General features: G+C 65.4%; 49 protein-coding genes. 21 read left to right on the plus strand and 28 right to left on the minus strand.

All coding sequences use genetic code 11. The features are described 5' to 3' along the window. The 5 genes from LDO54_RS24260 to LDO54_RS24280 form a co-directional block, all read right to left on the minus strand. A partial coding sequence (locus tag LDO54_RS24260) for a hydroxysqualene dehydroxylase (RefSeq protein ID WP_436975668.1) occupies positions 1 to 1,002 on the minus strand: 1,002 nt, incomplete at its 3' end. Then, entirely contained in the window at positions 1,002 to 1,853 is an 852-nt protein-coding gene (hpnD, locus tag LDO54_RS24265; protein WP_224013214.1) for a presqualene diphosphate synthase HpnD, read from the minus strand. The genes LDO54_RS24260 and hpnD, both read right to left, overlap by 1 nt. 400 nt (positions 1,854 to 2,253) lie before the next feature. Then, positions 2,254 to 3,219, minus strand: coding sequence for a sensor domain-containing diguanylate cyclase (locus LDO54_RS24270; RefSeq protein ID WP_405045081.1), 966 nt, complete (start codon positions 3,217 to 3,219; stop codon positions 2,254 to 2,256). After that, complete coding sequence (locus tag LDO54_RS24275; RefSeq protein ID WP_065061651.1) at positions 3,216 to 3,839, minus strand: chemotaxis protein CheC; 624 nt, start codon at positions 3,837 to 3,839, stop codon at positions 3,216 to 3,218. The genes LDO54_RS24270 and LDO54_RS24275 overlap by 4 nt, the downstream gene beginning before the upstream one ends. Then, positions 3,832 to 4,200 carry a response regulator gene (locus LDO54_RS24280; protein ID WP_065061652.1) on the minus strand — a complete coding sequence of 123 codons (369 nt, stop codon included), beginning with the start codon at positions 4,198 to 4,200 and terminating at the stop codon, positions 3,832 to 3,834. The genes LDO54_RS24275 and LDO54_RS24280 overlap by 8 nt, the downstream gene beginning before the upstream one ends. Before the next feature lie 835 nt (positions 4,201 to 5,035). On the opposite strand from LDO54_RS24280, the gene LDO54_RS24285 reads away from it, so the two are divergent. Both LDO54_RS24285 and LDO54_RS24290 read left to right on the plus strand, forming a co-directional pair. After that, on the plus strand, positions 5,036 to 7,396 hold the full coding sequence (locus LDO54_RS24285; RefSeq protein ID WP_224013215.1) for a hybrid sensor histidine kinase/response regulator: 2,361 nt from the start codon (positions 5,036 to 5,038) through the stop codon (positions 7,394 to 7,396). Between the two features lie 235 nt (positions 7,397 to 7,631). Beyond that, positions 7,632 to 8,417 carry a hypothetical protein gene (locus LDO54_RS24290; RefSeq protein ID WP_224013216.1) on the plus strand — a complete coding sequence of 262 codons (786 nt, stop codon included), beginning with the start codon at positions 7,632 to 7,634 and terminating at the stop codon, positions 8,415 to 8,417. Between the two features lie 86 nt (positions 8,418 to 8,503). Here the strand turns inward: LDO54_RS24290 and LDO54_RS24295 are convergent, their stop codons facing one another. The 3 genes from LDO54_RS24295 to arsC all read right to left on the minus strand — a co-directional run bounded on the left by LDO54_RS24295 (position 8,504) and on the right by arsC (position 11,263). Continuing rightward, on the minus strand, positions 8,504 to 9,058 hold the full coding sequence (locus LDO54_RS24295) for an NADPH-dependent FMN reductase (RefSeq protein ID WP_224013217.1): 555 nt from the start codon (positions 9,056 to 9,058) through the stop codon (positions 8,504 to 8,506). Positions 9,059 to 9,304: 246 nt separating this feature from the next. Continuing rightward, entirely contained in the window at positions 9,305 to 10,681 is a 1,377-nt protein-coding gene (locus tag LDO54_RS24300) for a GntT/GntP/DsdX family permease (protein WP_224013218.1), read from the minus strand. Between the two features lie 222 nt (positions 10,682 to 10,903). Continuing rightward, positions 10,904 to 11,263 carry an arsenate reductase (glutaredoxin) gene (gene arsC / locus LDO54_RS24305; protein ID WP_224013219.1) on the minus strand — a complete coding sequence of 120 codons (360 nt, stop codon included), beginning with the start codon at positions 11,261 to 11,263 and terminating at the stop codon, positions 10,904 to 10,906. A 747-nt stretch (positions 11,264 to 12,010) separates the two neighbouring features. Here arsC and parA point away from each other — a divergent pair. Both parA and LDO54_RS24315 read left to right on the plus strand, forming a co-directional pair. Further along, complete coding sequence (gene parA / locus LDO54_RS24310; RefSeq protein WP_224013220.1) at positions 12,011 to 12,673, plus strand: ParA family partition ATPase; 663 nt, start codon at positions 12,011 to 12,013, stop codon at positions 12,671 to 12,673. A 24-nt stretch (positions 12,674 to 12,697) separates the two neighbouring features. Then, on the plus strand, positions 12,698 to 13,756 hold the full coding sequence (locus tag LDO54_RS24315; protein ID WP_224013221.1) for a ParB/RepB/Spo0J family partition protein: 1,059 nt from the start codon (positions 12,698 to 12,700) through the stop codon (positions 13,754 to 13,756). 117 nt (positions 13,757 to 13,873) lie between these two features. Here the strand turns inward: LDO54_RS24315 and LDO54_RS24320 are convergent, their stop codons facing one another. Beyond that, the gene (locus LDO54_RS24320; RefSeq protein WP_224013222.1) at positions 13,874 to 15,232 is read right to left on the minus strand and encodes a replication initiation protein; all 1,359 of its coding nucleotides are present in this window, start codon (positions 15,230 to 15,232) and stop codon (positions 13,874 to 13,876) included. Positions 15,233 to 17,134: 1,902 nt separating this feature from the next. Here LDO54_RS24320 and LDO54_RS24325 point away from each other — a divergent pair. Then, entirely contained in the window at positions 17,135 to 18,346 is a 1,212-nt protein-coding gene (locus LDO54_RS24325; RefSeq protein WP_224013223.1) for a DNA-binding protein, read from the plus strand. An 83-nt stretch (positions 18,347 to 18,429) separates the two neighbouring features. Here the strand turns inward: LDO54_RS24325 and LDO54_RS24330 are convergent, their stop codons facing one another. The 3 genes from LDO54_RS24330 to LDO54_RS24340 all read right to left on the minus strand — a co-directional run bounded on the left by LDO54_RS24330 (position 18,430) and on the right by LDO54_RS24340 (position 20,835). Then, complete coding sequence (locus tag LDO54_RS24330) at positions 18,430 to 19,455, minus strand: tyrosine-type recombinase/integrase (RefSeq protein WP_436975671.1); 1,026 nt, start codon at positions 19,453 to 19,455, stop codon at positions 18,430 to 18,432. Positions 19,456 to 19,575: 120 nt separating this feature from the next. Next, entirely contained in the window at positions 19,576 to 19,980 is a 405-nt protein-coding gene (locus LDO54_RS24335; RefSeq protein ID WP_224013225.1) for a DUF2471 family protein, read from the minus strand. 165 nt (positions 19,981 to 20,145) lie between these two features. Beyond that, positions 20,146 to 20,835 (minus strand): helix-turn-helix domain-containing protein, encoded by a 690-nt coding sequence (locus tag LDO54_RS24340; protein ID WP_436975669.1) that lies wholly within the window; start codon positions 20,833 to 20,835, stop codon positions 20,146 to 20,148. 111 nt (positions 20,836 to 20,946) lie between these two features. On the opposite strand from LDO54_RS24340, the gene LDO54_RS24345 reads away from it, so the two are divergent. Continuing rightward, complete coding sequence (locus tag LDO54_RS24345) at positions 20,947 to 22,149, plus strand: glycine C-acetyltransferase (RefSeq protein ID WP_224013227.1); 1,203 nt, start codon at positions 20,947 to 20,949, stop codon at positions 22,147 to 22,149. A gap of 15 nt (positions 22,150 to 22,164) precedes the next feature. Then, positions 22,165 to 23,199, plus strand: a complete 1,035-nt coding sequence (tdh, locus tag LDO54_RS24350) for an L-threonine 3-dehydrogenase (protein WP_224013228.1) — start codon at positions 22,165 to 22,167, stop codon at positions 23,197 to 23,199. A 9-nt stretch (positions 23,200 to 23,208) separates the two neighbouring features. On the opposite strand, the gene LDO54_RS24355 is transcribed toward tdh, so the two are convergent. After that, a complete protein-coding gene (locus LDO54_RS24355) occupies positions 23,209 to 23,874 on the minus strand; it encodes a YceI family protein (protein WP_224013229.1) in 666 nt (221 codons plus the stop codon). A gap of 275 nt (positions 23,875 to 24,149) precedes the next feature. Here LDO54_RS24355 and LDO54_RS24360 point away from each other — a divergent pair, with 275 nt between their 5' ends. From LDO54_RS24360 to dsbG, 4 genes are all read left to right on the plus strand, one after another. Continuing rightward, the gene (locus LDO54_RS24360) at positions 24,150 to 24,755 is read left to right on the plus strand and encodes a TetR/AcrR family transcriptional regulator (RefSeq protein WP_224013230.1); all 606 of its coding nucleotides are present in this window, start codon (positions 24,150 to 24,152) and stop codon (positions 24,753 to 24,755) included. 100 nt (positions 24,756 to 24,855) lie between these two features. Continuing rightward, entirely contained in the window at positions 24,856 to 25,347 is a 492-nt protein-coding gene (locus tag LDO54_RS24365) for a DUF1348 family protein (RefSeq protein WP_224013231.1), read from the plus strand. A gap of 479 nt (positions 25,348 to 25,826) precedes the next feature. Continuing rightward, complete coding sequence (locus tag LDO54_RS24370) at positions 25,827 to 26,297, plus strand: hypothetical protein (protein WP_224013232.1); 471 nt, start codon at positions 25,827 to 25,829, stop codon at positions 26,295 to 26,297. Positions 26,298 to 26,538: 241 nt separating this feature from the next. Further along, positions 26,539 to 27,153, plus strand: a complete 615-nt coding sequence (gene dsbG, locus LDO54_RS24375) for a thiol:disulfide interchange protein DsbG (RefSeq protein ID WP_224013233.1) — start codon at positions 26,539 to 26,541, stop codon at positions 27,151 to 27,153. A gap of 288 nt (positions 27,154 to 27,441) precedes the next feature. Here the strand turns inward: dsbG and LDO54_RS24380 are convergent, their stop codons facing one another. The 11 genes from LDO54_RS24380 to LDO54_RS24430 form a co-directional block, all read right to left on the minus strand. Next, positions 27,442 to 28,386, minus strand: coding sequence for a DUF1571 domain-containing protein (locus LDO54_RS24380; RefSeq protein WP_224013234.1), 945 nt, complete (start codon positions 28,384 to 28,386; stop codon positions 27,442 to 27,444). A gap of 58 nt (positions 28,387 to 28,444) precedes the next feature. Beyond that, a complete protein-coding gene (locus LDO54_RS24385) occupies positions 28,445 to 30,205 on the minus strand; it encodes an AMP-binding protein (RefSeq protein ID WP_224013235.1) in 1,761 nt (586 codons plus the stop codon). A 141-nt stretch (positions 30,206 to 30,346) separates the two neighbouring features. Then, on the minus strand, positions 30,347 to 31,402 hold the full coding sequence (locus LDO54_RS24390; protein WP_224013236.1) for an alpha/beta fold hydrolase: 1,056 nt from the start codon (positions 31,400 to 31,402) through the stop codon (positions 30,347 to 30,349). 84 nt (positions 31,403 to 31,486) lie between these two features. After that, a complete protein-coding gene (locus tag LDO54_RS24395; protein WP_224013237.1) occupies positions 31,487 to 32,407 on the minus strand; it encodes an alpha/beta fold hydrolase in 921 nt (306 codons plus the stop codon). 6 nt (positions 32,408 to 32,413) lie between these two features. Continuing rightward, a complete protein-coding gene (locus tag LDO54_RS24400; RefSeq protein ID WP_224013238.1) occupies positions 32,414 to 33,316 on the minus strand; it encodes a metal-dependent hydrolase in 903 nt (300 codons plus the stop codon). Continuing rightward, positions 33,313 to 34,251 (minus strand): SDR family NAD(P)-dependent oxidoreductase, encoded by a 939-nt coding sequence (locus LDO54_RS24405; RefSeq protein WP_224013239.1) that lies wholly within the window; start codon positions 34,249 to 34,251, stop codon positions 33,313 to 33,315. The genes LDO54_RS24400 and LDO54_RS24405 overlap by 4 nt, the downstream gene beginning before the upstream one ends. Before the next feature lie 31 nt (positions 34,252 to 34,282). Continuing rightward, complete coding sequence (locus LDO54_RS24410) at positions 34,283 to 35,830, minus strand: flavin-containing monooxygenase (protein WP_224013240.1); 1,548 nt, start codon at positions 35,828 to 35,830, stop codon at positions 34,283 to 34,285. Between the two features lie 351 nt (positions 35,831 to 36,181). Next, positions 36,182 to 37,099 carry a MerR family transcriptional regulator gene (locus LDO54_RS24415; protein WP_224013241.1) on the minus strand — a complete coding sequence of 306 codons (918 nt, stop codon included), beginning with the start codon at positions 37,097 to 37,099 and terminating at the stop codon, positions 36,182 to 36,184. Positions 37,100 to 37,218: 119 nt separating this feature from the next. After that, positions 37,219 to 38,043, minus strand: a complete 825-nt coding sequence (locus LDO54_RS24420) for an OmpW/AlkL family protein (protein WP_224013262.1) — start codon at positions 38,041 to 38,043, stop codon at positions 37,219 to 37,221. A gap of 200 nt (positions 38,044 to 38,243) precedes the next feature. After that, positions 38,244 to 39,458, minus strand: a complete 1,215-nt coding sequence (locus tag LDO54_RS24425; RefSeq protein WP_224013263.1) for a DUF2957 domain-containing protein — start codon at positions 39,456 to 39,458, stop codon at positions 38,244 to 38,246. A gap of 184 nt (positions 39,459 to 39,642) precedes the next feature. Next, positions 39,643 to 41,010, minus strand: a complete 1,368-nt coding sequence (locus LDO54_RS24430) for a DUF2957 domain-containing protein (RefSeq protein WP_224013242.1) — start codon at positions 41,008 to 41,010, stop codon at positions 39,643 to 39,645. Between the two features lie 767 nt (positions 41,011 to 41,777). Here LDO54_RS24430 and LDO54_RS24435 point away from each other — a divergent pair. Continuing rightward, the gene (locus LDO54_RS24435) at positions 41,778 to 42,812 is read left to right on the plus strand and encodes a hypothetical protein (RefSeq protein WP_224013243.1); all 1,035 of its coding nucleotides are present in this window, start codon (positions 41,778 to 41,780) and stop codon (positions 42,810 to 42,812) included. A gap of 657 nt (positions 42,813 to 43,469) precedes the next feature. On the opposite strand, the gene LDO54_RS24440 is transcribed toward LDO54_RS24435, so the two are convergent. Next, entirely contained in the window at positions 43,470 to 45,323 is a 1,854-nt protein-coding gene (locus LDO54_RS24440) for an ABC transporter ATP-binding protein/permease (protein ID WP_224013244.1), read from the minus strand. 10 nt (positions 45,324 to 45,333) lie between these two features. Beyond that, positions 45,334 to 46,218, minus strand: a complete 885-nt coding sequence (locus LDO54_RS24445) for an extracellular solute-binding protein (RefSeq protein WP_224013245.1) — start codon at positions 46,216 to 46,218, stop codon at positions 45,334 to 45,336. Positions 46,219 to 46,433: 215 nt separating this feature from the next. Here LDO54_RS24445 and LDO54_RS24450 point away from each other — a divergent pair, with 215 nt between their 5' ends. The 3 genes from LDO54_RS24450 (at position 46,434) to LDO54_RS24460 (ending at position 48,103) form a co-directional block, all read left to right on the plus strand. Further along, complete coding sequence (locus tag LDO54_RS24450) at positions 46,434 to 46,862, plus strand: TOBE domain-containing protein (RefSeq protein ID WP_224013246.1); 429 nt, start codon at positions 46,434 to 46,436, stop codon at positions 46,860 to 46,862. A gap of 21 nt (positions 46,863 to 46,883) precedes the next feature. After that, positions 46,884 to 47,549 carry a nitrogen fixation protein NifQ gene (locus LDO54_RS24455; protein WP_224013247.1) on the plus strand — a complete coding sequence of 222 codons (666 nt, stop codon included), beginning with the start codon at positions 46,884 to 46,886 and terminating at the stop codon, positions 47,547 to 47,549. Positions 47,550 to 47,716: 167 nt separating this feature from the next. Further along, entirely contained in the window at positions 47,717 to 48,103 is a 387-nt protein-coding gene (locus LDO54_RS24460; protein ID WP_224013264.1) for a winged helix-turn-helix domain-containing protein, read from the plus strand. Positions 48,104 to 48,125: 22 nt separating this feature from the next. On the opposite strand, the gene LDO54_RS24465 is transcribed toward LDO54_RS24460, so the two are convergent. Next, positions 48,126 to 49,478, minus strand: a complete 1,353-nt coding sequence (locus LDO54_RS24465; protein ID WP_224013248.1) for a DUF2325 domain-containing protein — start codon at positions 49,476 to 49,478, stop codon at positions 48,126 to 48,128. 147 nt (positions 49,479 to 49,625) lie between these two features. Next, positions 49,626 to 50,213 (minus strand): hypothetical protein, encoded by a 588-nt coding sequence (locus LDO54_RS24470; RefSeq protein ID WP_224013249.1) that lies wholly within the window; start codon positions 50,211 to 50,213, stop codon positions 49,626 to 49,628. A gap of 258 nt (positions 50,214 to 50,471) precedes the next feature. Between LDO54_RS24470 and LDO54_RS24475 the strand changes: the two genes are divergently transcribed. From LDO54_RS24475 to LDO54_RS24500, 6 genes are all read left to right on the plus strand, one after another. Further along, positions 50,472 to 51,740 carry an MFS transporter gene (locus LDO54_RS24475; protein ID WP_224013250.1) on the plus strand — a complete coding sequence of 423 codons (1,269 nt, stop codon included), beginning with the start codon at positions 50,472 to 50,474 and terminating at the stop codon, positions 51,738 to 51,740. 485 nt (positions 51,741 to 52,225) lie between these two features. Next, the gene (locus LDO54_RS24480) at positions 52,226 to 52,678 is read left to right on the plus strand and encodes a zinc-finger-containing protein (RefSeq protein ID WP_224013251.1); all 453 of its coding nucleotides are present in this window, start codon (positions 52,226 to 52,228) and stop codon (positions 52,676 to 52,678) included. A 152-nt stretch (positions 52,679 to 52,830) separates the two neighbouring features. After that, positions 52,831 to 53,295 carry a hypothetical protein gene (locus LDO54_RS24485; RefSeq protein ID WP_224013252.1) on the plus strand — a complete coding sequence of 155 codons (465 nt, stop codon included), beginning with the start codon at positions 52,831 to 52,833 and terminating at the stop codon, positions 53,293 to 53,295. Positions 53,296 to 54,136: 841 nt separating this feature from the next. Then, positions 54,137 to 54,310, plus strand: coding sequence for a hypothetical protein (locus tag LDO54_RS24490; protein WP_224013253.1), 174 nt, complete (start codon positions 54,137 to 54,139; stop codon positions 54,308 to 54,310). A gap of 208 nt (positions 54,311 to 54,518) precedes the next feature. Continuing rightward, positions 54,519 to 56,270, plus strand: a complete 1,752-nt coding sequence (locus LDO54_RS24495; RefSeq protein WP_224013254.1) for an ABC transporter permease — start codon at positions 54,519 to 54,521, stop codon at positions 56,268 to 56,270. 16 nt (positions 56,271 to 56,286) lie between these two features. Beyond that, positions 56,287 to 57,621 carry an ABC transporter ATP-binding protein gene (locus tag LDO54_RS24500; protein ID WP_224013255.1) on the plus strand — a complete coding sequence of 445 codons (1,335 nt, stop codon included), beginning with the start codon at positions 56,287 to 56,289 and terminating at the stop codon, positions 57,619 to 57,621. Positions 57,622 to 57,671 lie beyond the last annotated feature (50 nt).

Raw genomic sequence — 57,671 nt, forward strand, 5'->3', positions numbered from 1 at the left:
CGCGATCACGTCGGGCGCGAGCAGGGCCAGCGAGCCGGCGTCGTGGATCGTCGCCGAGAGGCGGCCCGCGCCGGCGAACAGCCAGTCGGCCGTGCCGTTGACGAGCGCCATCGGCGTGGCGAGGCCTGGCGGCGCTTCGGCGGCGAAATGCACGTCGATGATCGACGTGAACCGCTGCGGCGTCTGCAACGCGGGCACCAGCGCGGCGGCCGCGTCGGGCGGCACCGCCAGCACCACGGCTTCGTCCGTGCCCAGCAGCACGCGGCCGCTGTCGAAATCGAGCGCGACGGCGCGGCGCGCCGCGTCGTCGTAGGCAATTGCCTTCAGCGGCGATTCGAGCCGGATCGCCGCGCCGCCATGCTGGAGCATGCGCAGCGCCGGATCGACGAACGCGCTCGACAAGCCGTTGCGCGCCACCAGCGGTCGCAGCGTCTCGCCGCCCGCCGCCAGCGCCTCGCGCAGCATCGCCGCGGCGAGTTCCGCGCTCGCGTCGCGCGGCTCGACGTTGAGCCCCGCGAGCAGCAGCGGGCGCACCAGGCGCTCCCAGAGCAGGCCGTCGCTGCGCATGGTCTGCGCGACCGTGCGGCCCGGTTTGGCGAACAGCAGCGGCAGCAGCGCGAGATAGTCCGACACGCGGGTGCCTGGCACGCGCGCCTGGGCGTCGCCGATCCAGAACGGCACGCGCGAGCGCGAGAAACGCACGCTCCAGCGCGAGCGCGCCGCGAGGTCCATGAACGCGAAGCCCGGTTCGGCCGGTCCCGTCAGTTCGTCGGCGGCGCCGATCGCGCGCACGTAGTCGAGCGTGTGCGTGTGATTGGCCAGCACCAGATGGTTGCCGCTGTCGAGCGTGGCCGCCAGCGTGCGGTCATAGTACGAACGGCATCGTCCACCTGCCTGGGCGCCCGCTTCGTGCAGGGCGACCTGCACGCCCCGGCGCTGCAGCCGCACGGCCGTCGCGAGGCCCGCAAGCCCCGCGCCGATCACGTGGACGAGCCGAGGCATCAGAACAGCGCGTAGCGCGCCACGATCCACATGAGCCGCGCGCGCGGTTTGGCGACCTTGGTGCGCGGCAGGTCGAAGCCGCGCTCCACGGTGCGTTCGAGCAGTACGCGATAGACGCCCGACATGATGCGCGGCGCCTTGACCTGGACGCGCGGCGTGCGGTCCATGATCGCGTCGGCGGCGGCGAAATGGCCGAGCGCGCGTTCCACGAGCGTCGCGCACACGCGCGGCAGGCGGGGATCGGCGGCGATCGGGTGCGGAGCCGTGGCCGCGATGCCTTCGCGCGCGAGCAGTTCGCGCGGCAGATAGCAGCGGTTGATGCCCGCGTCCTCGTCGATGTCGCGCAGGATGTTGGTCAACTGCAGCGCGCGGCCGAGGTGATGCGAGAGCAGCCGGCCCGGCTCCTCTTCCATCCCGAAAATTCTCACCGACAGACGGCCCGCCGCACTCGCGACGCGGTCGCAATAGAGGTCGAGCGTGTCTTCGTCGGGGGCGCAGATGTCTTCGGCGGCGTCCATGGCCATGCCGTCGATCATCGCGTGGAAGTCCTCGCGCTGCAGCCCGAACGTGTGGATATGGCGCGTGAGCGCGGCCAGCGAGGCGCGCGGCGTGCCGGCGTAGCACGCGTCGATGTCGGCGCGCCATTGGTCGAGCCCCGCCGCACGCTCGGCGCGCGGCAGGTCGCTGTCCGCGATGTCGTCGACAGCGCGGCAAAAGGCGTAGACCTGATACATGGCGTCGCGCTGCGCGGCAGGCAGAATGCGCATCGCCAGATAAAACGAGCTGCCCGACGATGCGGCGGCGGCGTCGGTTTGATGTGTATCGTCCACGACGAGGTTGGAAACAGCCAAGACGATCTCCGCTGGGGTCGCCCTCGACGGGGCGTTTCAGATATTCGGGCCCGCATGGAGCGGGTCGCCCGCGCGCGCGGACACGCGCGAGGCACCGGCTCTCTCGAACGCCGTTCAGGGTCCGAGGCCGGAAACGGGCCAAAGTATATCAACCTTTGCGGGCAGCCGCAGTCGGGAACCGCGCCGCAATCAGGGACAAATGAAAACGCGCCGGCGCGCGGGGGCAAACGTTGGCGGCGGCGCCGGCTTTCCGCCGATCACTCGTTGATCAATCGGTGATCAATCGGCGAGCTACCGGCGCATCATCGTCAGGCTATAGCGGACAACGCTGCGTCAAATCATGCCATCGTCCGCCATATTCGACGAAATCGCCCCAGAAGGCGCGGTCCGCCGCGAGGAGCTAAGACAGCTCGTGCAGCAGCACCACCGAGCGGTTGCGGCCCTGGCGCTTGGCGCTGTAGAGCGCGGCGTCGGCCTCGTTGATCATGACTTCGTAGTCGATCGAGCCAGGCCGCGCCGCCGCGGCGCCGACGCTCGCCGTGACCGGCACGACCACGCCCTGCACGTCCACGGGCGTGTCGCCGATCGTGTGGCGGATCTTCTCGGCCACATGCAGCGCGTCGTCGAGCGGCGTGCACGGCAGCAGCAGCGCGAATTCCTCGCCGCCGAAACGGCCGAACACGTCCTGCTTGCGCACCACGTCGGCCACGCGCTGCGCCATCGAGCGCAGCACCGTGTCGCCGGCGACGTGGCCGAATTCGTCGTTGATCTTCTTGAAGTGGTCGAGATCGAACAGCAGCACCGACAGATCGCCGCCGTAACGCTGCCAGCGCGAGAATTCCTCGATCAGGCGCGACTCGAAGAAGCGCCGGTTCGCGATGCCCGTGAGGCCGTCGCGGTCGGCGTATTCGCGCAGCTTGGCCACGGCGTCCTCGCGCTCGCGCTGCATCACGCTCACGTGCGTGACATCGGACACCGTGACGCACACGGCGATCACCTCGCGCTCGCGCATCAGCGGCATGAAGGTGCAGTCCTGCTGCATGTAGTCCACGCCGCCCGTGATGGGCCGGTCGTGATCGAAGCGGAACAGATAGGGCCGCTGCTCCCACGAGCTGAACGCGAAGCTGCCGAGCTGGAACACGCTTTCGACCTTGCGCGCGAGCCACGCGCGCGGCAGGTCGGGGAAGCGCTCGAAAATCGGGCGGCCGATCACGTCCTCGGCGGACACGCCGCTGTGGTCCTGCATGAAGCGGTTCCACATCAGCACGTTCATGTCGCGGTCGAGCACGAACAGGCCGAAGCCCACGCGTTCGACCACGAGGTCGGACAGCGAGGGCGACGACAACGGCAATTCAGGGGTAGTCATAGGCTGTGCAACAGCGCGTCGATGGCCCGGCTCACGTGATGGATCGATTCTTCGGCCATCAGCATGACGAGATGCGCGCGAAAACGCTGGTCTTCCAGCGCGAAATTGACTTCGACGAGCAGCGCGAGATCCCAGGCGAGCAGGCCGGGCTGGAACACTTCGTCGAGCGTGACGGCGTCGCCGAGCAGGCCCGGCTGCGAAAACACCGGCAGGCGCCCGAGCTGGTCGAGCATCGACGAGACACACGCGCCGGTCAGCACGTTCGCCACGTCGAAGATCAGTTCCTGCTCGGTGAGCGCGTCCCAGGTCGATTCCGCGAACGGGCCGCCGATCAGCGCGCCGAGTTCCGCGATTTCGCCGCTGCGGCAAATCACCAGCGCCTCGCCCTTGATCTCCGAACGGAAACCCTGGCGCACGGCCGTCACCGGACCGTCGATGCCGGTCATCTCGCGCAGCGCGTCGGCCGCCTCGCTGACGGCGACCACGCGCACGCGCGGCACCGACAGCTCGATGAAGGCATTCAGGAGCCCCGACAAACGCGTGGCGGCCTGGCCCATTCCCAGATTGGCGATCTCCTGAAGCGCGTCGCGCTGCAGTTCCGTGAACACTCGATCAGGCATACAACCCGTACTCCTTCAGGATGGGTAGCAGCGCCTCCTGGGTGACCGGCTTCGGCACGAACGCCATGGCGCCCAAGGCGAGCGCGCGCTCCTGGGCGCGCGGCTGGACGTCGGCGGATACGACGATGACGAACGTGTTCAGGTCCTCGTGCTGCATGGCTTCGAGAACCTGAAAGCCCGTCATGCCGGGCATCGTCAGATCGAGAAACATGACCGGTGCACGCCCGGCGCGGTAAAGCGCCAGCGCTTCATGTCCGTTCGACGCGTACGAGATGTCGACGTCCCAGTCCTCGGGAAGCGCCTTCGTGAGCACCTTGCGGGCTAACAGCGAATCGTCGGCGATCACGATGGGCAAGGACATGGATATGCTGAGTGAATGTGCGTTGGACGGAATGCGTTAAGACGTATTAACGGCCGCGTGCGCACTTTCTTTAGGGCGGACGCGTATTTTAAGCGCGAGGCGTGAATTACCGCATATGACAAAGGGCGGCAAGCGCGGCGGGCGAGGCCGATCGGGTCAATCCGGCCAATCTGTCGGGTCCGGTGAGCGGCGCCCCGAAATCCGCCGCTGCTCCCGCCCCGCTGCCTGAGCGGACGGACCGACTTACAAAATGAATACGGCAAATGCGCGACAAATGCGCGACAAAAAAGGGCGCAGCTTGCACCGGCATTTTTCATACGTATTTATCGTGCCCCGAATTCTCGAAGCAAATGAAATGAAATGCAACTCGTCGATAATCATTAGGCGAACAAATTTGACTTTCTTTTCGGCCTTTTCGGAAAATAAATAATCAAACGAATGAATCCGCGCCGACAATTATCCTTTTGTGTACGTTTGCGCTACGCGGATTTTCGCGCAATCGCCTGTCTGTCCGAAAAATTCCTTCTTTTTTGCGACGTTTCGTCCTGGGGCGGGCGAATTTAACTTTTTCCGCCGCGGCGCGCCGCGCTAGCGGCTGCAAACGGCCGCAGCAGGCGGCGATCGGGAGGGCAAAAGGGAGCGCAAAAGGGCACGCAAAAGGGAGCGCAAGCAGGGGTAAATAGGGGCGCAATCAAGACAAGATCGATGCGCAAACGGGGCGCGATCAGACGCTCAATCGGCCCCGCAAACAGGCACGCCTGCGGCCCGGTTGGAACGCTACGGTCGTTTATGATGTCAGAAGGTCCGCCGCAGCTTTCCACCCCCTATTCGTACGATGATTCCCGACCGGCCCGCCGGGCCAGACGATCGCTCGCCCGCTCCGTCACGCACCGATGAAGCGCCGTTTCCGGCCGCGCCCAGCCACGACTTCACCGTCCGCCGCCGCACGCTGATCGCGTTGCTCGCGGCGGCGATCGTCCTGCCTTGCGTCTATGTCGCGACGATGGCGTGGAACGACCTGCGCACGCGCGAATCCGACGCCACCGACGTCACGCTGCGCACCGTGCGCGTGGCCGAGGAGCACGCGCTCAAGGTGTTCGACATGAACGACGCGCTCGACGCGCGCATCGTGGACGGCGTGCAGGAGCTCGACGACGACGGCATCCGCCAGAACGAAACGCAGATCCACGAAAAACTCGACGCGATCGGCGGCGGTTATCCGCAGGTGGCCGCCGTCTCCATCTTCGGCCGCGACGGCGATCTGCTCGCGAGCAGCCGCTACTCGCCGCCGCCGCCCGTCTCGATCCTCACGCGCGACGACTTCGTGGGCATCCGCGCGGGCCGCATGATCGATCACGTCTCGCGCGTGATGCAAGGCCAGGTGAGCGGCGAAACCGTGTTCAACACCGGCATCGCGCGCCACGACGCGCAAGGCCAGTTCGCCGGCCTCGTCTCGGTCGCGCTGCGGCCCGCCTACTTCGGCACCTTCTACCGCGAGCTGCTGGGCGCCGACTCGCCGATGGCGCTCGGCCTCGTGCGCAGCGACGGCGCGATCCTCGCGTTCGAGCCGCCGCCGCGCGGCGCCAGGAACGTCACGGGCGCATCAGGCGCATCAAGCGCGTCGGATACTTCGAGCGCGTCGGGCGCCTCGAATGCCGCCAGCCAGCCCGGCATCACGCCGGGCTCGCCGTTCGCCTCGGCGCTCGCGGGCGGCAAGGACGCGGGCGTCGTGCACATGCGCTCGCAACTGCTCGACGACAAGGTGATCCTCGCGTACCGCCGCGTCGGCGCGTATCCGGTTTATGTGACCTGCGCGTACCGCGCCTCGGCGATCTGGTCCGCGTGGTACCGGCACCTGAGCGTGCTGATCATCTCGATGTTCACGCCGTCGATCGCGCTCTGGTGCGTGATCTGGCTCTCGCTGCGCCGCCTCGCCGCCGAGGAGGAAGCGTGGGAGCGCTGGCAGGCCGAAGCGTCGATGCGACGCTCGATCGAATCGGCCTACCGCCAGTCGCGCAAGATGGAAGCGCTCGGCAATCTGGTCGGCAGCGTCGCGCACGACTTCAACAATCTGCTGATGATCGTCTCCGCCAACGTGCAGATCGCGCGGCGGCGCGGCGCGGCGGCGTTCGAGCGCGAACTCTCGGCGATCGAGCGCGCGCTCAAGAGCGGCCAGTCGCTCACGCGCCAGTTGCTCGGCGTGGCGCGCAAGCAGCCGCTGCGCAACGAGACGATTCACGCCGGACGCTGGCTGCCCGCGTGCCGCGAACTGCTGCGCGCGTCGCTGGGCGCGAAGGTCTCGCTCGTCGTCGAAGTCGATGAAAGCGTGTGGCCCGTGAACGTCGACGTCGCCGAATTCGAACTCGCGCTGATCAATCTCGCCGTGAACGCGCGCGACGCCATGCCCAACGGCGGCCGCTTCACGGTGCGCGCGCGCAATATCGCGTTCCGGCCCGGCGAAGGCTTTCCGCTCGACGGCGAGTTCGTGCACGTCTCGCTGGAGGATTCGGGCGTCGGCATGTCGCCCGACGTGCTCGCGCGCGCGTTCGAACCGCTCTACACGACCAAGCCGAAGGGCATGGGCACGGGGCTCGGGCTGCCGCAGGTGTTCGCGTTCTGCGAGCGCTCGGGCGGGCTCGCCGCGATCGACAGCGCGATCGGCGCGGGCACCTCGGTGCATCTGTATTTACCGCGCGCCGCGGCCGCGCCCGCCGTCGCGCACGAACCGGCGCCGCGCGAGGACAGCGTCGCGCCGCCCAACGGTCTGCGCGTGCTGCTGGTCGAGGACAACGACGAAGTCGCGGCGGGCACCGAAGCGCTGCTGCAGATGATGGGACACCACGTCACCTGCGCGAACGACGCGGCGAGCGCGCTCACGCTCGTCAAGGCCGGCCACCTCGACACGTCCAGCGGCGACGACGCGATGCCCTTCGCGCATTTCGATCTCGTGCTCTCGGACATCCACATGCCCGGCGAGATGAACGGCATCGATCTGGCCGAGGCGTTGCAGAACTGCGAGCCGGCGCTGCCCGTGATTCTCGTCACCGGTTACGCCGAGGAGCTGGATCGCGCGCGTCACGTGGACGTGCGCGTGCTGTCGAAACCGTTCGACATCGCCTTGCTGGAGAAACTACTCGAAGCGATCCAGCGCGACCTGCAGACGAACACGCGCCGGGAACGGGACGCAACGCTCTAGGTCGAAAATTCAGGCCGGAAATTCACACGCGCGGCACGCGGATTGCTGCATGCTGAACCGGGCGTCGGCGGGCGCGTTTGCGGGTTTCCGGCTGCGTTTTTTCGCTGCTTTCTCGCGAGTTTTATGAGCGCAGCGAACGCGCCTGCGTCGCGATTTCAGCCTTTGTCATACGCTTTCGCCACTGCTTTTTGCCACCCGCTTTTGCCACCATTGCCCGATGGGCGAGGAGTGAGCCATGAAACAGACCGTGACGGGTCTCTTCGAGACCTGGGATGCAGCGCGGCATGCGCAGGACGCGCTGTTGCAGCGCGGCTTTGCGCTGAACGACATCGAATTGCCGGTGCACGAAGCCGGCGTGCTGGCCGGCATCGAGCGGCTGGTGTCGAGTTTCTTTTCGACGACCGGCGACGTGCGCGCGAACGCGGGCGCGGTGCCCGAACCCGCGCCGCACGCGCCGGGTGCCGCTGACGCCGCAAGTGCGCCGGGCGGCAACGTGCTGATCGGCGTGCGCGTGAGCGACGAGGCGCGCGCCGATCTCGCCCGCGAGACGCTGCGCGATGAGCACGCGCTGGAAGTCGCGATTCGCGGCGGCACTTGGGCGTGGTCGGCGGCCGCCGACACCGATCCCGTCGCACGCGAGCATTCGGCGCTGGAGGAACTGGGCATCGCCAAGCTCGCCGAAGCGATGCGCCGCCGCGTCGCGCCGGAAGGCACGGCGGATCAAACTGCGTCCGCCGCGGCGCAGCCTGGCGTCGCCGATCCCGCGCGTCCCGCGAGCGAGGCCGAAGCCACCGTCCTCACGGCGGCGAGCGCGCCGGGCGCCGGGGCCGTGATGGGCACACAGGCGCCGTCACACGCCGCGCACGTGGACGTCCCGGCCGCGCCGCAAGCCACCCAGACGGCCAGCGGCGCGCAGCGCATCCCCGACGAATTCATCGAGTACGAGGAGGATTCGCACGATCACCGCGCCTCCGATGCGCCGGATCGCCCCGTGACCGGCTCGCGGCCCACGCTGCATTAAACGAAAAAAGCGCGGCCTGAGCCGCGCTTTTTTTATGCCATCACGTCGCACCATCCCATCGCACCGACGCTCGTCGGCAGCCCGCTTCAGCGGCCCACTTGACGCTTGACCCAATCGACGTAGCGATCGACGAAGGTTTGCAGGAATTTGCGCGTATCGTCGTTCACAATCTCGCCTTTCTCGTTGATCCTGCTGGCATCGTGTTTGATGAACATCTCGGGCTGACCGAGCGTCACCACGTCGAGATAGGCGAGCACGTTGCGCAGATGCGCCTGCGACAGCGCCGTCCCGACCGCGCCCGGCGAGGTGCCGAGCACCGCGCCCGGCTTGCCGGTCCACGAATTTTTGCCCCACGGCCGCGAACCCCAGTCGATCGCGTTCTTCAGCACGCCGGGAATCGAGCGGTTGTATTCGGGCGTGACGAACAGCAGCGCATCGGCGGCCTCGATCTTCTGCTTGAACTGACGCGCGACCTCGGGGAAATCGGCGTCGTAGTCCTGGCTGTAGAGCGGCAGCACGCCGATGTCGAGAAACTCGAACGAGAAGTCGGCCGGCGCCAGCGATGCGACCGCGTGCGCGAGTTGCCGATTGAAGGATTCCTTGCGCAGACTGCCGACCACGACCGCAACTTGATAAGCCATTTCCCTCTCCTCGAAAGCGCGCGATGCGCGGTGGAACGAAACGACATCATAGGCGCGCGCGTCGTCGCGCGTATGCCGCACGTCCGTCAGCAGGGCAGGGCTAGGCGTGCCTGTGGATAAACGGGGGTAGCGCGAGTTTATCCACAGATTTTGGGCACAACCTTGTGGACAACTCCGCACGAGGCCCCATGGGGCCGGGCCTCGGTCGGAATCGCGCCGACAACGTTATCCGACCATTCATCGGCCTCAGTTCAGCAGGCTCCACAGCACCAGCGTCAGCACGAGACCGACGACCGACACGATGGTTTGCAGGATCGACCAGACGAACACGGTCTGCTTGAGCTTCAGGCCGAAGTACTCGCGCACCATCCAGAAGCCCGCGTCGTTGACGTGGCAGAAGAACACCGAGCCCGCGCCGATCGCGAGCGCCATCAGCGAGTTGTGCGTGGCGCTCAAACCGGTGACGACGGGCGCGACGATGCCGGCCGTCGCGGTCGTCGCGACGGTGGCCGAGCCCGTGGCCTGGCGCAGCGCGACGGCGATCAGCCAGGCGAGCAGCAACAGCGGCAGATGCGCACCGACGGCGATCTTGCTGATGGTCGTGCTGATGCCTGCGAGCACGAGCGTCTGCTTGAGCCCGCCGCCCGCGCCGATGGTCAGCAGCAGACCCGCGATCGGCGGCAAGCTCTTGCGCAGGATGTTGCCGACGCGCTCGCGCGCCATGCCGCGCGACCAGCCGAGCACGACGATCGCGAACAGTACAGTGAGTCCCAGCGCGATCAGCGGCTCACCGAGGAAATTGAGAATCGTGAACGCGAGCGTGTCCGGCGTGAGCGCGAGCTTCGCGATCGTGCGGCAGAGCATCAGCACGGCGGGCAGCAGAATGGTCAGCAGCGAAACGGCGAACCCGGGCGCGGCCAGTTGCGTGTCGTGGCTCGTGAACAGCTTGCCGAGATCCTCGGGCTCGTCGACGTGCATGCGACGCGACAGCCACGAACCGTAGAGCGGACCCGCGAGGATCACCGCCGGCACAGCGACGAGCACGCCGAAACCGAGCGTGATGCCGAGATCGGCATGCAGCGCGCTCACAGCGATCAGCGGACCCGGATGCGGCGGCAGCAGCGCGTGCAGCGTGGTCATGCCGGCGAGCGCGGGAATCGCGATGCGCAGAATCGGCTGCTTCGAGCGTCGCGCCATCACGAAGATGATCGGCACCATCATCACGAGGCCCACTTCGAAGAACAGCGGCAAGCCGATGATCACGGCGACGAGCGCCATCATCCACGGCAGCGTGCGCGGCGTGGAGTGATCGAGCAGGGTGGTCACGAGCCGGTCGGCCGCGCCGGACTCGGCCATCAGCGCACCGAGCATCGCACCGAGCGCGATGATGATGCCGACGTCGCCGAGCAGCGCGCCCGCGCCCTTGCTGAACGCGCTAGCGACGCCTTCGAGCGGCACGCCCGCGGCGAAGCCGGCCGCAAAGGTGCCGACGAGGATCGAAAGAAACGGCGCGAGCTTGAGCACGCTGATCAGGATGATGATCAGCGCGAGGCCCAGCAGGCAGGAAAGGATGAGCCGTGTGTCGTGGAACGACCACGGCGGGAGAGTTGCAAGTGATTCCACTGAAGTCTCGTTGTTGTCGGTTGGCGGGTGAGCGCCGGATTGGTTGCGTTCTTTATGTGCGCGCTGGGGTCGATCGGGCGATCAAGCGAGCGGGGTAGGGCTCACCTGCGCGCGCATTATGTTTTCAAACGTCATCGACGCGAATCGGCCCGGATCGGGCGTGCTGGATGATCCGTGCCGGCTTCCGGTCTCGCGGGTGATCCGCGTGGCGCGCGCTGCGCGTCAGGCAAACAGCGCCGCGACGTTTTCCGGCGGACGGCCAATCACCGCCCGGCCATCGCGGACGACGATCGGACGCTGAAGCAGAATCGGGTGGCTCGCGATTGCTTCGTAGAGCTGAGCATCCGTGACTGTGGCGGCGTCGAGGCCCAGTTCCGTGTATTCGGTTTCGCCGGTACGCATCATGTCGCGCAGCGCACCGCCCAGGATCGCATGCAGGGCTTTGAGTTGCTCGACCGTCGGCGGCGTCTTCAAATACTCGATCACTTCAACGGGCTCGTCGCCCGTGTTGTAGGTGCTGGAGACCAGCTCGCAGGTGGCGCGAGACTTCGAGCATCGCGGGTTGTGGTAGATCGTGATCATCTGTTCGGTTGCTGTCGTGAGAGGTGAGTGGCTGACCGTAGTGGTTGCGATTGCTGCTATCGCGCGCAAGGTGGCTTGAAGCGACGGGTGGTCGGTCGTGGACTGGGACCAGGCATCGCGCCGATGTTGGCGGCAGTTGCGCTTACGCTGGTCGCGTCACTGTAATGGTCTTTGCCCTGCGGCGTACGGTCGCGCTGATTTTAACGGGCAATGGCGAAGAGGGCAGGACAGGACCGCAAACCCACGATGGCGTGGCGCGTGGACTCGCGAGGTTTATGCGCATAAAGCCGTGAGGGTGATCACGGGCGGATGTTGTGCGTTTGGGGGAAGGCTTATGCGCATGAGAGCTTTATGCGCATAAAGATGCCGACTCGGTTCCCATGACCAAGGCGATTGGTGCGCGCGCATTCACCTCGTTGCTCTAACGCTGAGCGCTCACACGCGGCTCACAGGCGGGCACCGATTCCCTCTCGCATTTCAGCCGTGATCTTTTCTGCCGCGTCGACAACTTCAATTCGGGCCGCCATTCATCTATCGCCGCATCGACATCGGCCGGGTCTGTCATCTGTCGCGAGCGATCGTGGTCGTCACGGCTCCGGCAATACCACCCACGCCCCGACTTTATGCGCATAAACCTTGGCCGAATGGCTAACGTTCACACTGAAGATCGAAAATAACAAACTCAATCATTGAATCACAACTCAATCCAGGTAAAATCCAAAACGATTAGCAAAAGGAGAAAACCAATTGGCAGCAGAGATAATCGCAGTCACGCAGCAAAAGGGCGGGGTCGGCAAGAGCACGATCGCGATGCATCTCGGCGCAGCATTCCACGAAAGAGGTAAGCGCGTGCTCGTGGTCGATGCCGACGGCCAAAACACGCTCGTTCACTGGGCCAGCGCTTCGTCCGATGGCGACGCAGGCATTCCGTTCCCGGTGGTCAACCTCTCCGAAGCCGGTGGCCAGATCCATCGCGAGATCAAGAAGTTCATCGGTGACTACGACATCATCGTGGTCGACTGCCCGCCGTCGATCACCGAAAAAGTCTCGGGCGTCGTCCTGCTTGCCGCGACTGTCGCCGTCATTCCTACGTCGTCGTCACCCGCGGATTACTGGTCGAGCGTCGGCCTCGTCAAACTGATCCAGCAGGCTCAAGTGATGAACGAGGACCTCAAGGCCGTCTTCCTGCTGAACAAGACCGAAGAGAAGCGCATGCTCACGCGCGAGTTGAAGCGTGCGCTGGAAGAACTGGGCTTCCCCTTGCTCAAAACCCAAATTCCGACCCGCGAGGCGTATAAGCAGGCCATGGCTCTCGGCCAGACGGTGCTGCAAATGAGCGACCGCGGTGCGCGGCTCGCTGCGATGGAGGTGCGTGCCTGCGCCGACGAAATCGCAGAGATGCTCCCCTGACTTTATGCGCATAAAGGACCCTGAATGAAGCCCTCACAATTTGCCAAAGGTTTTCAGGCTCGCCCTGACACCACGAGCAGCGAGAAGCGCACGGCGCTCGACCGACTCAACGCCATCGATGGCCTCGTCCAGGACAAGCCCAAAGCCCGCGAGACGACCGGCCGTTCGAGCCAGCCGGAGCCGATCGCCGTTCCCGCCGACGAAGCAATCGCGTCGGTTGAAAACGAGTCTGCGGAGTATCGCGCGTGGCGTCTGGAGCAGGGCTATCGCCCCGGCCAGATCATCGAACTGCCGCTCAAGGCCATCAAGGCCAGCCCGTTCAATCCGCGTCACTTCTATCTGAAGACGTCGATTGCCGAACTGGCGGTCAATCTCGCGAAGCAAGGCCAGCAGCAGGCGATCCATGTGATCCCCGACTACGCCGCGCCGGGCAGCTACTACGTGAGCGATGGTGGGCGTCGCGTGCGCGCGCTCAAGGAAGCCAACAAGGAAGTCGTCAAGGCCATCGTCGTCGACTTGCCGATCGGTCTGGAGAGCTACAAGCTCGGCTACGATCTAAACGTCCAGCGTGACTCGCAGACGGTGTTCGACAATGCGGTCGTCTGGAAGCGCTTTATCGACGACAAGCATTTCCAGAGCCAGCGCGAACTCGCGGACCATCTCGGCCTCGACGAATCGACCGTGGCGGTCGCGTTGTCCATCGGCAAGCTGCCCGAATTGGTCATGCACGAGATGGTGGCGCGCCCCGATCGCTTCGGCTCGAACATGGCCTATCAGGTGGGCCGCTATCACGGCGCACGCGGCACCGACGCCACGCTGCGTCTGATCAACCGGATTCTCGCCGACGACCTGAGCACCCGTCAGGTGGCGGACATCGTCAAGGGTCGGGCCGCACCGCAGGAAAGCCCGAAGCCGGCCGGCCGTCAGCGCTACGCGCAGCGGCTCGAGATCAAGCTCGACGGCATGGCGGTCGGCGATCTGAAGTCGTACGGCGACGATCGACTCGAGTTGCGTCTCAAGGGACTCTCGAAAGATCGACGCGATGCGATCCTTCACCAGATCGAAGAAATGCTGAAAGCCTGATTGCGGCGAAAAAAGAAAAAACGGTCTTCACGTTCGATACGTGAAGACCGTTTTTTATGGTCCGGCGAATTACGTGGGGCCGCGTGCGGGATCGTCAGCGCCGCGTCGTCCCGTTCTTCAGGCGGCGCGCGCCTGGTTCAGCGTGAACGCGAGCAGATCGCCATCGGTCGGTTCGCCCCAGGTCTTGCGGGCGAGCCAGTCGAAGAATGCGGTGTCGGCCAGTTTCGAGTCGAGGCCGCGTCGACGCCAGTCATCGCGCAGGTGGGCACCGAGCCCCGGCAGTTCGTCGTTCTCGAACGAATTGCGCGCCATTTCGCGATCGAGGTCGCCCTGCTCGTCATAGAGCGCGCGGGCTTCCTTGCGCCGGTACGCCGCGTATTCGTCCATCAGACGCGCCTTGGGATCGTCGGCCGTTACGCTGCCCGCGGCCACGCGTCCAGCGACCGCCGGCTTTTCCACCGCGGTCTCGACCGGCGGCGCGTAACCCTTCTTCAAGGCATCCTTGAACAGTGCGGCGGCGCTGCGCACCGGCGGCAGGCTCGTGCTGCGCATGCGCTGCTCGGTCAACTGGAGCGCCGCGCGAATGCGGTTTTCCTCGCTGTCCGCGTAGAGCGATTGCGCTTCCTTCAGCGGAATGCCGATCTTGACCATGCGGTCGACCAGCGTGCTGTCGAAGACGTTCGGGTGCTCGTCGAGCGCGAGCATCGGCTGCTTGCGCTCGGTCACGCGGAACTGGATCTCGGCGACGCGCCGGCCTTCGCGATGCTCGATCAGCTCGACGAAGATGTTGGTCACCGCGTTGACTTCCGCGATGGCCGGACGCAGGTAATCGCGCTTGAAATACTTGTATTCGCGTTTCGCTTCGTCGCCGGCTTCGGTATCGGGCGTACCCGACAGAATCGGCCGCCACCATTCCCACGTTTCGCGCATCGTCAGATGGCTCGGGTTCGTGAGATAGCGCACGCAGATTTCGTAGAGCGCGAGGCCGGCGCTGCTGCGCAGCTGGCTCTGGAATTGCAGGCTCAGGCGTGCGTACTGGACCGGGTCCAGCAGTTTCTTCTTGATCTTGGGCGCGAACGAGAATTCGACCCAGACGCGGCGCGTGGTCGGATCTTCGAGAATTTCGGCGTCGGCGATCAGCGTGGAGATGCCCCACTTGCGGCCGGGCTTCTGGCTCGAGGTGCCCTGGCTCCATTCGACCTGCACCGACACCATCCGCCGCAGATGCTCCTTCACGAGCGCCGTATCGTTCGAGTCGAACGCCGAGTTCGCGACGATGTCAGAGAGCAGCGCGCGATAGGTATCGCCGCCCTCGTCCGCCTGCTGCGCGACGGCGAGCAGCACGTTGAAGAGTTTGCGGGTCAGCAGAGTGATCTTGCCGCTCTTCGGCTGAATCGCGATTGCCTCGACGGCCTTGCGCAATTCGGCCGAGCTCGGGCTCACCACATCGGTTTTTTTCACGCGCTTCGTGGCCATGCGTCGGGTCGAGGTGAGAATTTCGCGAAAGGATACCGTCTGGGGTGAAACCCGTCTATAGGGTGACTCTCACCATTGCCGGTGAAGCCGCCGTTCGCGGGACGGCTCACCGCGAAGGGCTCCCGAAGACGCTCACCTTTGCTCCGCGGCCCGATCCGCCGCATGCTCGCAGGGCTGCGGCCTGGCACGAAAGCGCACGACAACCACGCGCCATGACGGTGTCGCGACGCTCCCGAAAAATCTCACCTCAAATTTTCCTGGCGCAAACGCAACATTTCGCGATTTCCTGGATGCGCGCGCGGGGCGGCTCGAGGGGTGGCGTAATGCGGCGTAAAAAGCGGGCTCCCAGGCGGTCTTTTGCATCTTTAACCAGGCCTGGTCGGCCTGTGGCGGCGGATTTCAGCATCCAGCAGCCGCTATCGAACCGTTGAAACCCGCCATGGCGCCCAACTTTCTCCTGAAAAGCCTCACCATTGAGATATCAAGGTGCAAGGCCTGGCGTCCGTTTCATCACTTCAGTGAGTGAAACTAGCCGCCCAAACTCTCCCGAATGAGCTCACCTCAGGAATTCGCAGCCCCATGGGGTTCCAGAAATCGAAATCACCCGCTCACCATCGCCTACGCTCCTGAAAAAGCTCACCACTCGACGGCTTTCAGGAAAAAACCAATGGATTCGGAGGTTTATCCACAGCCGCAAGCCGGAAATCCACCGGCTGGCGACTCCCGAAAACGCTCACCATATCCGCATAACGAGACCCGAAACCGGGTCTCAGGGTGCGCGTCCGCTGCTCCTGAAAAACCTCACCTTTAGATTTCCGCCACATCGTTGTGCCAGGTTTGATCGCCTGATTTATCAGCCTTCTAGCGTTAGTGAACGCCAACTTTCCCCCGAAAAGTCTCACCTTAAGGCTAAAAAAAGCGCCAAACGGCTTCCCGAAAAGCCTCACGCAACCCAAAACGCGTGTCGCCAGCAGAAAACATTGCGTGGCATCGCCGCAATCTCCCGTAAAACCTCACCTCTGGCCGCTCAGACCAGTCCGATGCCCGGCAAACCGGCACGCCGTTCGCCACGGGAATCATTATTGCCTTCCCGTAAAGTCTCACCTTGGGGCATCGAACCGGATCGAATGGGCCCAAATCGGCCCGATTCGGCCAAAATGCCCGTTCTGCTCCCGAAAAGCTTCACCTTTGCTCGTCGTTTTTTCCCGGTTTCTCTCACCGACGGCTTTTCGACGGCCAAATTGACGCCGAAAACCGCGCCAATCATCGGTCCCGAATCCGCTCACCGTTGCATTTCACGTAACAGCGGTACCTGGCCCCACCTGCTGCGGGCTCGGGCACGGTCTCCTCCCGTAATCGCTCACCCTTGCTCTAAAGTCAAGAATCGGCCGTTCCCTGAATCCGCTCACGTTCTTTCCCGCAGGCCCTCACCGGCTTCCCTGAACCTCATCACCCGCATGTCCCGTAGAGCCTCACCAGGTTTCCCGTAAAGCTTCACCTGATCGGGCTGGAAGCCCCGTCTGATAAGGGTTTGCCGTGGCGTTAACGTTTTTAACGGGTATCAAGGGTGTTTACTTTTATAGCTCTCAAGAACAAACCGATTCCTGCGTCCTCGAAGAAACCCCCACTCCCCCACCGCAAACACGCAGGCTCTGTGGTTTATCCGGCCACCGTGAAACAGTCGCCAAAATGCTATCGCCATTGGAAAACCAAACGTTTACAATGGCTTATGGAACAAAGCTCGCTTTGTTTCACGGAATCGCCAGCGTTTGACCGTCACGACGCGATTTATTCGAGCCAATTTGGCTCACGCTTGAGCCGTTCTCCCTCGTCTCGAAGAAAACGTATCGAATACTACGTAATTTGTTATTATTCGATCCGTTACTGCTCGCCGAGACCCTCATGATCCGAGACGAAGAACGCGTCGCTATCCGCGAAGAACTCGAACGCCTGCGCAACGACGGCGCCCGACGGCAGGATTTATCGCTTCACGCCTGCAAGCGTCTATTCTTCGATTTCGGCATCCGACCCTCGATGGCCACCGTCCGCGATCTCACGCAGACCGGCAGCGCGAGCGACATCCCCAAAGATATCGAACTATTCTGGCAACGCATCCGCACCGCGTCGAAAGTCCGCGTCGGCGGCGGTGCGATTCCGCCTGCACTGGAAGAACGCGCCGGTGAATTGCTCGGTGCGCTTTTCGAAGAGGCGCGGACGATCGCCCGTCAGACCTTGCAAGCCGAACGCGACGAAATCGAAGTGGGCCGACAGGATGCCGACCAGGCTCTGCGCGATGCCGAAGCCCGCCGCCTGGCCGCCGACGAATTGCTCCAGCGCAGCGAAACGCGCACCGAAGCTGCCTGGGCTCGTGTGCGCGAACTCGAAAATCAGCTTGCCGCATCGTCGGCACATGGCGCATCGCATCAGGACAACTTGCAGGCGACGGTGCGCCGGCTCGAAGCCGACAACGACTCGCTACAAAAACGGATCGAAGCCGAGCAGACCACCAATGCCGGTTTGCGCGACCGGATCGATGGCCTGCATGAAGAAATGCGCCGAAGCACCGAGTACTACGCCCAGCAGATCAAGGACGCGCTCGCCGAAGCCGAACGCCGCGTGAAGCCGATGCTGGTGGAACTCGATTCGCTGCGCACGATGTCGTCGACGTGGCAGGCGGCGCAGCGCGAAGCCAGCAAGAAGGAATTCGATTTCATCCAGCAGCTGGCCACGGCCAAGGCGCGCGCCGACCGGCTCGATGCGGTGTTGCGCGAGCGTTCAGATGAAGTCGATGGACTGACGCGCCAGGTCGCGCAACTGCGCACGCAACAGGGCGTCGATGGTTCGGTGGCGCAGGTATTGTGTTCGCTGGCCGCGGCCGGACGGCTCGGCGATGAAGAATTGGCGGCGCTCGGCACATTGGTGGACGGCCACGTAGCCCTCCCCTCTCGCTGCCCGAGTTGCGAAGACGGCGAGCCCGAGCTTTCCCAGGTCGACGGCCGCTTCGAACTGTCGTGCCCCGAGTGCGATTACAGCTCGGGCTCGGGCGCGTCACGCCTGGAAGCCGTCGCGCGATTTTCCGCCGGCAAGCGTGATACCCGCGGTGTCGCGCGGTGAGCTTTTACAGGACTTGTCGCGCGAATTTGGCGTGAGTCTTTTCGGGAGCGGCCATGCCGCTGCCCGTTGAAATAGCGGGACTTTCAGGCGTCGCGCGACGCGCTGCCGTTGTCCGCTTTCGATTGCGATTGAGTCTCGGCTTCAGCCATCGCTTGCGCCGTTGCCGCGCGCTCGGTCCACACGCGCCACGCGCGATGCAGCCGTCCCGATGAAATCGGCTGCATGAAACCCAGCCACTGCCCGACCTGATCGGCATCCACTCCACGTTCGAACAGATCCGCGGCGAAACTGTTGCGCAGCGTCTGCGGACTCGCGCGCTCGGCGCGCGTGCTGGCGATGCCGGCCGCTTCCATTTGCGCGTCGATCGCGCGCAGCACCGTGGCCTTGTGCATCGGCCGTCCGTTCGGCGAGCCGGGAAACACCAGTTGGCCGGGCAGTTGCGCGAGCCGCCGCGCTTCGAGCCACGCGCCCATCACGTCGACGGCGAACGGCGCGAGCCGCGTGCTATGCGTGAGCGCCGGATTGTCGGCTTCGATCGTGAGCCATTCCGAGCCGATCGAGGTGGCGTCGAGCGTGAGCGCGATGGCGTCGCCGGTTTTCAGGCCGCCGCCTAGAAAGACGGCGACGAGCGCGCGGTCGCGTCGCTCGCGCCAGCGCTTGGCCGCCGACTGCTCGGTGAGCGGAGCAAACAACTGGCCGATGACAGCAGCACGTTCCGCCGCCGTCAGAAAACCGGTGGGATCGTTTTCGCGCGCGTTGCGCCAGGCGGCTTCGCCGTCCTGGGCGATGAAGCGGGCCGGATTCGCCGATGCCAGTTCGATCTGGCGCACGTGGTCGAGCACGCGTTCGATGAGCCGCAGATACCGCAGGCGTTGCGGCTTTTTCACGTCGAGCCCGGCGACGAATTCGGAGATCGTGCCCGTGTCGACCGACAGAATGGTTTGCCGCTTGAGCGCGAGCCATTCGAGAAAGCGCCCCCATTGCACGCGATAGATGTCGGCGGATGAGCGGCGAAGATCTTGCGAAACTAACCATGCGTCGAAGGCCGCGACAGGATCGTTCTGCCAGTCGGCGCGTTGCTGGTCGAAGAGATCGTGGGGTGGGGAAATCATCGCGGTCATTCCGTTAGTTGCATTACTGATGCAATTGTAGCGAAGTTGAGAAAAGGCGTGCTGTGGACGTGACGTGTGTGTCGCGTCCTCACAGGCTGACGCGCGCGAGACATGCGATCAGCCGCCCCAGGCGCGGGTGCGCCGGACGGCTTCACGGCGACGGTTTTCGCGTTGCGTCTGCTCAGCCGTTTGCGCGGCCTGCTCGTAGGCGGACACGGCGAAGGCAAACACCGCCGGAAGTGCATTGGAATGACCGAAGTCGACCGTGTCGTCGGTTTCGGGATAAGCGAGGTCGCCTGGACGCTGGAACAGCCCGAGCATGAGGGCATCGTGACGGCTGGCGAAACCGAGGTCCGCGAGCGCTTCCGCCTCGATCGCGTGCAGCAGGCGCCAGGTGAGCGGCACCTGCTGGCCGATGTAGCGTTGCGCGATGCTGCGCACGATGTGCTCCAGGTCGCGCGCGGCTGACTGAAAGCGCAAGGCGGCGAGTGCCTGGTCGTTCGGGGTGGGCGAAAGGTCCATGACGGCTCCGGTCGTTCTTTTTACTGTATAAATATACAGTAGTCGAGCCGATCTTGCAGCCTGTCCGAATGGCTAGTTTCGTGCGTCGGCCGGAACGCTCAGGCCGCGCGCGCATGATTCGTGGACTACGCGCAGTGAAGCTGAGGCACAGGTTTAGACTCAGCCTCAGCCGTGAATCACCACGAGCAGCGCGCGCGCCTCGCCTTTGCCCACGTTGCGGATCGCGTGCGGCTGATCGGCGATATAGCGCGCGGTATCGGCCGCCTTCAGGCGCTGACGCTCGCCCGCCGATTCCACGTCGATACTCCCTTGCAGCACGGTCAGATGCTCACGCGTACCCGGTTCGTGCGCGTTCGACACGAGCGCGCCGCCCGGCTTGAGCGTCAGCTCATACCACTCGAAATGCCCCGCCAGTTCGATCGGACCCCAGACACGCAGCTGATAACCCGCGTCGTGACCGAGCAGCGTTGGGATATCGTGCGGCCCGGCCACGCTGATCGCGTCCGGCGCCCTGGGTGCGGCGAACAGCGAATCGAGCTTCACGCCCAGCGCGTTGGTCAGCCGCCACGCCACGGCAATGGTCGGGTTCGCCTTGTCGCGCTCGATTTCCGATAGCATGGATTTCGACACGCCCGCCGCGCGCGACAGTTCGTCGAGCGTCATCTTGCGCTCGGCGCGCAGCCGCTGGATCTGTTCGCCGACGCGCGGCGGCGCGGCCGGCGCGCTTGCGGGAAGCGGCGCATCGGCCGCGGAAGCCGCAGAAACTGCCGCCTTGGCGCGGGGTTTGCGCGCGCCGGAACCGCCACCGGGTTTTGCGCCGCTGTTCGCACCGCTGCTTGCCATACGCTGCCTCATCGATTAGAGTTGTTCGATATACCGAACTTGAGTTCGAAAAAACGAAAATATTCGCTCAGAGCTGACGGCGACTATAACAGCCGCGGCCCCCCTTGTCTGGAGCACGATGCCATGGCCACACCCTATCTCGACCACCTGCGCGCGACGCTCGACCAGATCCGCGCCGACGGTTTCTACAAAAGCGAGCGCGTGATCGCCACGCCGCAATCGTCGGCGATCGGACTGGCCGACGGCAGCGACGTGCTGAACTTCTGCGCCAACAATTATCTGGGCCTCGCGAACGACGCGCGCCTGATCGAAGCCGCGAAGGACGGACTCGATCGCGACGGTTTCGGCATGGCGTCGGTGCGTTTCATCTGCGGCACGCAAACGGTGCATAAGCAGCTCGAAAGCGCACTCGCCGCGTTCCTGCAAACCGACGACTGCATTCTCTATTCGAGCTGTTTCGATGCAAACGGCGGCCTGTTCGAAACGCTGCTCGGCGACGAAGACGCGATCATCAGCGACGAACTCAATCACGCAAGCATCATCGACGGCGTGCGGCTCTCGAAGGCGCGCCGCTATCGCTACAAGAACAACGATCTCGCCGATCTCGAAGCGAAGCTGCGCGAGGCCGATGAAGCGGGCGCGCGCTACAAGCTGATCGCGACCGACGGCGTGTTCTCGATGGACGGCATCATCGCGGACCTCAAGGGCATCTGCGATCTCGCCGATCGTTATAACGCGCTCGTGATGGTCGACGACTCGCACGCCGTGGGTTTCATCGGCGAACACGGGCGCGGCACGCCCGAACATTGCGGCGTCGCGCAACGCGTGGATATCATCACCGGCACGCTCGGCAAGGCGCTCGGCGGCGCGTCGGGCGGTTACGTGGCGGCGAAGCAACCCGTGATCGACCTGCTGCGCCAGCGCTCGCGTCCGTATCTGTTTTCGAACACGCTCACGCCGAGCATCGCCGCGGCCTCGCTCGCGGTGCTCGAACTGATCGCGAGCGACGAGGGCGCGCAACTGCGCCGCCGCGTGCAGGAAAACGGCGCGCATTTCCGTCGCGAGATGAGCGCGCTCGGCTTCACGCTCGTGCCCGGCGAACATCCGATCATTCCGGTGATGCTCGGCGACGCGCAGGTGGCATCGAAGATGGCCGACGCGCTGCTGCACGAAGGTGTCTACGTGATCGGCTTCTCGTATCCGGTGGTGCCGAAGGGCCGCGCACGCATCCGCACGCAGATGAGCGCGGCGCATACGCCCGAACAGGTCGAGCGCGCCGTGGCCGCGTTCGCACGCGTCGGCAAGCAGCTTGGCGTGATTCAATAAGGAAAACGAACAATCATGAAAGCGCTTGCCAAACTCGAACGCGCGCCCGGCCTCACGCTCACACGCGTGAAGAAACCCGAAGTCGGCCATAACGATGTGATGATCAAGATCCGCAAGACGGCGATCTGCGGCACCGACATTCATATCTGGAAGTGGGACGACTGGGCGCAGAAAACCATTCCGGTGCCGATGCACGTGGGCCACGAATACGTGGGTGAAATCGTCGAAATGGGCCAGGAAGTGCGCGGCTTTGCGATTGGTGACCGCGTCTCGGGCGAAGGGCATATCACCTGCGGATTCTGTCGAAACTGCCGCGCGGGACGGCGTCATCTGTGCCGCAACACGACGGGCGTGGGCGTGAACCGCGAGGGCGCGTTCGCCGAATATCTCGTGATTCCGGCCTTCAACGCGTTCAAGATTCCGCCTGAAATTTCCGACGATCTCGCCGCAATCTTCGATCCGTTCGGCAACGCCACGCATACGGCGCTGTCGTTCAACCTCGTCGGCGAGGACGTGCTCATCACGGGTGCGGGGCCAATCGGCATCATGGCCGTGGCGATCGCGAAGCACGTGGGCGCGCGTAACGTGGTGATCACCGACGTCAACGATTACCGGCTCGAACTCGCGCGTAAGATGGGCGCGACGCGCGCGGTGAACGTGTCGCGCGAATCGCTGCGCGACGTGATGGCCGACCTGCACATGACCGAGGGCTTCGACGTGGGCCTCGAAATGTCGGGTGTGCCGAGCGCCTTCACGGCACTGCTCGAAGCGATGAACCACGGCGGCAAGGTCGCGCTGCTCGGAATTCCGCCCGCGCAGACCGCCATCGACTGGAATCAGGTCATCTTCAAGGGCCTTGAAATCAAGGGCATTTATGGCCGCGAGATGTTCGAGACCTGGTACAAGATGGTCGCGATGCTGCAAAGCGGCCTCGATCTGTCGCCGATCATCACGCACCGCTTTGGCGTGGACGATTACGAAAAGGGCTTCGCCGCGATGCTCTCGGGCGAGAGCGGCAAGGTGATTCTCGACTGGACCCAGGCGGCCTGAGTCACAGCGTTATGGCGAGGCCGGTTCGGCGGGCTGCGCCTGTTGCTCGAATTCGGCCTCGATACGCACGTCGATGTCGTCGCCGACCGCCGGATACCACGTCGACAAACCGAACTTCGCGCGGCTGAACGCGCCATGTGCGGAGAAGCCGAGCGTCGGCTGCTTCGTGAGCGGATTCGGCGCGTAGCCGTTGAACACCACGTCGAGCGTGACCGGCTGCGTCACGCCGCGTATCGTCAGATTCCCTTCGAGTTTGCCTGCCGGTTTGCCGTTGACGTCGGCGCCGCGCACGAAGCGCGTGCTCGCGAAGCGGATCTGCGGATGCTGCGCCGCGTCGAGCAACTGCGTGCCGGTGACCATGCGGTCGAGCGCGGGCACGTTGGTGTCGAGACTGGCGGCGTCGATCGACACGTTCACCGAGGCGCCGTCGAGCCCGTTCGCGCGCCAGTCGAGCGTCGCGCTCGCGCGGTCGAAGCGCATCGTGAAACGCGTGTAGTGCAGATGATCGACGTCGAACACGATGCTCCAGTGATGCGCATCGAGCGTGTACGTGCCCGTGGGCACGGCGGTTTCGCTGGCGCTCACGCTGTGCGTGACTACGCGCAGCGGCGTGCAGGCGAGCAGCGCGCAGGTGGCGGCGAGCGCGGCCAGCGCGGAGAATGAGCGGCGGTTCATGAGGGCTCCTGTGGTGCTGCGATGTGCGTGCAACGCGTGCGTCGTTTTGGACAATCGATTCGCACCTTTCGCACGACACACAGCGCGACGTCATTCAATCAGTACGTTTGGCGGCGCGCGTTTCTTCCATCTCCCCACCATTTTTTCATAGTGCGCAGCCCGCGCAAAATCTTTGCTTGACGCTGGAGAATGATCGTTCTACTCTACGCGTCATGGAGAACGAACGTTCTACCTCGATCCACGTTGCAGCAGCTGTTGAAACAAGAGCCTTCGCTATGAGCACGACCACCGACAACGCTCCCAGCACCGACGTTCGCGAGCGCCTGCTCGAAGCCGCCGAGGCGCTGATCTACGCGGGCGGCATCCACGCCACGGGCGTCGATGCGATCGTTCGCACGGCGGGCGCCGCGCGCAAGAGCTTCTACACGTATTTCGATTCGAAGGACGCGCTCGTGGCCGCCGCGCTCGAACGCCGCGACGAGCGCTGGATGCGCTGGTTCATCGACGGCACGCTCGCACGTGGCCGCACGCCGCGCACGCGTCTGCTCGCCATGTTCGACGTGCTGCGCGAGTGGTTCGCCTCCGAGGATTTTCACGGCTGCGCGTTTCTGAACGCCGCGGGCGAGATTGCGTCGCCCGACGATCCGATTCGACGCGTCTCGCGCGAACACAAGGCGCGCCTGCTCGCGTTCGTGCGCGAGCAGAGCGATGCGTGGGCCGCCGCCACGGGCGCGGACCGGCGCGTGGCCGCGCGGCTCGCGCGCCAATGGCTGATTTTGATCGACGGCGCAATCGGCGTGGCGCTCGTCAGCGGTGAAGCCGATGCGGCGCTCGACGCGCGCGCCGCCGCCCAGTTGATGCTCGACGCGCTCACGCCGTAACGCGCGAATCATCGTCCAGATCGTCGCTTTCAAGCCGCAAGAACCCGCAACCTCTCGCGGACGCCAACCCGGCGCGCCGCCCGTTTCCAGGAGTCCGACCATGAGTGATACCGTTCAGAGCGCCGCCGAAGTTCGTCCGCCGCTGCCGCCGTTCACGCGCGAAACCGCCATCCAGAAAGTGCGCGGCGCGGAAGACGGCTGGAACACGCGCGATCCGCAGCGCGTCTCGCTGGCCTATACGCCGCAAAGCGTGTGGCGCAACCGCGCGGAATTCGTCACGGGGCGCGAGGCCATCGTCGGCTTTCTCACGCGCAAATGGGCGCGCGAGCTCGACTATCGGCTCATCAAGGAACTGTGGGCGTACACGAACAATCGCATCGCCGTGCGTTTCGCCTATGAATGGCACGACGATTCGGGCAACTGGTTCCGCTCCTACGGCAATGAGAACTGGGAGTTCGACGAGCACGGCCTGATGGCGCGCCGCCATGCGTGCATCAACGATCTGCCGATCCGCGAAGCCGACCGTCTCTATCACTGGCCGCTCGGCCGTCGTCCCGACGATCATCCGGGCCTGAGCGATCTCGGGCTCTGAGCCGCGTCCACGCGGTTCTCCTTCGTGCTTTTTCGCTGCGTTTCTTCGCTGTGTTTCTTCATGCCTCGCGCCGATATCGGATCGGCGCGTGTTCATCGCCAAGACTCATCGGGCTGGCATGATGCCCGCGGCGCCACGTGGCGTCGACGACTGCAAGCGGGCCGCGAGCCCGCCGCAAGGCGCGTTCCGAGCGCGGGCTCGAGAGTTGCGATAGGCGCGTGCGGCGCCTTGCGGTACAGTTTCCAGTCGCCGGAATACATCGAAGAACAAAACAGCGAGCGCGCGGACCGATGCGATCCGCCGCGAGCGAGGACGGAGAATCCATGCGGTTTTGGCAAGCGCGCGAAGGCAGTTCAGGGACGAGCGGTTCAATACGAACAAGCGCAGGGAACAGCGTAGAAATAGACGCGACTTCACGCATCGGCACCTACGGCGGCAAACGCACGAGGCCTGTTCGCCGCCACGTCGCGGCCTGGCTGATGTGCGCGTTCGGCATGCTGGGCGCGGCGAGCAGCGCGCGCGCCGCCGACTGGTGCGGCGGCGGCCTTTGGGTCGACGCCATGGTCGGCTCGTATCACATCAATCCCGACAAGGATTTCGAGCAGTTCAATCCGGGCCTCGGCATCGAATGCTGGCCGAGCGATACCTGGGCGCTCACGGCGGGCGGCTTCCGCAATTCGTTGCGTCGTCCCTCGTACTACGGCGGCGCGGTCTGGGCGCCCGAATTCCTGCATTGGGGCTTCGTGCGGCTCGCCGCGATGGGCGGCATCATCTCCGGCTACAACTACGGCAACTGGGGCCTCGGCCACGATCACACCATCGGTCCGGTCGTCGCGCCGATCGTGATGGTCGCGTACAAGCGCGTCGGCGTGAACTTCATCGTTATTCCGCCGATTCCTTCCGACGATCTGCCGTTTACGATCGGGTTTCAGTTGCGCTTCAAGTTCTGAAGGGATGCGGCCTTCGCGCCGCATCCGCAAATCGAGCGTTAAGGACCCCCAGGTTCACCCCCCTCCGACGATCCCCTCCACCTCCCGCAAACCCTCACCTTCAGTCGCCTGCGCGCGCGCCACCTGACATTCCTGCCAGGTTCGCGTCAGGGGTGCGCCACGCCCGCGCCATAAGATACGGGCTCCGCGCGCGGGCAACGCGCCTGCATTCGACGCGCGCGGCACGAACCTGAGGTGAACAATGAAGAAGTGGATCAGCATCCTGATCGCCGCGAGCGCATTCGGCGCGGCGGCCCCCACCATGGCCGCGGACGACCCCGCGACCGCCTGGCTGCCCGCAACGGCGGCCGCGCGATTCCAGAACGCGAACGCGATCGTCGAAGGCGCGAGCGGCGCGAACGTCAAGTCGACGCTTTACGTCTTCATGGACCCGAACTGTATTTTCTGTCACCTGGTGTGGAAGGCGCTGCAACCGTATGAAGCGGCGGGCCTCCAGGTGCACTGGATTCCGATGGGCTTTCTGAAGCCCGATTCGCCGGGCAAGGCGGCGGCGCTGCTGCAGGCGAAAGACCGCGCGGCACTCCTGAAGGAACTCGAAACGCACTACAACGAGAAGGACGAATCGGGCGGCATCGCGCCGCTCGCGACCATTCCCGCTGCGGCGAAGGCGCAGCTCGACAGCAATATGCAGCTGTTCCAGGACCTCGGTTTTCAGGGCACGCCCGCGATCATCTATCAAGGTTCGGGCGGCCGCTGGGCCGACTACGACGGCGTGCCGAAGCTGAGCGCGCTGCCGGGCCTGCTCAATCTGCCCGCGCAGCCGATCACGGACCCGGAGTTGCAGAAGTATCGGTGAGCTGTTCCAGGAGATGCGCGTCGAGGGTGAGCGTCGGCGCGCATCGCGTATTCACCGCAAGCGGGTAAAAACCGCAGAAAGGTGAGGAATTCCAGGCGATGGGGTGTCACGGTGAGTCGCCTGGTACGCCGATCTATCACCAGAGGCGCGCAAAACGCCCTCCGCAGCACCCGAAAACAGCAAAAGGTGAGGAATTCCAGGAGTCATGGACCGCGTTTTCCGGTGAGCCAGTGATGCAACACGCGCTTCACCGCGCCCAAACTCCCGAAAACCCTCACCTTTGCCACGCTAGAACTTGTAGTCGGGGTTCTTCGGATCGAACGCTTCGGCGTCGAAATTCCTGGGCGTGATGCTGTCGATCACGATCTTCTCGAAGATCTGGCCGTCATCGCCGTACGCTTCCACGGTGCGGAAATACGGATGACGCAGATCGAGCCCGAGCGTCTGCTTCTTCGCATAGAACTGCGGCTTGCCGCTCGGCGACGTATAGGTGAGCGCCACCACGCGCACGCCGTTGATCGTCTTCACCTCGACATCGGGCTTGTACGACGCGCCCACTTCCACATACTTCTTCGCGTCGGTCATGAACTGGCTGACGATGAACTCGGTGCCCAGATCGGTGATCTTGTGATTCGACTGCGCGCGCGCGAGCGTGCCGTCGAGCGCGGTCCACATCGGCATCACGCCGAGCAGGCCGCCCAGATGGCCGTACATTTCATCGGGCTTCTTCGAGGCGTCGTAGATCACTTCCTCGCCCGAATGCTCGCCGTCGGGCAGCCACTTCGCGTAGATCCGCAGCGGCTCGTGGTCCAGCTTCACGAGCATGTGCGCGGGCTTGTTGGGCCACTTGCCGTTCAGGCGCTCCCAGCGCGAGAGCGTGAATTCATACGACGGATAGCCCGACGGCCCGAGCTTGATGAGCGTGGGCACCACGAGCGGATCGAGCGCCTGGAACAGCGCGGTGAGCTGCGCGTCGTCCATTTTCACGAGCGCGCCGCTCTTTTGCGCCTTCTGAAGCCAGCGGACCTGCTGATCGACGGAAAGCTTGCTCACCTCGGCGGGCGTGGGCGCGGCAGCGTTGGTGCTGGTCTGGGTGTCCGCACTGGCGGCGTTGTTGTCCTGCGCGAACGCGCCTACGCCTGCGCACGCGAATGCGAGCGCAGCGCACGCGATCGCGCGTAACGCCTGGTGCGGTTTGCGAGGCAGCGAAGAAAGCGATGCTTCGGTGTTCATAATGCGTCTCCCTGTTTATGTTGGCCTGCTCGATAAAAGCCGGTGAGGCCCGCGCGATCTACGCCGCGCGTTGCCTGGCGATCTCCTCGTCGCGCAGCGCGCGGCGCAGGATCTTGCCGACGTTGGTCTGCGGCAGCGAATCGCGAAACTCCACGACGCGCGGCACCTTGTAACCGGTGAGCTGACGACGGCAATGCGCGATCACCGCATCGGCCGTGAGCGACGCATCGCGCGCGACCACGAACACTTTCACGCGCTCGCCCTGCACGGGATCGGGCACGCCGATGGCGGCCACTTCGCGCACATCGGGATGCATCGCCACCACGTCCTCGATCTCGCTCGGATACACGTTGAAACCCGACACGATGATCATGTCCTTCTTGCGATCGATGAGCTTGATGAAGCCTTGCGCGTCCATCACGCCGATATCGCCGGTCGCGAGCCAGCCGTGGGCGTCGAGCACCTGCGCGGTCTCGTCGGGGCGATTCCAGTAGCCGAGCATCACCTGCGGGCCTTTCACGCACAGTTCGCCGGGCTCGCCGACGTTGGCCCACGTGCCGTCCTCGCGGCGAAAACGCACCTGCGTCGACGGCACGGGCAAGCCGATCGAGCCTTCGAAATCGCGCATGTTCTTCAGATCGACGGGATTGGTCGCGACGATCGGCGAACACTCCGTGAGCCCGTAGCCTTCGACAATCGGTTGTCCGGTCACGGCCTTGAAGCGGTCGGCGACCGCTTTCTGCGTGGCCATGCCGCCCGCCATCGCGAGCTTGAGCGCGGAGAAGTCGCGCTGGCAAAACTCCGCGTTGTCGAGCAGCGCGTTATAGAGCGTGTTGATCGCCGTGATGCCGGTGAAGGTCTCGCGGCGCAGGATCATCATCATGCGCTTCGTGTCGCGCGGATTTGCGATCAGGATGTTGCGCCCGCCGAGCCCGAGAAAGATCAGCGCGTTCACCGTGAGCGAATAGATGTGATAAAGCGGCAGCGGCGTGAGCACCGTTTCCACTTCGCCGCTTAGTTGCGAGGCCGACCACGCCTTCGCCTGCAAGACGTTCGCGAGGATGTTGCGGTGCGTGAGCATCGCGCCTTTCGCCACGCCGGTCGTTCCTCCGGTGTACTGAAGAAAGGCGAGGTCGCCGCTCGTGCGCAGCGCGTTCGCGAGCGTGCGCCGCGCGCCGATGTCGAGCGCCGTTCGCAGACGCACCGCCTTCGGCAGCGTGTATTCAGGCACCATCTTCTTCACGCGGCGCAGCACGAAATTGAGCAGACGGCCCTTGAAATTGAGGCCGTCCGCAAGCAGATCGCCGAGACCCGTCACCGCGATATGCTCGATGCGCGTGCCGGGCAGCGCCTCTTCGAGCGTCTTCGCGAAGTTCTCGAACACCACGATCGCGCGCGCGCCGCTGTCCTTGAGTTGATGCGCGAGTTCGCGCGGCGTATAGAGCGGATTGACGTTGACGACCACCGCGCCCGCCTTGAGCGCGCCGAACAGCGCGACGGGGTACTGAAACGTATTCGGCAGCATGATGGCGACGCGTTCGCCGGGCGCGATGCCCACGCCTTGCAGCCAGGCGGCGAACGCTTCGGCCTTGCGTGCGAGCGCGCCATAAGTCAGCGACGAGCCCACGCTCACATAAGCCACGCGCTCGCTGAACTGCGCGGCGCATTCATCGAAGTACTGTGAAATTGTTTCGTATTGCGTAACGTCGATTTCGGGCGGCACGCCGGGGGGATAGGACGCGTACCAGATGCCGTCGGTGTCGGGCGCGGCGTGTTGCGCGCCAGGCGCCGCCGTCTGCGCTTGCGGTTGGGCTGCCATGGTCGTCTCCAGTCTGTCTTTGTTTTGGGGGCCGCGCGCGCGTGGCAACGTCACGGCCGCCCTTACGATAACAACGACGCCTCGCAATCCGCTTGCATCAGTACCGAGCAGTCACTCTAGCGGCGCGTCGCCGCGCGTGGCTCAGATCGCCGGTCGGCCTTGCATGGGCGCGTCGAGCGGCAAGTCGTGCGCATGATGCCGATCGGCGGCGATCGTGCGTCCCGCGCTCGCGTGCGCCGTGCCCGCGATCGCGCTGCACAGCCAGTCGTAGGTCGTCGACGGCGCCGTGACGGGCAGCATATGGCCGCCGCTCACGACCTTGAGCGAAACGAGCGGCGACGCGCGCCGCAATGCCTCGCCGTGACGCGCCCAGTCGAGCACGATATCGTCGCGGCCGAACAGCACGTCGACGGGCACGGTCAGGCGCGCATAACGCTGGGTCATCTGGTCGAGATCGTCGGCGTCCTCGATCGCGACGAGGTCGCGCGATCCGTTCACGAAGCCTTGCGGGCGCAGACTCAACAGCGCGCCGCCGCGCGTGCGGAAGTCGCGCGGCACCGCTTCGGGCGCGAACACCGCGCGCAGCGTGCTCGCGCTGGTGGCGAGGCCGAACGGCGTGGCGAAGGTGCGCGAGACGAAGCGGCGCACGGCGTTCGAGCGCAGCACGAGCGGGCGAAACGCCTTCGGCACCTCGGTTTGCGCGTGCGTGAGCGGCGCGATCAGCGCGAGACGCGCCACCGATTGCGGATGATCGAGCGCGACCGCCAGCGCGAGCGCGCCGCCGAGCGAGTGGCCCACGAGCACGGTCTGTTCGAGCCGCAGCGCGTCGATGACGTGCGCGACGGTATCGGCTTGCGCGCGAATGTTCGCCGCGCCATCCGGCGCGCGCGTGGAGTAGCCGGAGCCGGGCCGGTCGAGCAGGATCACGCGATGGTCGCGCGCGAGTGCCTCCAGCGGCAGATAGGCGAAATTGCGCAACTGCCCGCAGAGGCCGTGCACGAACAACACGGGCTGGCCGCCGGGATTGCCGAACTCGACGTAATGCAGCCGCTCGCCGTCGATCTCGATGTGACGGCCATCCATCGGCACGGCGGTTTCGATACGGCGCGTGGCGCGCCGCGTGTAGAGCGCGAGCGCGGCGCATACGGCCACGATCGCGGCGATACCGCTTGCAAGGGGCAGGGCGATGACGTTCACCGGCGGACCTCTTCGAATGAGTGTGTCTCGATGTTGTTATGACCGCGCTTTCACGCATGACGACGAAAGCGGCAACCGCGGTTCTCAGGTTCGTTCTGGCAACACATTCGCATGCGTTTGGCTCGCTGTCGAAGCATCGCTGGCCTGCACAGACACCGACGCCTCGTTGCGCGCCCACGCGATAAAGCGATGCACGCGCGCGGCGATCAGCGGCGCGTCGCGGACCACGGTCCAATGCGGCGCGTCGATGATCTCGCGCCGGTAACGTCCGAGCCATTGCGCGACGTGCTCGGACATCGCGGGCGTCACATAACGATCGAAGCGCGGCACGATGAATTGCACGGGCACCTGCGTGCGCCGCTCGCGTGGCCGCCGCGCGCACGCGATGAAATTCGCGCGATAAAGCTGCAAGCCGTTCAGGCAGTTGCGCAACTGATGCGGGTCGCGTTCGGCGCGCACGCCCTCGGTCTTGCGCAGCCACCACGGCCAGAGCGCTGCGCCGCCGAGCCGCCAGACGAGTTGCGGCAGCATCGGCAGATGAAAAAACGCGATGTACCAGGACTTGAGCGTCTGCCGGACATTCGTCGGCGCGCGAAAGACATGATCGAGGCACGGCCCCGAAATCGACGTGTAGGACGCGATGCGCGCCGCGTTGGCCGGATCGGTCACGGCTTCCCAGCATTGAATCGAACCCCAGTCGTGCGCGACGAGATGGAACGGCCGCGTGCCGCACGTGGCGTCGGCGACCGTCATCAGATCGCGCGCGAGCGCATCGAGCCGATAACCCGCGCGATCCGAAGGCGCGCTCGACGCGCCCATGCCGCGCACGTCGTAGGCAATCACGCGATAGCGCGTGTCGAGTTCGCGCCGCAACGCATCCCACACGCGCGCCGAATCGGGATAGCCATGCACGAGCACGAGCGGCGGCGCGTCGCGCGGGCCGCTCGCGTAGACCGCGAGCCGCACGTCGCCGGCTTCGACTTCGAAGGTGTCGATCGCGGTCATGACGCGTCAGGCCGCTTTCGGCGCGCCCGCCGGATGCAGCGGCACGCGGCGCGGCGCGGCTTGCGAGGCGTACTGCGCGTTGGTGGCGTCGATCTGCGAAATCAGGCCGTCGATGCGTTCGAGGTGCTGGCGGTTGTTGTGATCCCACGGATGAAAACCCGGCTTGAAAAAGCGCAGCCATTCCATGGCGATGCTCGGAAACACGCCATGACGCGGGCCGTAGAGAAACTTGAACAGCCTCCACCAGCCGCTGAATTTGCCGATGCGGCGCTTGTGTCGGCGCATCAGCGCGAGGTGATAGTCGAACACGATGACCCAGAACAGCACCGTGGTCGCGAGCATCGTGCCGGTGCGCATCAGATACCGTTTCGGCCCCGGCTTGATGACGGTGTTCCAGACGTCGTACGAGACCGCCTTGTGCTCGGTTTCTTCGAGCGCGTGCCAGAGCCACATCTGCTTGTAGCCCTCGACCGAGCCTTCGATGCGCGAACCGGTTTCGGCGAGCAGCAGATCCGCGAGCATGGCCGTGTAGTGTTCGAGCGCGACCGTCTGCGCCAGTTGCAGCGAAGGCGGCAGCACCTTGCGCGCGAAGTTGAGGATCGCCCACAGCCGCTTGTCGAGCTTGTGCGCGGGCAGTCCCGCCGCTTGAAGCAGATCGTTGTACTCGACGTGCTCGCGCGTGTGCATCGCCTCCTGGCCGATGAAACCCATCACCTGCTTCTTGAGGTCGGGGTCGTCGATCTGGTCGCGATAGTGGCGCACGGCATCCATGAAAAAGCGCTCGCCCGCTGGAAAAAGCAGCGACAGCGCGTTGAAGAAGTGAGTGACCGGCACGCCCTCGACGTGCCAGTCACAAGCCCGCTCGGGCGGTAACGCGAAGCGGATGTCGCGTCGGACCGGCATGATCATGCTGTTTCTCCCTGATTATTGCCTGCGTTGTTGTTGCTTGCGCCGCCGTTGAGCATCGCCTCGCGCGCGGCGCGTTTGGCGCGCTTGTTCGCTTTTGCCGCTTCGCGGCGCGCGCTCATCACGACGAGCGCCTGATAGGCGGACGGCAGCACGCGCGCGAGCCAGTCGGCGGCGCGCGCGTCGCGCCCGATCAGCACGCGCCGCGCGTTGCGGCGCACGCCCGTGAGGATCGTGCGCGCGGCGTCGTCGGCGGTGGTGATGAAGAACTTTTCGAATTCGTCCTTGCCCTGCTGCTCGCTCGCGACCATGAAGCCGACCATGTTCGACGCCACGCGGCTCGCCTGGGCGATGTTGGTGCGGATGCCGCCCGGATGCACACAGGTGGCCGACACGCCGCACTTCATCATGTCGAGTTCCTGACGCAGCGATTCGGTGAAGCCGCGCACCGCGAACTTGGTGGCGTTGTAGCCGCTCATGCCCGGCTGCGCGAACAGGCCGAACACGCTCGACGTGTTGACGATATGGCCGTCGCCCGACGCTTTCAGATGCGGCAGGAATGCCTTCGTGCCGTGCACGACGCCCCAGAAGTTGATGTTCACGATCCAGTCGAGATCGTCGTACGACATGCCGTCGATGGTGCTCGACAGCGCCACGCCCGCGTTGTTGAACACGAGGTTCACGCGGCCGTGGGCGGCGACCGTTTCGTCGGCCCACGCGAACATCGCGTCGCGCTTGCCGACGTCGAGCACGCGCGTCGTCACGCGCACGGACGGCGCGAGCGCGCGCACGATGCGCTCGGTTTCGGCGAGACCGACGGCGTTTTTGTCGGCGAGCGCGAGATGGCAGCCGGCGCCCGCGAGCTGCACGGCGAGCGAGCGGCCCATGCCCGAGCCCGCGCCGGTGATGGCGGCGACCTTGTTGTCGAAGTGTTTCATGTCAGTGCTCTCCCTTTCCCTGATGGGCCGCTCAGGCGGCCTCGGTCGTGTGTGCTGCCACGCTCAACGGTACTTCGGAATCCTGATGATGCGGCTTGCGGAACACCTGATATTCGCCGATCGAAAAGCTCGCGGTGGCCTGGCGGAAGCGCCAGGTGAAGCCCGGCCAGAGCGTGGTGTTCTTGCCGTTGCGCGGATCGAGATACCAGCTTTTGCAGCCGCCCACCGACCAGATCGCGCGTTCGAGCTTCTGCTGGATGCGCTCGTTGTAGCGCGCCTCCACGTTCGGGCGCACCTCGATCGAATCGGCGCGGTCTTTCTTCATGGCGTCGAGCGCGCCGAGCACATATTCGATCTGCGACTCGATCATGAACACCATCGAATTGTGGCCGAGCCCCGTGTTCGGGCCGACCAGCATGAAAAAGTTCGGATAACCAGGTAGTGCGGTGCCGAGATACGCATGCGCGCCATTGCGCCATGTATCGACGATATCGACGCCGCCGCGCCCGATGATCGCGCCCGGCGGAAACGGATCGGCGACCTGAAAACCGGTGCCGTAGATGATGCAGTCGACTTCGCGATGCCGGCCGTCGGCGGTGATCACGCCGGTGGCGTCGATGCGCGCGATGTCGTTTGTCACCACACTGACGTTCTCGCGCGTGAGCGCCGGATAGTAGTCGTTCGAGATCAGCACGCGCTTGCAGCCGATCGTGTAGTCGGGCGTGACGGCCGCGCGCAATGCGGGATCTTTCACGTGATGACGGATGTGGCGCAGCGCGATCTTCTGCACGTTCTTCATCAGCGAGGGATGAATGGCGAAGCCGAGCACGCGCGATTCGAGCATCCAGTACAGGCCCGTGCGCATGACCTTCTGCGTGAACGGCAGCGTACGGAACATCCATTGCTCGAACCGCGAGAGCGCGCGGTCGGGCTTGGGCATGATCCACGGCGGCGTGCGCTGGAACAGGTCGAGCTTCGCGACTTTCGGCGCGATCTGCGGCACGAACTGGATCGCGCTCGCGCCCGTGCCGATCACGGCCACGCGCTTGCCGTCGAGCGCATAGCCATGGTCCCAGTGTTGCGAGTGAAAGGCCTTGCCCGCGAAGCTTTCCACGCCGGGAATCGCGGGCAGCGCGGCGCGCGAGAGACCGCCCATCGCCGAAATCAGCACGCGCGCGCTGAGGCGGCGTCCGTTCGCGAAGGCGAGGCGCCAGCAATGCGCGGCGTCGTCCCATTGCGCGCTCTGCAATTCGTGGTCGAAGTTGAGCCACGGCGAGAGGCGGAATTTGTCGACGCAGCGGTTCAGATACGCGCGAATCTCGGGCTGCGGCGCGAACATGCGCGTCCAGCGCGGATTCGGCGCGAACGAAAACGAGTAGACGTGCGATTGCACGTCGCACGCGCAGCCGGGGTAGTGGTTGTCGCGCCAGGTGCCGCCCACCGAGCCGGCCTTTTCGAACACGGCGAAATCGGTTTGGCCGCGCTGAAGCAGGCGGATCGCCATGCCCAGCCCCGCAAAGCCGGTGCCGATGATGGCGACGCCGAGCGGCTCGCCCAAAGACCGGGTGGGTGCGTTCATCCAGAGCGTCTCCCTATGATTCATTTTTAACTGTGACATTGAATGATGTAAACATAGTGCGCGCGGCGGGATCGCGCAAGGGGCTAGAGGGAGCACTCGGGACAAAGTTCGCGCATCGATAGCACGCGTGCAAACGCTTGCCTGGCGTGGGTTTCAGGCCGATGGCGAGTGTTCAGGGCGAGCGGAGGCGCGGGAAAATCCGCGATGAAAAAACGGGGCTGGAAGCGCGTCAGGGCGTTTGAAACGCTTCAAACGCAGCGCGAGGACGCGCGAAAGCGGCAGGCGCGCGCCGGTTGCGGCGCGCGCTGGAGAAGGAAACAGCCAGGAATCAGCAGAGGAACGGCGGAAAAATCAGCGCTTTTTGACTGCCGGTTTCTTCGCCGTACGCGACGCGCGCTTGCGCGCCGGTTCGGGCGCATCGGCATCGACATCGGTATCGGCATTCTCGCTGGCGGTCGCGCTTCCGCTGCCGCCCGCACGCTGGCCGAGCTTGGCCTCCAGAATCGTCGCCACGCGGCCGCCGAGATACTCGCTCGATTGCGCTTCGAGCGCGCGCAGGATCTCGTTCTCGACGAACACCGTGGAAAGCGGCCGCAGCCGCCAGATCGCTTCGACGAGCCCCGGCATATCGGTGGCGGGCGGCAGCGCGCCCGCGTCGTAGCGGTCGAGATGGCGAACCACCATTTCCACGAGCACGCGCGCGATAGCGTCGAAATGCGGCCGCGCCTTCTCCAGCACTTCGAGCAGGTCGCGCGCGGGAATGCCTTCGCGCACCGTGGCCGCGGCCGCGTCGAGCATGGCCGGATTGCGCGCGACGAACGACAGCCCCTTGCGCTCCAGCAGGCCGAATTCGGCGAGACGCGTGAGATTGCTGGGCGCCTGCGGACCGAACAGCTTGATCAGTTCGGGCAGCGAATAGGTTTTCGGCCGCGCATGCGACCACGGACCGCCGATCGCATTTTCGAGGCCGAGGATCGAGCGCAGATCGCCGCCGTCGTCGATGGCCTTGATGAGGTCCTGGATATTCGCGAGCGTATAGCCGCGCGCGAGCAGGTGATTGATGAGCTTGAGCCGCGCCACGTGCGAATCGTTATAGATGCCCACGCGGCCGCGCTTGTCGGGCGGCATGAGCAGATCGCGGTCCTGATAGGCGCGCACGTTGCGCACCGTGGTGCCGGTCACGCGCGCGAGTTCGTCGACGGTGTACTCGCTGACGTCGGGACGCTCGGGCGCGGAATCGGGAACGGGAGTCGTGGGCGTTTTCGGCATGCGCCGATTTTAGCGCGAGCCGCCGTGCTCGCGCGAGACGCTGTTCCCACTCTGCCCTCGCTATTTCGCCGCCAATGTGGGCCTGCACGCGTAACGCGGCGCGCGTGCGTCAGCACCGGTTAGAACTTGTAAGAGACGGCGAGAAATGAAATGAGCGGATTGGCCTTGAGTTCGGCGCGGCTCACGCCGAGTTCGGTGCCGTCGGCGGCCTTGATGATCACCGAGGACGTCGTCTTCAACGGAATATACGTGAGCGAGGCCACGAGCCCGAGATGCTGCGTGAGCTGATATTCGGCGCCGAGATTGAACACCGGCTGCCACGACGACGACGCCTTCGCGCTGATCTGCGTCTGCCCCGGCTTGCCCGCGCCCGCCGCGAGCACCGCGCCCAGATTGTCCTGAGTCGCCTTCACGAAGTTCGGGTTGAGCTGAATATCCGAGAACCAGTTGTACGACACGCCGATCCCAACGAACGGGCGGAACTTCGCATCGGCGTCGCGGAAGTAGTACTGGAAGATCAGCGCCGGGCTCCACTGCCGCACGCTCTGCACGATCGGATTGGTGGCCGGATCGCCGAGATTCTGGCTGCCGAGCGCGCCCGCCGGACCCGGCGGCTTGATCGTGCCGTGGCCGTAGAGCTTGAACGTCGGCGGCACGCCCGCCACCGTCGAGACCGCGATGTGATCGGTCAGGAAGTGGCTGAACACGAGGCCCACCGTGTTCGCGTGGTTCGTCGACAGGCCCGTGCCCGGCGAGGTGAACGAACTCGGCAGACGCAGCGGCGTGTTGATCGGCGTGGGCGCGACCGTCGTGGTGAGCGGCGTGCTCGATTGCTGGGGCGCGACGTGGAACCAGCCGAGCACGGCCACGTTGTCGCCCGCATGCTGGGCGTGCGCAGCCGTGGACAAGCCGGCGGCCACCGCCGCCAGCGCGAGACGTCTCATCATTGTTGTTCCTCCCTGTTTCTCTCAGGTTCGGGCAAACCTGCCTGCGCGCGGCGGCCGTCTCATGAACGGCCGGTCCTGCGCGCGCCTTGCGGCCCGTGTGCGCGTTGCCGGCGGCGCGGCGCACACGGAGAGCGGTTGCCTCATGGGCACGGCATCGTTACCTGTCGATCGATGCGCGTGGCGGGCGTGAGTGCGGACTACTGCACGAACGCGCCCGCCGTGAAGTACGGCGACGAAGCATTCGTCAGGTCGAGGAAGCCGAACACGCCGCCCGTGAAAATCATCTTGCCGGTGGGCGTGGTGCCGGTCGACGCACTCACATGCGTGGTGGTCACGACGCCCGGCACGCTCTGCGCGAAGTTCAGATCGAGCGCCGTCGCCAGCGCCGCCTGCGAAGCATTGAACGGATCGAGCAGCGTGCCCTGCGTGCCCGACAGCGCGAGCGTGCGGTAATCGAATTCGCTGTCCACGCCGATGTACTCGCCGTCCTGCGAACCCTGCGCGATGGCCGTTTGCGGCGCGAGCACGGAGATGCCCGATTCGTCGTCGGCGACCGGGCCGGTTGCGCCGCTCTGCGGATCGACGCCGACCTGCGGATACGCCACGCCCGTGCGCACGAGCACCGGCACGAGCTGGTTGCGCAGCTTGCCGACAATCATGAAGCCCTTCGCGGCGTTCTTGCCGGTGACGAGCGTGGGCTTGACCTGCCCCTGGAAGTTGTCGGTTTCGAACACGCCGCTGCCGTCGCTCGACTGCGTGAAGTTCGTGCCCGGCTGCTGGCAGGTGCCCGCGTTCACGCCGCTGTTATCGCATTCCTGCCACGTGCCGTCGGCGTTGATGGTGAGCTTTGCGTCGACGGCGGCGGGCAGGAAGTTCTGCGACGGCACCTGGTGATAGCCGAGCTGGTTATACGTGCCCGCGACGTTGGCGATGTTGGTTTCGAGCGTCGAAAAGCCGATGAACGGGTAATACGGGAATTTCGTATCCGGCACGACGCCGATGCCGCCCGAGCCCGCGAACTGGATTTCCGCGCCCGGAATCGTGCCGCCCGCCACGCCGAAGCCGATGAACACACGCGCCGGACGGTTCGCATCGAGGCTCGCGCCGTTGAGCTGGAACGCGCATTGATTGAGCTTGGCCGTCGGTAATGCGGTCTCCTGACTAATCGTGCCCGTGACTACCTGGCCCTTGCGCGTGGGCGTGACCGTGCCGGTGGTGGCCGGAATCGGCGACTCCACATAGGTGATCTGCCAGGTCTTCTTCGTGGTGTCGAGCTGGAGCTTGACGACTTCGCCGTCGCCGCCGCCGCCCGTGTAGACCGTGTTGTAGTCGAGCGAGGTCGGGCACAGCGCGGTTTCGACCAACGGCGGGCTGCCGCTGCCACCGCCGCCACAGGCGCTCAGCGTGAGCATCAGCGGCGCGCCGAGCGCCGAGAGCTTCGCGAGGTGCTTCACGGAATGCTTCAATGTCATACCGCGTCTCCGAATATTCTTGTTGGCGGGGCGCAGGCTCCCTGTCCTTTGCGCCCCGTTCGAGCTTTCTGCTTATTGATTCGGTATCCGTATCAATTGATATCGGACCGATGCCGGGCAAGCACTACTGCGGCTGGATCAGCGCGCCCACACCGAAATACGGCGAGTTGCTCGTCTGGCTGTTCGCCGAGGTCGCGGTCACGCCGCCGTTCTCCTCGCCGTTCAGGAAGATGCCGTAGAGGCCGCCGACCGCGATCACGTTGCCCGCGTTGCCGTTGTTGTCGGTTGCGCCGATCAGGCCCGGATGCGTCTGCGTGTAATCGAGCGTGAAGGTGCTCTGCGTCGTCATCGTCGAAGGCTTGAGGAAGCCGGCGGTCTGGCCGTTGATGAGCGTGGCCGTGTAGGCGAAGTTCGAATCGGCGCCGATGTAGCTGCCGTCGAACGAGCCGGACGTCAGCGTGGTGGCCGGCGCCATCATCGCGATGCCCGATTCGTCGTCGATCGCGATCGTCAGCAGGTTCTCGTTCACGTAGCCCGTGCGCACGACCACCGGCACGATCTTGCCGTTGAGCTTGCCGAGAATCAGGTGGCTCGCGCCGCCGTTCGCCAGCGCCGAGAAGGAGGGCGTGATGATGTGCGGAGCGTTGGCGCTCGTGAAGTAGCTGCCGTTGGCGTCGGCGGCCCATTGCGACGAAGCCGTGTCGCATTGCGTGTTGGTCGCGCCGCTCGTCACGCTGCAATTGCCGCTTGCGTCGTAGGTTTCCTGCGCCGTGGTCGCGGCCGAGGCGAAGCTCTGCGTCGGCACGATGTGATAGAGCAGCGCGTTCCAGTTGCCTTGCAGGTCCGCGATATTCGTGCTGACCGACGAGAAGGCGAGGAAGGGATAGAAGTCGAAGGTGCGCGACTGCACGTTCGGGAACAGCAGCGCGGCGGTGCTGTCGCCGCCGAGATTGACCGTCGCGCCGGGAATGCCGCCGCCCGCCACGCCGTAACCGACGTAGATGGTCGGCGGATTGTTGGCGTTATAGGCCGTGGTGTAGGTGCTGCCGTTGAGCGTGCCGGTGCCTTGCTGAAGCTGGAACGCGCAGGCGATCTGCGCGGCCGTCGGCAGCGCGCCGGTGGGCGGATGCTGGACCGCGCCGGTGATCGTGAGCCCCGCACGCGTGTTCTGCACCGAACTCGACTGAGCCGGAATCGGCGAGGCGAGATAGGTGAGCGAGTAGGTCATCTTCGTGGGATCGATGCTCAGGCTCACGACTTCACCGCTGCCCGCGCCGCCCAGATAGGTGTTCTTCGCGATATCGGCGTCGGTCGGACACAGCGCCGTGGCGGCCGGCTGGCTCGTCGGCGCGCCCTGGTTCGTGCAGGTCGAGCCCGAACATTGCGCCGGCGTGACCGGTGCGGGGTCGCTGGCGTTGCCTCCACCGCAAGCGACGAGTAACGGCGTCGCGGCTGCGGCCAGCGCGACGCAGCGGACAATGCTCTCCAACATGTGTCTGCCTCCCTGTCTCGTAATAATTTATGCGCTGAAGATTGGATCATGACATTGGCCGCTGTCAATTGAACGAATCACTCTAAAACCCGGGCGCTGGGCGGCGCCGCTTGCGCTGTCTCGTTCGGGGCGCGTGCAACGCGGGTTTGTCCTGATGTCACGGCGACACGCGCCGGCGCCGCTGCGCAAATCGTGTTCCCGGGAAAGCGTTGCGTTCGTGTGCGTAAAGGCATGACGTCGAACGCGGATCGCAATGCGTCGGCGGATCGCTTGCGAATCGCAAGAAATGGTTCGACATGCGAAGTATTGGGCGGGGATTTTTCGGCGAGCGTGTCGATGTCAAAGGTGAGGGAATACGGGAGGCGTGGGCGCGCGATGCGCCGACAAAGGTGAGAACGTTCGGGAGTTGGACCTGGGGAGTGCCAGGAAACGTGAGATCGGCCGGGTCACCATGCTCACCTGTTCGACTTCTACGCTGCCAAACGCAAAAGGTGAGTGTTTGCGGGAGCCGTTCTTCACTGACTCGACACGAAAACGCAATTTGTAGCTTGATATCATCAAGTTACTTCGCGGATTTTTTAACGTTGAGTGTCTGGCTGTAAATCCAAAGGTGAGCGTTTTCGGGAGCGCATGCACACATCGAGCACAAATTCCGTTGCCGGCTTCTGATCGGACGCGAGCGGCGAAGCGGTATAGTCGAAGACGATGCGCGCCGGCCAGGCGTCACCTCGAACCCACCGGCCGACGCGGCGCTACGGAGCCGTCACATGGGTTTATTCGACCGACTGTGGCCGCGCAAGCCTGCGCGGCCGGACCCTCAATCCGAACAGACACGCGCGCTCGCCGAGCGCCTGAGCGAACTCAGCCCTGCGCTCAAGCTCGCGCGCGACTGGCGCACGCGCCTCACGCCGCCGCTCGCGCAGTCGCTCACCTATGTGAGCGACGTCGTGCGCAACCTGCCGCCCGCGCACGAGGCGAGCGCCGCGAACTGGCTCGACGATCCCTATATTCACGCGTTTTTCGCCGCGCCCGACGAGATCGCGCACGTGCTGAGCCGCTCGGTCGAACTGCATGCGTGGTTCGAGAGCCATCCGTTCGCGAACGAAACCTATGCGGTGCTCGGCATGGCGATGAGCGAGCGCCGCGCGTTCGGCGTCGCGCAGCACGGCGACCAGGTGCACGCGGACGTCGTCCAGACGACTCTGAGTTTCGACGACCATCAGGTGCGCGTCTGCGGCGAAACCGAAGCCGAGTTGCGCACGCTGATCGTGCAGCGCGTGATCGAGCAGATCGCGCTCGAAGGCCTCGCGCAGATCAGCGCGGACGAGACGCGCCGCGACGCGCTCGAACAGGAGCGCGCGCTGCTGCGCACGCGCCTTCAGTTGCTGACGCGTCAGGGCGCGGGCACGCACAAGATGGTTGGCGAACGCGCGATGGCGAACGCGACGGAACTCGCGCATCTGGAGGCGCAGATTGCGGCGAACGAACAGGCGCTCGCGGCGCTCGGACTCAAGACCGACGCGCTGGAGCACGAACTGGGCGTGATCTGCGATGTGCTGGCACATCCGGCGCAGCACGCGAACGTCGAAATGCGCTCGCTGCGCTTGAGCCCGATGAACGTGCTGCTCGGGCCGGACGCGCCGAGTGCTGGCGGTGCGGCGGGCGCGCCGATCGTCGTGCCGCTGGCGCACATTCCGGCGAGTCCGGCCGGCTTGCGCGCGTTTTCGCTGGTGCGCTTTGCGCGCAAGGATCTCGTGCCGCTGCCGAGCGTGCTGGACGCCGATAGCCGATTCGTGATTTGAGTCGAGTGGTGCGAATCGAGAGAAAGGTGAGTGTTTTCGGGAGTGAGGGGAATCGTTACGCACTCCAACGCGGATACGCTCAGGTGATGTCGCACGCGTATTCAATACTCACCTTGTTTCCTTCACGGCAGAAAGAAATCACGCTTTGAGCCTGTAAAACAAGGCAGAAAATTTCCTGGGACTCCCAGGTCAAGCGATTCGATGCGGCGCAACCCGCCGACGCGATGATCGCGCGTACGCCAATCGTTCAAGGTGAGGATTTTCGGGAACCGAGCGCCGCGCACTGATCAAGGTGCGCGCGGTGAGGTGAGCGAGCCACTTGTTCATCACCGAATGCATGGGTGAAACCGTGAGGCGTTCGGGAACGCGGACGGCGCTGAAACACGCGTTTTTCTGCGTATTCCGCAAGATTTTCCTGGTAGTCCCAGGTTAAACGATGCGAATCTTTTGATCGCGAAGGGTGCGAAGTTCGACCTCGGACATGAGGTGGCGATCACTCGCGCGCACACAGGAATGCGGCTAAGGTGAGCCTTTTCAGGACCCGCAGATTCAACCGCCTCCGAACTTCACCAGACGAAAAAAAGCCCTGAAAACAGGGCTTTTTCTCTCCGATAACGATCTAGATCCTACTCGAAGCTCACCCAAAGGTGAGCCTTTTCAGGACCCCGCCGCCGCCCAAACCGAAACGCCCGCTTCGTCGATCTCGAAACGCAGCACCTCAGTCTGCACTGCATGCGGTGCATCGTCGGCGGCGATGTCGAACGCTTCGCCGCCCAGTTCGATCGTCACGTAGCGGTCGCCGTGGCGCAGCGAGGTGCCCGCGAGCCGGCCTTCGTAGCGGCCATCGGGCGCGGCGCGCAGCGCACGCGGCGACACGCGCCACATCGCGCGCGCGCCCACCGCGAGCGGCGCATCCGCAGGATTCCTGAAACGCAGCCGCAGCCCGGACGCCGTCTCGATCTCGCCCGCCGCACGCACGATACCTTCGCCGATGTTGTGCAGTCCGAGCAGTTCGGCCACGCGCACGCTGGCGGGCCGTGCGAACACCGCATCGACCGCGCCCGCCTGGAGCGCGCGGCCGTGCTCGATCACGAGCACTTCGTCGGCGAGCAGGGCGGCTTCGTCGGGATCGTGCGTGACGATCACCGTGACCGCGCCGATCTCGCGCTGCAACGCGCGCAGCGATTGCTGCAAGCGGCGGCGGCGTGGCGTGTCGAGCGCCGCGAACGGCTCGTCGAACAGCAGCAGCTGGCTGTGCCGTGTCAGCGCGCGTGCGAGCGCCACGCGCTGACGCTGGCCGAAGGACAGCTGACGCGGCAGACGCTGCGTGAGCGCATCGAGGCCCAGATGCGCGAGCCAGTAGCGCGCACTGGCTGCGTCGGCATCGACGGGAAATGCGAGCTGCTGCGCCACCGTCATGTGCGGAAAGAGCCCGTAGTCCTGCGGCATGTAGCCGATCTGGCGACGCTCCGGCGGCAGCGCGCCAAGATCGGTCGCGCCGAGCGTGACCGAACCGGCGTCGTTCGGCTCCAGTCCCGCGACGATGCGCAGCGCGAGCGATTTGCCCGAGCCCGACGGCCCGATGATCGCGAGCCGCCGCGTGTGCGGCTGCCAGGCGACGTCGAGCGTGAACGCGCCCAGCTTGCGCTGCGCGGTGAATGCGAGCCGCAGATCGGCGCGCTCGGGCGCGGCGGCGGGCGTGATGGCGGTGAGTTCGTCGCCGTTGTCGGTGCTCACCGCGAGCGTCGCGCGCGCGCCGCGCGTATAGACGGACAGCACCGCGCAGACGATCGCAATGCCGAGCGTGGGCAGCAGCAGCGGCATCATCGCGGGCAGGCCCTGGCCGCCGAACACCACGTAGGTGTAGACGGGCAGCGAGTACGGGTGATACGCGACCATCACGGTCGCGCCGAATTCGCCGAACGCGCGCAGCCAGGCGAGCGCGAGCCCCGCGCGGATGGCGGGCCAGGCGATCGGCAGCGTGACGCGGAAGAAGCGGCTCGCGGCGTGATGGCCGAGCGTGGCGGCGACGTCGTCGAAAACGGGATCGACGGCCGCGAACGCGGAGCGCGCCGCGACGATCAGGAAGGGCGCGGCCACGAAGGTTTCCGCGAGCACGATGCCCGTGAACGAATCGGTGAGCGTGCCGTTGAACAGCTGGCCGATGCCGCTATACGGGCCGATCAGGAACAGCAGCAGCACGCCGCTCGTGAGCGGCGGTAAGGCGAGCGGCAACTGCACGACGAAGCCGAGCAGCGCCACGCCGCGCGCCTGCGAACGCGCGAGCCAATAACCGAGCGGCACGCCGCCCACGAGTATCACGAGCGAGGCGACGCTCGCACTCGCCGCCGACACGGCGACGGCCGACCAGGTTTGATGCCAGTCGACGCCGCTCCAGTCGGCCTGGCCGATCTGCGGAATGCTGGCGAGAAACGGCGCGCACAGATACACCGCGAGCAGCGCGCCGAGCCACCAGAGCGGCCTCGCGGCACGCTGCACGGGTTGGGTCATGATTGCGCGATCATTGCTGCGCGGCGTCGATCACGGCCTGGACCGACGGCGGAATCGCCTGGCCGTTGCCGTTCACGCTGGGCTTCGTCACGTCGACGCCGTGTTCGGCGAGCAGCTTGCGGCCTTCCGCCGACAGCAGGAAGTTGACGAAGCGCGCGGCGCCCGCGTTGTTGGGGGCGTCGTTGAGGATCGTGAGCGTGTAGTTCGCCTTGATCTTCAGTTCGGGCGCCGGGTGGATCGACGGAATCTTCAGGTCGGACGTTTCGGTGGAGTAGAAGAAGCCCGCGTCGAGCTGACCCGATTGCAGACGGCCCACGAGCGTTTCTTCCGGCAGCACCTGCTCGGGATTTTCCGGCGTGCCCAGCGTCTTCTCGACGAGGTCCGGCTGGTTGTACGCCTGCGCGGCCTTCGTCATGAGTTCGACGGTGAACGCGCCCTTCGGGTCGAGCTTCGGATCGGTGCGGCCCAGACGAATGCCCTGTTCCTGCAGCACGTCGCTCCACTTCTTCGTCTTGAAGTCGTTGGCGAAACGGCTTTTCGCGTTATAGCCGATCAGCAGCGGCGATTCGGCGAAATTCACGTACCACGAAACATGATTGCCGTTCGCTTCGCCCGTCAGGCTCGCATTGACCTTCGGGCTCGCGCTGATGAACACGTCGCCGCGGCGCAGCTTGCCCTTGATCTCGTTGGCGATCTTGTTCGAACCGGCGGCGTAGCCCTTGAAATGCAGACCCGTTTCCTTCTCGAACGCCGGACCGACGCTTTTCTCCATCAGGTTCACGAGCGAGCCTGCATAGAGCACGTTCACGTCGTTGTCATCGGCGGCGAATGCGCTCGAACTTGCGGCGAGCACGCCCGACATCATCACGACCGATGCGATCAGCTTGCGGATCATCTGTTCTACCCCGTTCCGTTATAAAGGCCCCTATATTACGACAGGAGTGCTGCGTTTATATACTTGGCCGAACGGCCAATTTTTAGTATCACCCCTGTGCGCGAGGCATCGGGACGACTACACTGGGCTCCTTCTTTCCCTTTGCATTTTCCTTCGCATCGCATGCGCGCCCGACCACGGTTGGCGACGCGCGGCGGCTTTACATGGAGACCATCATGCGCACGAGCGCCCGCAATCACTTCACCGGTCAGATCGCCGCCGTCAAGCCCGGCGCCGTCAACGACGAGATCACGCTGCAAGCCGACGGCGGGGTGGAGATCGTCGCCATCATCACGCACGGCAGCGCCGCGGCGCTGGGTCTCGCGGCGGGCAAGCCCGCGTTCGCGCTCGTGAAAGCCTCGTCGGTGATCGTCATGGTCGACGGCGACGCGAGCAAGGTGTCCACGCGCAACGTGATCGCGGGCAGCGTCGTGTCGGTCACGAAGGGCGCGGTGAACGCCGAAGTCGTGATCGCCGCGCCGGGCGGCGCGCAGATCGCGGCCATCGTCACGAACCAGAGCGTCGACAGCCTCGGGCTCGCGGCGGGCAAGGCGGCCTCGGCGCTGTTCAAGGCGTCGAGCGTGATCGTCGGCGTGGATGGCTGAACGCACCGGCTGCATCGCGGCATGACGCAGCGCGAAGTGAACGAGCCGACGCATGACAAGGCGGCAGACGAAGCGCCCGACGAAGCGCCCGATTTCGAGCGACTCGCCGCCGCTTGCCGCGATCGTTTGACGGGCATGCCAGGCGGCGCGCCTTCGGCGGATGCGTGGCTGTTCGCGCGGCTCGTGGCGGCGCGCGAAGTGCGCGGCGAACGCGCGCTGCTCGGTTTATCCGCGTCCGAATTCGCCGATCTCGCGGCGCGGCATTTCGTGGCCGGTTCGCTGGCGGACGTGCTGGGTGAACCGACGGCGAACATGGCGAACGTAGCAGGCGTCGCGATCGCCGATGAAAAGCACGCAGCCTTCGCAGACGCGATGCGCGGCTTTCTGTTCAGCCTCGCAGCGCCCGATGTCGATGACGCGGACGCGCACTGTCTCGCGTCGATCCTCGCGCACGCCTGCCTGCGTCCCGACCATCTGTGGCGCGATCTCGGCCTGAGCGGACGCGAGGACGTCACGCAGATGCTCGCGCGTTTTTTCCCCGCCGTGGTCGCGCGCAACACCGAAGGCCTGCGCTGGAAGAAACTGCTGGCGCGCGAACTCGCGCTGGCGACCGGCGACGTGCCGGGGCCCGCGCCGGGTTGTCCCGGCTGCGAGGATTTCGGCTTCTGTTTCGGCCACGCGCGTTAGCCATTTGGCCAGGCTCGCGCGCAAAACCATCGTGTATGCTTGCGCGCATGACCAGATCCGCAAAAGACCGCGCGCAGACGGGCGTTTCGCCCCTTGCCAACCCGAACGTAACATCCACCGTGAAGACGAGCGAATCAGCGAAAGCGAAGCCGCAAACTGCCGCGCAGATGGCGGCACAAGCGCCTGCCGGGGAGACCGGCGCGCGTCGCGAACCGCAGGTGCGTTTTCGCATGCGCGTGATGCAGGCGGACACCATCGCGCTCGGGCCGGGCAAGGTGCAGTTGCTCGAAGCGGTGCACGAACACGGTTCGATTTCGGCGGCGGCGCGCAGCCTGAACATGTCGTACCGGCGCGCGTGGCTGCTCATGGATGAATTGAACCGCGCGCTCGAATCGCCGGCCACGGTTTCGGAGCATGGCGGCCAGAGCGGCGGCGGCAGCATGCTCACGCCGGTCGGCGAGGAAATCATCCGCCTTTATCGCGGTATCGAAGCGCGCGCGGCTGCTGCCTGCGCGACCGAGATCGCCGCGCTCAAGAAGCTCGTGAAGGGCTAAACGAACGCGCCGCTGGCGCGTATCAACCGTGCCGCAGGCAGAAGCGCGACACCGGCACGGCGGTGAGCGTGGGCGCCGCGTTCGTATGCAGGCGCGTAATGAGTTCGACGAAGCTCGCGAGACTCGCGGTGCGCAGCGGGTGATACGTCACCTGATGCCGCTCGCACACGCGCTTGAGCGTGTTCATCGAATCGTGGTCGATGCAGTCGACCGGAAACACCGCGAGATCCGCGCCCGCGAGCGCCGCCGCGAGCAGACCTTTGCGGTCCTCGATACCGCCGTCGTGCACCGTCAGTTCGCCGCCCGCCGCGGCCACCCAGCGCCGCAGCGCGTGATTCGATCCCGGCCGTCCGCCCACATAGACGATGCGACGGTTCTTGAGCGCGTCGCGCGGCAGGGCGCGGGCCTTGCCGCTGTTGTCGTCATCGTCATCGTCGTCGTCGGGGTGAGCGGCGTCTTCCAGTGCCTGCGTTTCGGCGCGCAGCGTATCGATTAGCGCGAGGGCGTCGTCCAGTTGCGTGCGCAGCGCGTGCAGCGCGGTTTCGTCGGCGTTGGCGCGTTGTTCAGCGGCTTCGCGGCGGCTCGTTTCGAGCGCAAGGCGCGCGTCGCGAGCGGCCAGTGCGGCCTGCAAGGCGGCGTTTTGCGTATGCAGCGCGGACGCGTCGCGTTCGACGCGCGGAGCCGCGTTGCGCGCCGTTTGCTCGGCGAGCGCATCGCGCGCACTGTCGCGCTCGCGGCTCATTTCGTGCAGACGCGTTTGCTGGCGTTCGATCTTCGCGTGCAGTTCGGCGTTGTCCGCTTCGAGCGCGACGAGGCGGCGCAGATCGGCGCGATTCGCCGCGCCCACCAGATGCGAGAGCATGTGCAGCTCGCCGAACGCGGCCTGGCGCACTTCCATCGTCGTGGCCGGATGGCTCATCAGCGCCCAATAGGCGGGCGGGATGTCGCCGTTGGCGCGCGACTCGTTCCAGAGCGCGAGCACGGCGTCGGCGTCGCGCGCGCCCGCAAAGCGACGCAGCGCGCCCGCATAGCGCGTGTCGAGCGCCTTTTGCAGCGCCTTGCCGCCCGCGCCGCCCTGGATCGCCAGTTCGACGGCCGTGTGATGGATCTCCAGATCGCTTGCGTGGCGCGAGTCGAGCGGCGCGAACTTCGGCACGAGCTTGCGCAGTTCATGCGTCGAAAGACAGGTGCCGATGATCGAGCAGTGCAGATGCGCGTCGAGTTCGGCCAGGCGCGTGCGTCGATGCGAGCGGTCGAGTTCGTCCTGCGAAGGGCCGCAGCAGTCGGCGGATGGGGCGAAGGCGCGCAGATGCGGCGCCTCGTCCGGCGTCGCGGTGCCCGGCGTGCGGGCGAGGCGAAACGGCGGTGCGTGCATGGTGACCTCTGTCCGGTTGGGAACGCGCAACGGTCGGGCGCGCACCGTCAGCGCAATATATCACGGAATATAGCGGTGTCCGTCGAGGCACCTGGACGACGACGGAGCCTGCGTTTTGGGGCTTCGGTTGCGGCTCGGCGGCGTGCTTCAGGCCGCGTCGCGGTGTTCGGTTACGGGCTCGGACGGTGCGTCGGCTTCGGTTTTGGGCGGTTTTGCGGCGCGTCGCGGCGAAGTCGTCGCGCGCGCGACTTGAGGCGCGCGGGCCCAGCCGTCCGCGCCTTCCGCGCGCTGCGCATGGCGCGCCATCACGTGCTCGACGCACAGCGAAACCAGCGCCGTATCGATGCGCTCCAGCTCGGCAGCCGTCGCGCGCATGGCCTCGGTATCGAGGCAGAAGGCATCGGAGAACAGCGCGTCGCGGGTCTTGTCGAGTTGGCGCGCGTCGCGGATCGCGCGCTTGAGTTCGCGCTGACGCGCGAAGCCCGCGAGTTCGGCGCGGCGCGCGAGCGAGCTCAGCAGCGGTTGCAGCGAAGTGGCGGAGTCGGCGCTGGCGGACGCTGCGTCGGCGTCCGGCGCGAGCGAGCGGTTGAAGCGCTCGACGCTCTCGCGCAGACGCCGGAACGCGTCGATCACATCGCGGATGCGCTCGGCGCGCTCATGGCCCGACGCCGGGCGCAGCGCCGTGATCGTCGCCGTCACGCGCGGCGGCGCGGGGCGCGCAACTGCATTCATCATCCGTGGCCGACTGCTCACTTACCCACCTCGTGTCATCTGCGGAAATCGTCGCCGCGCGGATCCCGGCAAGGATCGCTGGCGGTATCGTTATATTCTAATGTATATATCGGTGCCGATAATCGCCCACGCGCATGAATCCGTGGCGCGCCGGCGACGCGGCGCCCGATCGACTAGAATCAGGCGCTTTACGCGACGCCTGCGCGCCGCAAATACGCGCCGCCGTGGCCTCGGCCGCGCCCTTTCCGCCTTCCGCCGTCCATGAACACACCTTCTTCCGCTCCCGGCGACGTGCCGCAGAGCATCGCGCGCAATCGCGGTTTCCAGCGTTTCTGGGGCGCCCGCGTGCTCGGCTCGATGTCGTTTCAGATGCTGGCCGTCGCGATGGGCTGGCACATTTACGCGCTCACCAAGAGTGCGTTCGCGCTTGGCCTGCTCGGTCTCGCGCAATTTTTGCCGATGTTCCTGCTGACGCTCGTCGTCGGCCATGTCGCCGATCGTTACGACCGCCGGCGCATCGCCGCCGTGTGCCAGAGCATCGAGTGCGTGGCCGCGCTGACGTTCGCGTGCGGCACCTTCGGCGGCTGGCTCAGCGCGCCGATGATCTACGTGCTGGCGGCCTGCGTGGGCGCGGCGCGCGCGTTCGAGTCGCCGGCCATCTCGTCGCTGCTGCCGGGCGTCGTGCCGCGCGCGCAACTGCCGAACGCGACCGCGTGGTCGACCTCGGCGACGCAGACCGCGCAGATCGTCGGACCGGCGCTCGGCGGCCTGCTCTACGGACTCGGCGCGGGGCCGGCCTTCCTGGCCTGCGCGGTGTCGTTCGCGATCGCGGCGATGCTTTCGGCGGCGATTCCGCTCAAGGCGCGGCCGCCGTCGCGCGCGCCGGTGACGCTGGAGTCGGTGTTTTCGGGCATCGCGTTCATCCGCTCGCAGCCGGTGATTCTGGGCGCGCTGTCGCTGGACCTGTTTGCGGTGCTGTTCGGCGGCGCGACCGCGTTGCTGCCGGTGTTCGCGCGCGACATCCTGCACGCGGGGCCGCTCGAACTGGGGCTGCTGCGCTCGGCGACGGCAGCGGGCGCGCTCGCCGGGACGATCTGGCTCGCGCACTTTCCGTTGCGCCGACGCCCGGGGCTCTCGATGTTCGGCGGCGTGATCGTGTTCGGCTGCGCGACGATCGTGTTCGGGCTGTCGCATAACGTGGTCGTTTCGCTGATCGCGCTAGCGGTGCTCGGTGCGTCGGACGTCGTGAGCGTGGTCGTGCGGACGTCGCTCGTGCAGTTGCGCACGCCCGACGAAAAGCTTGGCCGTGTGAGCGCGGTCAACTCGCTGTTTATCGGCACCTCTAATCAGCTCGGCGAATTCGAGTCGGGCCTGACCGCCGGCTGGTGGGGCGCGCAGCCCGCGGTGCTGGTGGGCGGCGTGGCGACCATCGGCGTGGCGCTGCTGTGGATGAAGCTCTTTCCCGCACTGCGGGATACGCGTTCGCTAGAGCGCGAGGACGCGCCCGCGACGGCGAGCGCGGCGGGGTGAGTGGCTGAGGGTGGCAACTAACGGCGGCGACCGATGGTGGCAACTAACGGCAGCGACTAACGGCGGCGACTGACGGTGGCAACTAACGGCGGCAACTAACGGCGGCAACTAACGGCGGCAACTAACGGCGGCAACTAACGGCGATCGTCGCAACTAACTGTCGTGCGCGGCTTCGGACGTCTTGGCGATGAAGGAATGCTGGCGTGATCCGCGTCGTTTGCCGCGTCATCCTGTCTCATCCGCAGCATTCGGGGCGGATTTGGGCCTGTTTTGGGCACGTTTCGACCGTTTTTCGACCTGTTTCGCCACGCCGACACCAGGCAAACTCGCCGATTCCCGGTATCCTTGGGCCGAAGTGAAAGGAAGCGCACCCGCGCCGCCACGCCCAGCTCTGTCTGGCCAAAGCCAGGCCACAACCCAATCAGCACCAGCATGTCCCAGTCATCCCGCCAGCTAACGTCGACGTCCGCCTTCCGGAGCACGCCATGCGCGTAGGCCGTCCGGTCAAGGCGCTGCCGCAGCCGCTCTGCGACTACTGCGGCGCGAAGGCGCTGCTCGCGCGTTTCGGCGACGAAGCCTATCCGTATCGCGACGATCACGGCACGCTCTGGGTCTGCCCCGCGTGCGAAGCGTGGATCGGCGTGCCCGCGCGTAGCACGCGCAACGTGCCGCTCGGCCGTCTCGCCAACGGCGCGCTGCGCGACGCCAAGAGCCGTCTGCACGACGCGCTCGAACCGCTCGTCGCGGCCAAAGTGCGGCGCGACAAGGTCAATATCTTCGAGGCGCGCGGCCGCGCGCTGCGCTGGCTCGCCGAGGAGCTGGGCTTCGATTTGCCCAATCCGTCGATCCACCATCTGACACTCGATCAGTGCGAGGCGGCGATCCGCCACGTCGAGGCCTTCATGGCCGCACGCCGCGCCAGCGGCGACGAGCGCTGACCTCCAAACCCCGCACATCGGCGCAGATCGGCACGCATTCCCGCACGTTCGCGCCGCCGCGGACACCTTTAGTTACATCCTCGCCGCAAATCGACGCTCAACCTTGGGCGCAGCGTGCCGTTATTGCACCTGAACCGATTCTTTCCTGTGACATGGCCAAGACGATCCCTTTTCCGGCGCAACACCTCCAGGCCACGCGCGCTCGACGCCACAAGGCCAAGACCGAGTTGCTGCCGATGCCGCGCGCCAGCGCGGATGAACTCGCGCTCCAGGTGCATCTGGCGCTGGCCGCGTTGCGCGCGGGCGGCTCCCAGCATGACGCCCAGGCGCTCCTGCATGCACACGTGCTCGCGCAATCGATTACGGACGCCGGTTACGGCGACCTGACGCCCGAACAGGTCGGCCCCGCCGACGAAGCGATCATCGCGTGCTTCACGCGCGGCGGCGCGCAGGGCGAATGGCGTCTCGACGAGACGCAATTCGAGGCGGTGCGCGCGGTCATCAGCGTCTACGACGTGCAGCTGCAAAGCGCGCCGATGTGGGTGCTGACCGATGCGAGCGAGCGTCTCGAGCGCATGCGCGCGGGCGAGACCGGGCAGGCGCGCAAGCGCGCGTGACGAAATTCGCGGGCACGCGGGTTGCGGATACGGCTTTCGGAGTCGACGTTGACCCGGGTATGGCCCCGTGCGATTGAAGCGCTGCCGCAACAAGCAGTCGCGACGCAGCGATATCGCAGCGTTCAGACCCCGATCGACCCTGCCGCGTGTCAGGGTAATGAAAGCGACAATCGCGGCGACAACAGCGCGAATCGGAGCATCCACCGCCATCGCGCTCAATGCGCCGTCTGGCGGCGTTGTGGCGGCATTGGCACGGGATTTGACGCGCGGCGCGAATCGTGTTGACTTCCGACAGCGTGCGTGACTAAAATTCGCCCGTCTTAACAAAAGGGGCTGACGCCTTGGACAGTAGCAGTAGTCGATCTTCGAACAGTTTCGCTGCCTGACCGGCAGGACGTCCGCGCTCCCTTTTCTCTCAGCCGCCGTCTTGCCAGCCAGGCAGATGGTGCGCGTCCAGCAGTACATTCTCGTGCACTCTTTTTAGCGTCGACCAGGCGCCGCAGCGTCGTATGCGCAGCGCGCCAGGCCGATATCGCGCCGTGAGCCCTGTTCGCTCGCGGCACGGTCCGTTCGTCACGCCGATCGTCCGCCTTGCGGCCGTCGCGCGACGCGCGGACCGCCACATGCGCCGCCTGGGACCGGTTTCCAGCGCGCCGCCGTGACGATAAGGAGTTCCGATGTCCGACAGTGACAGTTATCCGTTATGCCGCTTCCTTTTTTCGTTCCCTGAGGAAAGCGCGCAGACGTGAGCCGCTGACGCGCGTACGCCGCGCGCAGCCGGGTCTGCTGGCTTTCCTCGCAACCGCGTCCGCTCCCCGAGCGCGACGTGAGGAGATCCAGCATGAACTTCGGCCTTCTTCTGCCGCACCTGCCGCAAACGCTGCACACCCTTCATCCCGACCAGCTCGGCGCCCTCGAGCGCCCGAGCGGCACGCCGCCTTGCGCGCCGTCCCGCCTTGCCGCGCGCTGGCGCGACTTGCGCGCGCGCGTGTTCCGCGCGTCGGGGCGAGGTTGACCGGGGCTGACCCAAGTTAGGACAAGAAAGAACGGCCCCGCCCGAACGCGCTGCCGCCCGCATGGCGGCGCGCTCGACGCACGGGCCGCGCATCATCCAGATCGCCGGTGCATCAAGACATGAATCAGATCAACCGCTCCATGCGAACAACTCGCCGCGCTGCGCGCGCACGCGGCGTCGCGCATGCCATCGCCCTGGGAGGCCGCTAATGGAGTTCAGATTCAACCTGAACCGTACGGCCAACGCCTCGGCGTGGCGCGTGCTGCCCAACCGCTGGGACTTCGTGGCGTTCCCGCTCATCATCTGCCTGATCGCGATGGCAGCCGTGGGCTTCCACGAGACGATGGCGCCGATCGCCACGCTCAAGGCGCAGCCGATTTCGCTCGACGCGTCGAACCTGCCCGAGTACGCGATGCGCACGACGCTGCGCATGCTGGCGGCGATGATCGCCTCGCTGATCTTCACGCTCGTGTACGGCACGCTTGCCGCGAAAAGCCGCCGCGCCGGACTCGTGCTGGTGCCGATTCTCGACATTCTTCAGTCGGTGCCGGTGCTGGGCTACATCTCGTTCACGGTCACGTTTTTCCTCGCGCTGTTTCCCTCGCGCGTGCTCGGTGCCGAACTCGCGGCGATCTTCGCGATTTTCACGAGCCAGGCGTGGAACATGACGTTCAGCTTCTATCAGTCGCTGCGCACCGTGCCGCGCGATCTCGATGAAGTGTCGAAGGGTTTCCATCTGACCGGCTGGCAACGCTTCTGGAAACTCGAAGTGCCGTTCTCGATGCCGGGCCTCATCTGGAACATGATGATGTCGATGTCGGGTGGCTGGTTCTTCGTCGTGGCCTCCGAAGCGATCACGGTCGGCAACAACACGATCACGCTGCCGGGCATCGGCGCGTATCTGGCGCAGGCGATTTCCGAAAAGAATCTGCACGCCATCGGTTGGGTGATCCTGACGATGACGGTCGTGATCCTCGCCTACGATCAATTGTTGTTCCGTCCGCTCGTCGCGTGGGCCGACAAGTTCCGTATGGAAAACACCAGTTCCGGCGACGCGCCCGAGTCCTGGCTGCTCGACCTGATCCGCCGCACGCATCTGATTCACCGCCTGCTGGTGCCGATGGGCTTCCTGCTCGCGACGCTCGCGCGCATTCCGTTCCGCGTGCAACTGCCGAAGGCGATGCCCGCCGTGAACCTCACGCTCAGCAAGCGTTCGCGTGTCGGCGACGCCATCTGGGCCGTGTGCGTGATCGCGCTCACGCTGTTCGTGGTCTGGCGCGTGGTGGCTTACGTGCGCACCGGCGTCTCGCTCGACGAAGTGGGCCATGTGCTCGTGCTCGGCCTCATCACGCTGCTGCGCGTGATGTTGCTGATCGCGATTGCCTCGGTAATCTGGGTGCCGCTCGGTGTGCTGATCGGTCTGCGCCCAGCGCTCGCGGAAAAGTTCCAGCCGCTCGCGCAGTTTCTCGCGGCGTTCCCGGCAAACCTGCTGTTCCCGGTCTTCGTGATCGTGATCGTGCGTTTCCACCTGAACCCGGACATCTGGCTCTCGCCGCTGATCGTGCTCGGCACGCAGTGGTACATCCTGTTCAACGTGATCGCGGGTGCGAGCGCCTATCCGAACGACTACAAGGAAGCGGCGAAGAATTTCCGCATTCGCGGCTGGCAGTGGTGGCGTCAGGCGATCCTGCCGGGCATTTTCCCGTACTACATCACGGGCGCGATCACGGCCTCGGGCGGCGCGTGGAATGCGAGCATCGTTGCTGAATACGTGCAATGGGGCGATACGCGACTCGAAGCGCACGGCCTTGGCGCCTACATCGCGCAGATGACCGCCGCCGGCGATTTTCCAAAGATCATTCTGGGCATCGCGATGATGTCCCTGTTCGTGACGCTGTTCAATCGCGTGCTCTGGCGTCCGCTGTACACCTACGCCGAGTCCCGGCTGCGGCTCGATTGAGATGGAGTAAAACATCATGCTGAATCCGAAAATCGTCTCATCCGACCTGCTGCCCGTGCGGCCCACGCTTGGCGAGGAAGTGCTTTCCGTCAAGCACATGTCGCGCGGTTTCGCGAAGAAAGACGACGAGCGCCTCGTGCTCGACGACGTCAATCTCTCGCTGCGCGAAGGCGAAATCGTCGGGCTGCTCGGCCGTTCGGGCTCGGGTAAATCGACGCTGCTGCGCATCATCTCGGGCCTCATCGAAGCGAGCGCGGGCGAGGTGAACTGGCTCGGCAAGCCGCTCGAAGGCCCGGCGAAGGGCGTCTCGATGGTGTTTCAGACCTTCGCGCTGTTTCCGTGGCTCACGGTGCTGCAGAACGTGGAAGCCGGTCTCGAAGCGCAGGGCGTGCCCGCGCGCGAGCGCCGCGAACGCGCGCTGGCCGCCATCGACCTGATCGGTCTGGACGGCTTCGAAAACGCCTACCCGCGCGAACTCTCGGGCGGCATGCGTCAGCGCGTGGGCTTCGCGCGCGCGCTCGTGGTCGACCCGGCGCTGCTGCTGATGGACGAGCCGTTTTCCGCGCTCGACGTGCTGACGGCCGAGACGCTGCGTACCGACCTGCTCGATCTCTGGACGCAGGGCCGCATGCCGATCAAGTCGATGCTGATCGTCACGCACAACATCGAAGAAGCGGTGTTCATGTGCGACCGCATTCTCGTGCTCTCGTCGAATCCGGGACGCGTGGTGGCCGAAATCAAGGTGCCGTTCAAGCACCCGCGCAATCGCCTGGACCCGGCGTTCCGCAAGCTCGTGGACGAGATCTACGCGAAGATGACCGCGCGCGACGCGGCCGAAACCACCACGCGCCGTCTCGAAGTGGGCAGCCGTTTGCCCGACGTTTCGACGAACCTGATGGCCGGTCTGATCGAAACGCTGGCGGCCGCGCCGTACCATGGCCGCGCCGACATGCCGGAAATCGCGCGCTCGCTGCATCTCGAAGTGGACGACCTGTTCCCGATTGCGGAAATGCTGCAATTGCTGGGTTTTGCCGATGTGCGCGACGGCGACCTGTTGCTCACGCCGCCCGCGCGCGTGTTTGCCGAGATGGGCACGCAGGCGCGCAAGCTCATGTTCGCCGATCACCTGCTGCGCAACGTGCCGCTCGCGGCGCGGATCAAGAAGGTGCTCAACGAACGCCCGGGCCACCGCGCGCCGCGCGTGCGTTTCGAGCAGGAACTGGAGGATTTCCTCTCGGACACGGCCGCAGAAGAAACGCTGGACACGGTGATCGACTGGGGCCGTTACGGCGAGATCTTCTCGTATAACGACCAGTCGGAAATTTTCAGTCTCGAAGACGTGGAAGCTTAAAGGACGCAAGGCACGCAGCGCACGCGGCGCTCCTCCGGTTAAAAAACGCT

This window comes from Paraburkholderia tropica, from assembly GCF_914484835.1.
Taxonomy (GTDB): domain Bacteria; phylum Pseudomonadota; class Gammaproteobacteria; order Burkholderiales; family Burkholderiaceae; genus Paraburkholderia; species Paraburkholderia tropica_A.

Bases quoted from the DNA above. Each gene is read 5' to 3' on its own strand.
- LDO54_RS24270 (WP_405045081.1), bottom strand. From the start codon at position 3,219: ATGACTACCCCTGAATTGCCGTTGTCGTCGCCCTCGCTGTCCGACCTC.
- LDO54_RS24275 (WP_065061651.1), bottom strand. From the start codon at position 3,839: ATGCCTGATCGAGTGTTCACGGAACTGCAGCGCGACGCGCTTCAGGAG.
- LDO54_RS24280 (WP_065061652.1), bottom strand. From the start codon at position 4,200: ATGTCCTTGCCCATCGTGATCGCCGACGATTCGCTGTTAGCCCGCAAG.
- LDO54_RS24285 (WP_224013215.1), top strand. From the start codon at position 5,036: ATGATTCCCGACCGGCCCGCCGGGCCAGACGATCGCTCGCCCGCTCCG.
- LDO54_RS24290 (WP_224013216.1), top strand. From the start codon at position 7,632: ATGAAACAGACCGTGACGGGTCTCTTCGAGACCTGGGATGCAGCGCGG.
- LDO54_RS24295 (WP_224013217.1), bottom strand. From the start codon at position 9,058: ATGGCTTATCAAGTTGCGGTCGTGGTCGGCAGTCTGCGCAAGGAATCC.
- arsC (WP_224013219.1), bottom strand. From the start codon at position 11,263: ATGATCACGATCTACCACAACCCGCGATGCTCGAAGTCTCGCGCCACC.
- LDO54_RS24315 (WP_224013221.1), top strand. From the start codon at position 12,698: ATGAAGCCCTCACAATTTGCCAAAGGTTTTCAGGCTCGCCCTGACACC.
- LDO54_RS24320 (WP_224013222.1), bottom strand. From the start codon at position 15,232: ATGGCCACGAAGCGCGTGAAAAAAACCGATGTGGTGAGCCCGAGCTCG.
- LDO54_RS24325 (WP_224013223.1), top strand. From the start codon at position 17,135: ATGATCCGAGACGAAGAACGCGTCGCTATCCGCGAAGAACTCGAACGC.
- LDO54_RS24335 (WP_224013225.1), bottom strand. From the start codon at position 19,980: ATGGACCTTTCGCCCACCCCGAACGACCAGGCACTCGCCGCCTTGCGC.
- LDO54_RS24340 (WP_436975669.1), bottom strand. From the start codon at position 20,835: ATGAGGCAGCGTATGGCAAGCAGCGGTGCGAACAGCGGCGCAAAACCC.
- LDO54_RS24345 (WP_224013227.1), top strand. From the start codon at position 20,947: ATGGCCACACCCTATCTCGACCACCTGCGCGCGACGCTCGACCAGATC.
- tdh (WP_224013228.1), top strand. From the start codon at position 22,165: ATGAAAGCGCTTGCCAAACTCGAACGCGCGCCCGGCCTCACGCTCACA.
- LDO54_RS24355 (WP_224013229.1), bottom strand. From the start codon at position 23,874: ATGAACCGCCGCTCATTCTCCGCGCTGGCCGCGCTCGCCGCCACCTGC.
- LDO54_RS24360 (WP_224013230.1), top strand. From the start codon at position 24,150: ATGAGCACGACCACCGACAACGCTCCCAGCACCGACGTTCGCGAGCGC.
- LDO54_RS24365 (WP_224013231.1), top strand. From the start codon at position 24,856: ATGAGTGATACCGTTCAGAGCGCCGCCGAAGTTCGTCCGCCGCTGCCG.
- LDO54_RS24370 (WP_224013232.1), top strand. From the start codon at position 25,827: ATGTGCGCGTTCGGCATGCTGGGCGCGGCGAGCAGCGCGCGCGCCGCC.
- dsbG (WP_224013233.1), top strand. From the start codon at position 26,539: ATGAAGAAGTGGATCAGCATCCTGATCGCCGCGAGCGCATTCGGCGCG.
- LDO54_RS24380 (WP_224013234.1), bottom strand. From the start codon at position 28,386: ATGAACACCGAAGCATCGCTTTCTTCGCTGCCTCGCAAACCGCACCAG.
- LDO54_RS24385 (WP_224013235.1), bottom strand. From the start codon at position 30,205: ATGGCAGCCCAACCGCAAGCGCAGACGGCGGCGCCTGGCGCGCAACAC.
- LDO54_RS24395 (WP_224013237.1), bottom strand. From the start codon at position 32,407: ATGACCGCGATCGACACCTTCGAAGTCGAAGCCGGCGACGTGCGGCTC.
- LDO54_RS24400 (WP_224013238.1), bottom strand. From the start codon at position 33,316: ATGATCATGCCGGTCCGACGCGACATCCGCTTCGCGTTACCGCCCGAG.
- LDO54_RS24405 (WP_224013239.1), bottom strand. From the start codon at position 34,251: ATGAAACACTTCGACAACAAGGTCGCCGCCATCACCGGCGCGGGCTCG.
- LDO54_RS24410 (WP_224013240.1), bottom strand. From the start codon at position 35,830: ATGAACGCACCCACCCGGTCTTTGGGCGAGCCGCTCGGCGTCGCCATC.
- LDO54_RS24415 (WP_224013241.1), bottom strand. From the start codon at position 37,099: ATGCCGAAAACGCCCACGACTCCCGTTCCCGATTCCGCGCCCGAGCGT.
- LDO54_RS24420 (WP_224013262.1), bottom strand. From the start codon at position 38,043: ATGAGACGTCTCGCGCTGGCGGCGGTGGCCGCCGGCTTGTCCACGGCT.
- LDO54_RS24425 (WP_224013263.1), bottom strand. From the start codon at position 39,458: ATGCTCACGCTGAGCGCCTGTGGCGGCGGTGGCAGCGGCAGCCCGCCG.
- LDO54_RS24430 (WP_224013242.1), bottom strand. From the start codon at position 41,010: ATGTTGGAGAGCATTGTCCGCTGCGTCGCGCTGGCCGCAGCCGCGACG.
- LDO54_RS24435 (WP_224013243.1), top strand. From the start codon at position 41,778: ATGGGTTTATTCGACCGACTGTGGCCGCGCAAGCCTGCGCGGCCGGAC.
- LDO54_RS24440 (WP_224013244.1), bottom strand. From the start codon at position 45,323: ATGACCCAACCCGTGCAGCGTGCCGCGAGGCCGCTCTGGTGGCTCGGC.
- LDO54_RS24445 (WP_224013245.1), bottom strand. From the start codon at position 46,218: ATGATCCGCAAGCTGATCGCATCGGTCGTGATGATGTCGGGCGTGCTC.
- LDO54_RS24450 (WP_224013246.1), top strand. From the start codon at position 46,434: ATGCGCACGAGCGCCCGCAATCACTTCACCGGTCAGATCGCCGCCGTC.
- LDO54_RS24455 (WP_224013247.1), top strand. From the start codon at position 46,884: ATGACGCAGCGCGAAGTGAACGAGCCGACGCATGACAAGGCGGCAGAC.
- LDO54_RS24460 (WP_224013264.1), top strand. From the start codon at position 47,717: ATGGCGGCACAAGCGCCTGCCGGGGAGACCGGCGCGCGTCGCGAACCG.
- LDO54_RS24465 (WP_224013248.1), bottom strand. From the start codon at position 49,478: ATGCACGCACCGCCGTTTCGCCTCGCCCGCACGCCGGGCACCGCGACG.
- LDO54_RS24470 (WP_224013249.1), bottom strand. From the start codon at position 50,213: ATGATGAATGCAGTTGCGCGCCCCGCGCCGCCGCGCGTGACGGCGACG.
- LDO54_RS24475 (WP_224013250.1), top strand. From the start codon at position 50,472: ATGAACACACCTTCTTCCGCTCCCGGCGACGTGCCGCAGAGCATCGCG.
- LDO54_RS24480 (WP_224013251.1), top strand. From the start codon at position 52,226: ATGCGCGTAGGCCGTCCGGTCAAGGCGCTGCCGCAGCCGCTCTGCGAC.
- LDO54_RS24485 (WP_224013252.1), top strand. From the start codon at position 52,831: ATGGCCAAGACGATCCCTTTTCCGGCGCAACACCTCCAGGCCACGCGC.
- LDO54_RS24490 (WP_224013253.1), top strand. From the start codon at position 54,137: ATGAACTTCGGCCTTCTTCTGCCGCACCTGCCGCAAACGCTGCACACC.
- LDO54_RS24495 (WP_224013254.1), top strand. From the start codon at position 54,519: ATGGAGTTCAGATTCAACCTGAACCGTACGGCCAACGCCTCGGCGTGG.
- LDO54_RS24500 (WP_224013255.1), top strand. From the start codon at position 56,287: ATGCTGAATCCGAAAATCGTCTCATCCGACCTGCTGCCCGTGCGGCCC.